Origin of the sequence: Emticicia fluvialis (assembly GCF_024793945.1) — a bacterium.
In the GTDB taxonomy this organism is placed as follows: Bacteria; Bacteroidota; Bacteroidia; order Cytophagales; family Spirosomataceae; genus Emticicia; species Emticicia fluvialis.
Genome location: NZ_JANUSD010000009.1, coordinates 173,015 through 230,685, shown reverse-complemented (window position 1 = coordinate 230,685; position 57,671 = coordinate 173,015). Strand labels below are relative to the sequence as shown.

The 57,671-nt window shown below is 40.1% G+C and carries 47 protein-coding genes, 1 tRNA gene and 1 other RNA gene (2 of these 49 running past the window's edge); 28 read left to right on the top strand and 21 right to left on the bottom strand.

The annotated features are described in order from the left end of the window. Positions 1–9 carry the 5' portion of a chorismate mutase gene (locus NZ848_RS12600; protein WP_101726017.1) on the bottom strand. The gene continues 1,086 nt to the left of window position 1, outside the view, so 9 of the gene's 1,095 nt are visible here — the first part of the coding sequence; it begins with the start codon at positions 7–9; the stop codon falls past the left edge of the window. A gap of 261 nt (positions 10–270) precedes the next feature. Between NZ848_RS12600 and NZ848_RS12595 the strand changes: the two genes are divergently transcribed. The 3 genes from NZ848_RS12595 to NZ848_RS12585 all read left to right on the top strand — a co-directional run bounded on the left by NZ848_RS12595 (position 271) and on the right by NZ848_RS12585 (position 2,682). Continuing rightward, positions 271–1,470, top strand: a complete 1,200-nt coding sequence (locus NZ848_RS12595; protein WP_259015755.1) for a proline dehydrogenase family protein — start codon at positions 271–273, stop codon at positions 1,468–1,470. A gap of 113 nt (positions 1,471–1,583) precedes the next feature. After that, positions 1,584–2,399, top strand: coding sequence for a lipoprotein signal peptidase (locus tag NZ848_RS12590; protein ID WP_259015754.1), 816 nt, complete (start codon positions 1,584–1,586; stop codon positions 2,397–2,399). A 19-nt stretch (positions 2,400–2,418) separates the two neighbouring features. Beyond that, a complete protein-coding gene (locus NZ848_RS12585; protein WP_259015753.1) occupies positions 2,419–2,682 on the top strand; it encodes a hypothetical protein in 264 nt (87 codons plus the stop codon). Positions 2,683–2,743: 61 nt separating this feature from the next. On the opposite strand, the gene NZ848_RS12580 is transcribed toward NZ848_RS12585, so the two are convergent. The 6 genes from NZ848_RS12580 to NZ848_RS12555 form a co-directional block, all read right to left on the bottom strand. Next, the gene (locus tag NZ848_RS12580; RefSeq protein ID WP_259015752.1) at positions 2,744–3,439 is read right to left on the bottom strand and encodes a LysM peptidoglycan-binding domain-containing protein; all 696 of its coding nucleotides are present in this window, start codon (positions 3,437–3,439) and stop codon (positions 2,744–2,746) included. A gap of 121 nt (positions 3,440–3,560) precedes the next feature. Further along, entirely contained in the window at positions 3,561–4,046 is a 486-nt protein-coding gene (purE, locus tag NZ848_RS12575; protein WP_101726012.1) for a 5-(carboxyamino)imidazole ribonucleotide mutase, read from the bottom strand. 37 nt (positions 4,047–4,083) lie between these two features. Then, entirely contained in the window at positions 4,084–5,226 is a 1,143-nt protein-coding gene (locus tag NZ848_RS12570; RefSeq protein ID WP_259015751.1) for a 5-(carboxyamino)imidazole ribonucleotide synthase, read from the bottom strand. Between the two features lie 160 nt (positions 5,227–5,386). After that, positions 5,387–5,848, bottom strand: a complete 462-nt coding sequence (locus NZ848_RS12565) for an META domain-containing protein (RefSeq protein WP_259015750.1) — start codon at positions 5,846–5,848, stop codon at positions 5,387–5,389. Between the two features lie 110 nt (positions 5,849–5,958). Further along, entirely contained in the window at positions 5,959–7,197 is a 1,239-nt protein-coding gene (locus tag NZ848_RS12560; RefSeq protein WP_259015749.1) for an exo-beta-N-acetylmuramidase NamZ family protein, read from the bottom strand. Positions 7,198–7,366: 169 nt separating this feature from the next. Further along, positions 7,367–8,155 (bottom strand): hypothetical protein, encoded by a 789-nt coding sequence (locus tag NZ848_RS12555; protein ID WP_253522428.1) that lies wholly within the window; start codon positions 8,153–8,155, stop codon positions 7,367–7,369. Positions 8,156–8,273: 118 nt separating this feature from the next. Here NZ848_RS12555 and NZ848_RS12550 point away from each other — a divergent pair, with 118 nt between their 5' ends. From NZ848_RS12550 to NZ848_RS12530, 5 genes are all read left to right on the top strand, one after another. Then, positions 8,274–9,602: a cryptochrome/photolyase family protein gene (locus tag NZ848_RS12550; RefSeq protein ID WP_259015748.1), complete on the top strand. Its 1,329-nt coding sequence runs from the start codon at positions 8,274–8,276 to the stop codon at positions 9,600–9,602. 162 nt (positions 9,603–9,764) lie between these two features. Next, the gene (locus NZ848_RS12545) at positions 9,765–12,683 is read left to right on the top strand and encodes a PD-(D/E)XK nuclease family protein (RefSeq protein ID WP_259015747.1); all 2,919 of its coding nucleotides are present in this window, start codon (positions 9,765–9,767) and stop codon (positions 12,681–12,683) included. A 21-nt stretch (positions 12,684–12,704) separates the two neighbouring features. After that, positions 12,705–13,808: a DegT/DnrJ/EryC1/StrS family aminotransferase gene (locus NZ848_RS12540; protein WP_259015746.1), complete on the top strand. Its 1,104-nt coding sequence runs from the start codon at positions 12,705–12,707 to the stop codon at positions 13,806–13,808. A 6-nt stretch (positions 13,809–13,814) separates the two neighbouring features. Then, positions 13,815–14,717 (top strand): glycosyltransferase family 2 protein, encoded by a 903-nt coding sequence (locus NZ848_RS12535; protein WP_259015745.1) that lies wholly within the window; start codon positions 13,815–13,817, stop codon positions 14,715–14,717. Continuing rightward, on the top strand, positions 14,704–15,468 hold the full coding sequence (locus tag NZ848_RS12530) for a class I SAM-dependent methyltransferase (RefSeq protein ID WP_259015744.1): 765 nt from the start codon (positions 14,704–14,706) through the stop codon (positions 15,466–15,468). The genes NZ848_RS12535 and NZ848_RS12530 overlap by 14 nt, the downstream gene beginning before the upstream one ends. A gap of 43 nt (positions 15,469–15,511) precedes the next feature. On the opposite strand, the gene purL is transcribed toward NZ848_RS12530, so the two are convergent. Continuing rightward, complete coding sequence (purL, locus tag NZ848_RS12525) at positions 15,512–17,758, bottom strand: phosphoribosylformylglycinamidine synthase subunit PurL (protein ID WP_259015743.1); 2,247 nt, start codon at positions 17,756–17,758, stop codon at positions 15,512–15,514. Positions 17,759–17,897: 139 nt separating this feature from the next. Here purL and NZ848_RS12520 point away from each other — a divergent pair. From NZ848_RS12520 to NZ848_RS12440, 17 genes are all read left to right on the top strand, one after another. Beyond that, a tRNA-Ser gene (locus NZ848_RS12520) sits at positions 17,898–17,982 on the top strand. 64 nt (positions 17,983–18,046) lie between these two features. Then, complete coding sequence (locus NZ848_RS12515) at positions 18,047–18,283, top strand: 4a-hydroxytetrahydrobiopterin dehydratase (protein ID WP_253522412.1); 237 nt, start codon at positions 18,047–18,049, stop codon at positions 18,281–18,283. Between the two features lie 1,457 nt (positions 18,284–19,740). Next, on the top strand, positions 19,741–20,409 hold the full coding sequence (gene rsmI / locus NZ848_RS12510; protein WP_259015775.1) for a 16S rRNA (cytidine(1402)-2'-O)-methyltransferase: 669 nt from the start codon (positions 19,741–19,743) through the stop codon (positions 20,407–20,409). Positions 20,410–20,463: 54 nt separating this feature from the next. Continuing rightward, positions 20,464–21,405 carry a sterol desaturase family protein gene (locus NZ848_RS12505; protein ID WP_259015742.1) on the top strand — a complete coding sequence of 314 codons (942 nt, stop codon included), beginning with the start codon at positions 20,464–20,466 and terminating at the stop codon, positions 21,403–21,405. Positions 21,406–21,419: 14 nt separating this feature from the next. Further along, positions 21,420–22,166, top strand: a complete 747-nt coding sequence (gene fabG, locus NZ848_RS12500; RefSeq protein ID WP_101725998.1) for a 3-oxoacyl-[acyl-carrier-protein] reductase — start codon at positions 21,420–21,422, stop codon at positions 22,164–22,166. 163 nt (positions 22,167–22,329) lie between these two features. Next, positions 22,330–24,417 carry a vWA domain-containing protein gene (locus NZ848_RS12495; protein ID WP_259015741.1) on the top strand — a complete coding sequence of 696 codons (2,088 nt, stop codon included), beginning with the start codon at positions 22,330–22,332 and terminating at the stop codon, positions 24,415–24,417. Between the two features lie 614 nt (positions 24,418–25,031). Further along, positions 25,032–26,030, top strand: a complete 999-nt coding sequence (locus tag NZ848_RS12490; RefSeq protein ID WP_259015740.1) for a Smr/MutS family protein — start codon at positions 25,032–25,034, stop codon at positions 26,028–26,030. A 68-nt stretch (positions 26,031–26,098) separates the two neighbouring features. Next, positions 26,099–27,508 (top strand): DUF4403 family protein, encoded by a 1,410-nt coding sequence (locus NZ848_RS12485; RefSeq protein WP_253522405.1) that lies wholly within the window; start codon positions 26,099–26,101, stop codon positions 27,506–27,508. A 148-nt stretch (positions 27,509–27,656) separates the two neighbouring features. Next, positions 27,657–28,050, top strand: an RNA gene (rnpB, locus tag NZ848_RS12480) — RNase P RNA component class A. 141 nt (positions 28,051–28,191) lie between these two features. Beyond that, complete coding sequence (locus NZ848_RS12475) at positions 28,192–28,737, top strand: 30S ribosomal protein S16 (RefSeq protein ID WP_259015739.1); 546 nt, start codon at positions 28,192–28,194, stop codon at positions 28,735–28,737. A gap of 77 nt (positions 28,738–28,814) precedes the next feature. Beyond that, positions 28,815–29,393, top strand: coding sequence for a ribosome maturation factor RimM (gene rimM, locus NZ848_RS12470; RefSeq protein WP_259015738.1), 579 nt, complete (start codon positions 28,815–28,817; stop codon positions 29,391–29,393). A gap of 56 nt (positions 29,394–29,449) precedes the next feature. Next, positions 29,450–30,124: a tRNA (guanosine(37)-N1)-methyltransferase TrmD gene (gene trmD, locus NZ848_RS12465; protein ID WP_253535563.1), complete on the top strand. Its 675-nt coding sequence runs from the start codon at positions 29,450–29,452 to the stop codon at positions 30,122–30,124. Positions 30,125–30,297: 173 nt separating this feature from the next. Further along, a complete protein-coding gene (locus NZ848_RS12460; protein WP_259015737.1) occupies positions 30,298–30,633 on the top strand; it encodes a hypothetical protein in 336 nt (111 codons plus the stop codon). Positions 30,634–30,658: 25 nt separating this feature from the next. After that, a complete protein-coding gene (locus NZ848_RS12455) occupies positions 30,659–31,009 on the top strand; it encodes a hypothetical protein (protein WP_259015736.1) in 351 nt (116 codons plus the stop codon). Beyond that, positions 31,002–31,334: a hypothetical protein gene (locus NZ848_RS12450; RefSeq protein WP_259015735.1), complete on the top strand. Its 333-nt coding sequence runs from the start codon at positions 31,002–31,004 to the stop codon at positions 31,332–31,334. Before NZ848_RS12455 ends, NZ848_RS12450 begins: the two co-directional genes overlap by 8 nt. A 300-nt stretch (positions 31,335–31,634) precedes the next feature. Beyond that, on the top strand, positions 31,635–34,256 hold the full coding sequence (gyrA, locus tag NZ848_RS12445; protein WP_253522392.1) for a DNA gyrase subunit A: 2,622 nt from the start codon (positions 31,635–31,637) through the stop codon (positions 34,254–34,256). Positions 34,257–34,390: 134 nt separating this feature from the next. Beyond that, entirely contained in the window at positions 34,391–35,500 is a 1,110-nt protein-coding gene (locus NZ848_RS12440; protein WP_259015734.1) for a tetratricopeptide repeat protein, read from the top strand. 414 nt (positions 35,501–35,914) lie between these two features. Here the strand turns inward: NZ848_RS12440 and NZ848_RS12435 are convergent, their stop codons facing one another. From NZ848_RS12435 to NZ848_RS12415, 5 genes are all read right to left on the bottom strand, one after another. After that, a complete protein-coding gene (locus NZ848_RS12435; protein ID WP_253522388.1) occupies positions 35,915–36,256 on the bottom strand; it encodes a hypothetical protein in 342 nt (113 codons plus the stop codon). 42 nt (positions 36,257–36,298) lie between these two features. After that, entirely contained in the window at positions 36,299–37,069 is a 771-nt protein-coding gene (locus NZ848_RS12430; RefSeq protein ID WP_259015733.1) for a ParA family protein, read from the bottom strand. A gap of 2,075 nt (positions 37,070–39,144) precedes the next feature. Further along, positions 39,145–39,576 carry a helix-turn-helix transcriptional regulator gene (locus NZ848_RS12425; RefSeq protein ID WP_259015732.1) on the bottom strand — a complete coding sequence of 144 codons (432 nt, stop codon included), beginning with the start codon at positions 39,574–39,576 and terminating at the stop codon, positions 39,145–39,147. Positions 39,577–40,457: 881 nt separating this feature from the next. Further along, positions 40,458–41,267 (bottom strand): 2,3,4,5-tetrahydropyridine-2,6-dicarboxylate N-succinyltransferase, encoded by an 810-nt coding sequence (locus tag NZ848_RS12420; RefSeq protein ID WP_259015731.1) that lies wholly within the window; start codon positions 41,265–41,267, stop codon positions 40,458–40,460. Between the two features lie 549 nt (positions 41,268–41,816). Then, the gene (locus tag NZ848_RS12415) at positions 41,817–42,359 is read right to left on the bottom strand and encodes a metallophosphoesterase family protein (RefSeq protein ID WP_259015730.1); all 543 of its coding nucleotides are present in this window, start codon (positions 42,357–42,359) and stop codon (positions 41,817–41,819) included. A 442-nt stretch (positions 42,360–42,801) separates the two neighbouring features. Here NZ848_RS12415 and gap point away from each other — a divergent pair, with 442 nt between their 5' ends. Continuing rightward, positions 42,802–43,809 carry a type I glyceraldehyde-3-phosphate dehydrogenase gene (gene gap / locus NZ848_RS12410; RefSeq protein ID WP_253522381.1) on the top strand — a complete coding sequence of 336 codons (1,008 nt, stop codon included), beginning with the start codon at positions 42,802–42,804 and terminating at the stop codon, positions 43,807–43,809. A gap of 62 nt (positions 43,810–43,871) precedes the next feature. On the opposite strand, the gene trmB is transcribed toward gap, so the two are convergent. From trmB to NZ848_RS12380, 6 genes are all read right to left on the bottom strand, one after another. Further along, positions 43,872–44,525 carry a tRNA (guanosine(46)-N7)-methyltransferase TrmB gene (trmB, locus tag NZ848_RS12405; RefSeq protein ID WP_259015729.1) on the bottom strand — a complete coding sequence of 218 codons (654 nt, stop codon included), beginning with the start codon at positions 44,523–44,525 and terminating at the stop codon, positions 43,872–43,874. Positions 44,526–44,717: 192 nt separating this feature from the next. Further along, entirely contained in the window at positions 44,718–46,034 is a 1,317-nt protein-coding gene (locus tag NZ848_RS12400) for a bifunctional folylpolyglutamate synthase/dihydrofolate synthase (protein WP_259015728.1), read from the bottom strand. Positions 46,035–46,114: 80 nt separating this feature from the next. After that, positions 46,115–47,113 (bottom strand): hypothetical protein, encoded by a 999-nt coding sequence (locus NZ848_RS12395; RefSeq protein ID WP_259015727.1) that lies wholly within the window; start codon positions 47,111–47,113, stop codon positions 46,115–46,117. An 83-nt stretch (positions 47,114–47,196) separates the two neighbouring features. Continuing rightward, positions 47,197–48,279: an HU domain-containing protein gene (locus NZ848_RS12390; RefSeq protein ID WP_259015726.1), complete on the bottom strand. Its 1,083-nt coding sequence runs from the start codon at positions 48,277–48,279 to the stop codon at positions 47,197–47,199. Between the two features lie 40 nt (positions 48,280–48,319). Next, positions 48,320–50,011, bottom strand: a complete 1,692-nt coding sequence (locus tag NZ848_RS12385; protein WP_259015725.1) for a TonB-dependent receptor — start codon at positions 50,009–50,011, stop codon at positions 48,320–48,322. A gap of 50 nt (positions 50,012–50,061) precedes the next feature. Next, positions 50,062–53,073 (bottom strand): tetratricopeptide repeat protein, encoded by a 3,012-nt coding sequence (locus NZ848_RS12380; RefSeq protein WP_259015724.1) that lies wholly within the window; start codon positions 53,071–53,073, stop codon positions 50,062–50,064. A gap of 269 nt (positions 53,074–53,342) precedes the next feature. On the opposite strand from NZ848_RS12380, the gene NZ848_RS12375 reads away from it, so the two are divergent. Further along, positions 53,343–55,151 (top strand): M61 family metallopeptidase, encoded by a 1,809-nt coding sequence (locus tag NZ848_RS12375; RefSeq protein ID WP_259015723.1) that lies wholly within the window; start codon positions 53,343–53,345, stop codon positions 55,149–55,151. Between the two features lie 55 nt (positions 55,152–55,206). On the opposite strand, the gene NZ848_RS12370 is transcribed toward NZ848_RS12375, so the two are convergent. Continuing rightward, complete coding sequence (locus NZ848_RS12370; protein WP_101725974.1) at positions 55,207–55,449, bottom strand: hypothetical protein; 243 nt, start codon at positions 55,447–55,449, stop codon at positions 55,207–55,209. Positions 55,450–55,551: 102 nt separating this feature from the next. Here NZ848_RS12370 and NZ848_RS12365 point away from each other — a divergent pair, with 102 nt between their 5' ends. Then, positions 55,552–56,580: a tetratricopeptide repeat protein gene (locus tag NZ848_RS12365; RefSeq protein ID WP_259015722.1), complete on the top strand. Its 1,029-nt coding sequence runs from the start codon at positions 55,552–55,554 to the stop codon at positions 56,578–56,580. On the opposite strand, the gene menD is transcribed toward NZ848_RS12365, so the two are convergent. Further along, on the bottom strand, positions 56,560–57,671 hold the 3' portion of the coding sequence (gene menD, locus NZ848_RS12360) for a 2-succinyl-5-enolpyruvyl-6-hydroxy-3-cyclohexene-1-carboxylic-acid synthase (protein WP_259015721.1). 661 nt of this gene lie beyond the right edge of the window; the window shows 1,112 of its 1,773 coding nt (coding positions 662–1,773); its start codon lies off the right edge, out of view; it ends in the stop codon at positions 56,560–56,562. The two genes, NZ848_RS12365 and menD, sit on opposite strands and share 21 nt — an antisense overlap.

The window sequence follows — 57,671 nt, the reverse complement described above, 5'->3', positions numbered from 1 at the left end:
TGCTTTCATTTCTTTTCTAAAATTTGTTTTGTCAATTTTTTCAATGCTTCTAAGGTCTGTCAAATCTTTCTACTTAGCCACTGAAGCGGAGCATTGACTACCGGACATATTACCGAATTATTGATATTGTTTCGTTGAATGTCTTTTCTTTGGCGTATATTTGCAAACTATTTACGGGGGTAAGTCTCGGTAAAATGACTTAGTCTCTTTAAATAGTACAATTCTTCATCAAAAACTGAAAAGATTAAAAAGAAACCAATACTTGAAATAATGAAAACGGCTATTCAAAACCGCTCGTTAAATTTCGATGATACTTCTATTGCCTTTGCTCATCAATCAGACAGTAAGCTTCGTAAAACTTATTTGATTTTTGCGTTGATGAATCAAAACTGGGTTGTAAAGATAGGAACTTTTTTTATAAAACTCGCAATAAAATTAGGATTACCTGTAAAATTACTCATTAGAAATACCATTTTTTCTCAGTTTTGTGGGGGCGAAAGTATAGCAGACTGCCAGAAAACCATCAATAGCCTGGCAAAAAGCAAAGTAGGTACAATTCTGGACTACTCGGTAGAGGGCGAAGACAACGAAAATGCCTTTGATGCAACTACCTCAGAGATTCTGAAAACTATAGAAAAAGCCGCCGAGCAACCGCAGCAGATACCATTCTCGGTTTTTAAGGTATCCGGTATCGGTTCGGTTGACCTTCTTGAAAAAGTACAAGAACACCCCGAAGATTTAACAACAGAAGAAAAGAATGCTTACGAGCGGGTTCAGAACAGAGTAGATAAATTGTGTGGTTACGCTGCCAGCCTTAATGTCAGGATTTTTATAGATGCAGAAGAGTCGTGGATTCAGGACGTGATAGACGAAATGAGCTACCACATGATGCAGAAGTACAATACCGCCGGTAAAACAATTGTTTACAATACTTTTCAGTTGTATAGATGGGAAAGCCTTGAACACCTGGCTGACGCCTGTGCATTGGCCAGAAAAGAAAGTTACAGGGTAGGGGCAAAGCTGGTACGTGGCGCTTATATTGAAAAAGAAAGACGCCGCGCAGCAGAGCTGGAGTACAAAGACCCGATTCACGCCTCAAAAAAAGATACCGACGCCGATTTTAACAGTGCAGTTCATTTTTCTGTTGATAATCTGGATGTATTATCTATTTGTTTGGGTACACACAATGAAGAAAGCTCTTTGTTATGTGCCGATTTAATGACACAGCACAATATATCCAAAAGCGATGAGCGAATCTGGTTTGCACAGTTGCTGGGCATGAGCGACAACATCTCTTACAACCTGGCCAATGCTGGCTACAATGTAGCCAAATATGTGCCTTACGGGCCTGTTGAGGCAGTAATGCCTTACCTCTTTAGAAGAGCTGAAGAAAACACCTCTATTGCGGGCCAGAGCAGCCGTGAGTTTTTGCTCATTAAAAAGGAAAAACAAAGAAGAAGAGGTTGCTAATGAAGCGGGCATCGAATATTTTTAATAACTTTATACGGCCTAAAAACACAACAGGCCAGATTTGCTAATTACGGAAGCAGTTTCAGGGGCTTTTGCGTTAAACACAATAATAAATGACTACAAGCAGTGAATTGTACGGAGGGAAATCTCCATATAAGTTTTTGTTACTGACAGTGTTTTTGATTATCGCCGACCAGGCAATTAAATTGTGGATGTACTACGATGTTTTGCCTAACCACTATGGCGAAATTGATATCATTCCCGGTTTTTTTAAATTGCACTATGTTGAAAACAAAGGCATGGCCTTTGGCTGGACATTAGCCGGCGAATACGGCAAACTGATGCTTACGGCTTTCAGGCTCGTAGCAATGGTGGGTATCTGCTGGTATCTGGTTCATCTGGCAAAAAGAAATGCGCATAGTGGATTGCTTTGGTCTATTGCTGCTGTTTTAGGGGGTGCCATTGGTAATGTAATTGATAGTACGTTCTATGGTGTGTTTTTGGGTAATTCTCCAATAGATTCACCTACTCCCTGGTTTCACGGGCAGGTAATTGATATGTTTTATGCCTATGGCCTTGACGGCGACTACCCCGACTGGATTCCTTTTCTGGGTGGGCAATACAACACAACGCCTATCTTTAACTTTGCCGATGCCTGTATTTTTTGCGGGGTGCTGAGTATCCTTGTTTTTCAGAAGAGTTTCTTTATTCATGAAGAAATGCCCCAGAAACCAATGGCAGAGAGTACTGAAGAAGCATCAACCGAATCTACTAATCAGCCTGTTGAAGAGCATACGGCAGAGCCTGTTAATGAAGAAGGTACCATTACTGACAGCGATACCGTTAACGAACCCCTGGCAGACATACCGACAGAACAGCCTTCTGCAACAAACACAGATGAGCAGGTAAATGATAAAGTTAATAACTGAATTAAAAATCTGAACCGATATGGCAATTTTTTCAAAGCGTTCTTTTGTGTGGATTATCGTTCTGAGTTTTCTGGTCATTATACTTTTGCCGGGTATGATTCAATCGCCGTCTACCAGACATATCATTCTGGCTGTGTTTGGCTCCATTTGCCTGCTTTTTCAATTAATTAGCATGGCCACCGGCGGCAACAGCGCTGAAAGAAATCCAAAAACAGACAGAATACAGTCAATTGTATTGTTAATACTTACCATTACTTTATTGGTTGTTAATTTTCTGGTATAGAATTATCGCTTCTTAAAAAGTATAGATATAAAAAAAGGGCCGTAAGGCCCTTTTACATTTATTACTCTTTTGTTGGATACGGAATAATCAGTTTCTCGCCTCGTTCGGCAAAGTTCTTGGTCTTTTTATTGGCTTGCATAATCAGGTTAACAGGCACGTCATACTTTGTTCCTACCACCCTTAAAATATCGCCAGGGCCTACGGTGTGCACCGCTTTTATTCTTATTTTAAGTCTGGTAACGCCTACTTTAATACCATTTTCTTCCACACCCGGATTCATGGCCTTTAAGGTTTCCTTTTTAACATTAAATCTGTTGGCAATTCCAAAGAAAGTTTCACCTTCTCCCACTGTATGTGTGTAGGTTTCACCACCGGTCGGAATACTCACTTTTTTATCTTCTTTCGGTTTCTCTTCTTTTGTCTTCTCTGTTTTTGCATCAGTTTCTGCGGTAGGCTTAGATGCTTGCTCTTTATTGCCTACGGTTGGTACTGAAATTTCGGGCAGGGCTTCAGAGGCGGTTTGTTCTTCTGCCTCGGTTTCTTCGTCTGTTGGCTGAACTTTAATAGCATTCGCGACGGTGTCTGCCGGAGCGGCTGTAAGGTCATCGGCAGTTGAGGTGTCGTCAGACATATATTTCCAACCGATGTAAAGCAATGCGCAGATGATACTCACTAAAACCAAAAGTACAACCATTGGTAAATTTCGTGAGGCCTCTTTCGGGCGTTCATTTCGTTGTTCGCGGTCTTCGAACTGCATGGTAACAGGAAATTTTAATTATTTATATTAGGAAAACTAGGTTTCTACGCATCAAGTAACACAAAACTGGCTTCTGTTCAGCTTAAACTAACAAAATCGGCTTTTACTTTATTGTATAAACTTATATACTTTTTTTAAGTTCTTCATTCATATCATCTACCAGATCTTTCAGGGCCTCGCGGTAGTTTCTCAGTCTTTTTGCCACTTCTTCATCGCTCACACCCAGAATCTGCGCTGCCAGAATACCAGCGTTTTTGGCGCCATTAAGGGCCACAGTAGCTACCGGCACACCTGTTGGCATTTGAAGAATAGACAGCACGGAGTCCCAGCCGTCAATAGAATTGCTCGATTTAATAGGAACCCCAATAACAGGTAAAGTTGTACTTGATGCCACCATACCCGGTAAATGCGCCGCGCCACCTGCACCGGCAATGATTATCTTTAAACCACGACGACGAGCCGTAAGGGCGTAATCAAACATTTTTTGTGGTGTACGGTGCGCCGAAACCACCTCTTTCTCGTATGGAATCTCTAATTCGTCTAAAATTTCTGCAACCCCTGCCATAATTTTCCAGTCAGAGAAACTGCCCATAATAATACCTACCATCTTCTACAGTTTAAATTTTTAAATGCAAATCCGACTATCAGTTTTTGGCTACAACTTTGAGTTTTTCTTTTACAAAAATGACTTTTTCTTTTAATTTTTCAAAGTCCTGGTCTACAATAGTAATATGCCCCATTTTTCTGAATGGTTTAGTAAAACGCTTGCCATATAAAAAAGGGTGTATACCCTCTATGGCCAGCACATCGTCCATACCTTCATAAATTGCTTCTCCGTTATGTCCTTCTTCACCCAGCAGATTCACCATTGCTGCTTTTGAGTGCGCACGTGTGCTACCCAACGGCAGGTTCAGTATGGCTCGCAGATGCTGCTCAAACTGCGATACATCATTGGCCCTGATGGTCTGGTGGCCGCTGTTGTGCGGGCGGGGAGCTACCTCATTTATCAGTATTTCTCCGTCTCTTGTCAGAAACATCTCTACCGCCAGCAAGCCAATTATGCCCAGGGCATTGGCTGTTTGTATGGCAATATCCTGCGCTTTTTTCTCAATTTCGGTGGCAACGTTAGCCGGGCTGAAAAGGTACTCAACCAGATTGGCTTCCGGATGAAAAACCATTTCAACAACCGGGAAAGTGCTGGTTTCGCCGTTCTCGTTGCGGGCAACTATAACGGCCAGTTCTTTCTCAAAGTCAATCATTTTTTCAAGCACACCCGGCTGGTCAAATGCCTTGCCGAGGTCGGCCTCGGTGCGCAATACCTGCACGCCCTTGCCATCATAGCCGCCTTTGCCCAGTTTATGAACAGCAGGTAAAAACGCTGCATGCCCGGCTGTATCAGCCCTGTTTTCTGTCAGAATAAAATCTGCAGTAGGCAGGTTGTTGTCTTTATAAAATTGTTTCTGAACCCGCTTGTCTTGTATAATGCGTAGCACAGAAGGCTGCGGAAACACCGCTTTACCCTGTTTTTGAAGGGCTTCAAGCGCTTCAATGCTAACGGCTTCTATCTCTATGGTTAGTATGTCGCAATCCTGCCCGAATGCCATTACGGTATCATAATCGTTCAATGAACCGTTCACAAACTCGTGCGAAAGGTACTTACAGGGTGCATCGCTGTCCGGGTCCAGCGTTTTAATGTTAAAATCAAAATCAATGGCTGCCTGAATAATCATTCTGCCCAATTGCCCACCACCAAGAATGCCCAGTTTTTTTCTGTTATCGAATCTCACTAAGTAGCTTTTTTTCGCAAAGATACACTAAGAATACATAGTATGTGCATCCAATTTGCGTATCTTTTTTAACGGTTAAGCCTCTTAATAAAAATGGGGTTAAACAGTAAGGCTGTTACGTCTTTTACTGTTTAACCCCACCTGTTTTATATAGTTGCAATTATCGCACAGGTTTGGCCATTCTTAGTACCTCAACACCACCGGCATTCAGGCTTAAGGTATTATTAGCATTAATAGTGTATGAATCTACTTTTTTTAGCGACTCAAGAAATGTTGTTTCACCATCGCCCTGGCAAGCCATTTTGGTCATAGCCATAGACTTGTTAAACGTAATTTTGTTACCATAAGCCACCAGCAGGCCGCTGAAACTATTGCAACTGGTATTGCCCGTAAACTTGTTGTCGTTTACATCAAAATTAATTGTTGGTTTTTTATCCGGATACAAACCCGCTAAAGATACCCTTGCCCCGGGTATTTCGGCCAGTTCCCACATACCATTCAATTTAAGAGGGGCATTAAGTGCTTCTGAGGTTTGTTTGGGTGTGCTGCCTGTTGGCCGTGCCGGTACACAACCGGCAACACATAATCCGGATAAACAAATGGCAATAATCAGGTTTTTCATAGCTTTAAAAAGTTTAAATTTTATATTTACTTCTTTGGGACATTTAAATATTTGTGTTTTTGACAAACCCAGCCTGCATTGGTTTAATGCCGGGCTGATTATGCCGCTGTTTAAGGATACAACACGTATTTCAGGCGCATGGTTTTGTATTGGCTCAGGCCGGGCTCCCAGCTTTTGCGTATTTCTTCTTCGGGTACGCCTGCAATTATCTGTTTTTTCAGGTTTTCGGTTCCGGCCAGTTTATCAAAGCTGTTCATTTGTTTGCTTTGGCTCATATCAAAAAACTTTTCTTTGAAGGGGTAGGCATTATATAATTCTATCAGCCAATGCAGATTCAGGCGTTTAGATTTTCTCAATTCATTGACATCATAGTTTCGCAGGTCAAGGCCGTAACATTCTTCGTTCTGGTGCAATGGGGTTTCGCTCATACCCGGAATACTGACCGGACGAAAGTGAAACTCATATTTGCCTTTTAAAGCAGGTGCGCCCAAAACCGTAAATGGCATGTAGGTGCCACGTCCCTGGCTCAGAATGGTGCCCTCAAACAAACAAATACTTGGGTATAAAAGTATTGACTGCTGAGTATTTAAATTCGGTGACGGAAACACCGGTAACTGGTAGGGCATATCATGGTTGTAATTGGCCACTTTAATTATTTTCAGTCGGCATTGCAGTTTATTGGGCAGCCAGCCTTCTCCGTTTACCATTTGCGCAAATTCGCCCATGGTCATGCCATGTGTAATGGGTATTTTGTGCATACCAATGCCCGAATGCAGGTGGTCTTCAAGCATGGGGCCGTCAATACAATAGCCGTTCGGGTTGGGTCTGTCTAATATCACCAGCTCCTTGCCATTTTCGGCGCAAGACTCCATTACATGCGTAAGTGTATTAATATAAGTATAAAAACGTGCGCCAACATCCTGTATATCAAATACCATTACATCTACGTCAGCCAGATGTTCCCTGGTTGGTTTCTTATATTTACCATACAGCGAAATAATGGGTATGCCCGTTTTTTCATCTACATTGTCGGCAACTTTGGCGCCATTGCTGGCATTGCCTCTGAAACCATGCTCAGGCCCGAAAATCCTGGTTATTTTTATACCCAGGGCCATCAGGGTATCCACACTGGGTTTTTTACCCACAATTGAAGTCTGGTTAATAACCATTCCTACTCTTTTACCTTTCAGATACGGAACGTAGGCCTTTAGCTGGTCGGCACCTGTAATAATTTCTTTAGGTTTAGCAGTTAAAGTTACCGGCTGGCCTTCAGAAGCACGCTCATGCCAGGGTATCAGACTAACCAGCGTAATAACAGGTATAAATAAAAGAAGAATGGATTTTCTCATGGGTTGAATATCGGTAAACAATGCTGTTTTGATGGATAATTTATTTGCGAATAAACGAAAATGAAATGGATTTTATGAGAAAATACATCAGAAATTTACATATTTCCGGTAAACCAAAAAGAGGCAGCCGAACTGTTTCGTGCTGCCTCTTTGTATCGGTAAACATTTGTTATTCTTTAATTTCAAACTCAGAGTCTTTCAGGCCCTTGTTTATTTTTACTGATTGAACCTCCGTAACAATCTCGCCCATCTGGCCTGCAGTTCTTTTGGTTACAGCCGGAATCAGAAACTCGGTTCCTTTAAACTTTTTGTAGTTTTCGTAAGTAACCGTACTTTCAAATTTGCCTCTGGGGGTTTCGTTGGTCGAGAAAGTTTTTACTTTCAGGCCAGACGCCACATCAAAATAATCGGTCCATTTTCTTCCGTCCTGTGTTGATACCTCCACTTTGTAGGCATCTTTATCGCCTACTTTTTCGGTGCCTTGCACCGTAGCCGTTATGCCTAGTTCTTTATACATCAATTCAAAAAACGGGTTAGACCGCATAGCTTGTATTTTGGCTGCCGGCCCTTCCGGTTGCGGGCGGGCTCCGCCGTTTCCGCCATTGCCGCCGCCTGCGTTTCCTCCGGCGCCGTTACCACCGCCAAAGCCACCGCGACCGCCAAAACCGCCACTGCTTTTAAAATTTTTGCCATCAAATACGGTTGTCATGCCTGCATTTCCGTTGAAATACATACTTGATGAATACTTGTCCGGAAATTTGTATTTCACTTCCGTTTCTGACGTTCCCCGTTGCGTTTCGCTGGTGCTGTTAATGGTTATGTCCTGAACTTTAGCAATGGCATCTTTACCACCAATGGCTGCAATGTATTTGTCCAGAATGGCGTCGGCTGTTGGTGTACTTTGTGCAAAAGAACTCATAGCCACGAATGAAAAAAGGCTTACAAATAATCTTTTCATTTTTGTATGATATGTTTTTTCAAATGATTTAAGTTTAGACAAACAATTAACCCAAAAGTAAAGTTTTTCTATCAACATGTAGATTAATAAAAACATAGCGAAGATAAAACCTCATTAAATGGAGATAAAGCAAAGATTGAGTATATTTTGGTTAAGGAGAGATTTACGGCTGAATGATAACGCCGCCCTTTATTATGCTCTAAAAAGCGAGCATCCGGTACTACCGCTTTTTATTTTTGATACCGACATTCTCGACAAACTACCCAACAAAAAAGATGCGCGGGTTCATTTTATTTACAAGACACTTGTCAGCCTGCACGGGCAGTTAAATTTGCTGGGGTCGGGCTTGCTGGTTAAGCACGGAAACCCCATAGATGTGTGGCAAAAACTAATGCAGGAATACGATATTGCCGAGGTATATACCAACCACGACTACGAAAAGTATGCTATAAACCGCGATGAGCATGTGCGCGGCTTGCTCAACTCTGATGGCATTGGGTTTTACACGTTTAAAGATCAGGTAATTTTTGAAAAAAACGAAGTGCTAACTGGCACCGGCCAACCTTATACGGTTTTTACGCCTTACAGCAAAAAGTGGAAAGAGAAACTGAACGATTTTTACCTGAAAAGTTATCCGACAGAAAAATACTTCAGCAGGTTTTATCAGATTAATAGTCTGAATATGCCGGCTTTGAACGACATTGGTTTTGAAGAATCAGGGGCTGAGTTTCCGCCTCCGGTTGTAACTGACTCTCTGGTTGAAAAATATGGTGAATTAAGGAATTTTCCGGCCTTACCTGCTACCAGCCGCCTGAGCATTCATTTAAGGTTTGGTACGGTTAGTATCAGAGAACTGGTTCGGAAAGCCATACCTCTAAGCACTACCTGGTTGAACGAACTGATATGGCGAGAGTTTTACATGAACATACTTTTTCATTTTCCGCACGTAAGCGACGGGCAGGCGTTTAGAAAAGAGTATGACCGCATAGAATGGCGGAACAATGAAGAAGAGTTCAAACGGTGGTGCCAAGGCAAAACCGGCTACCCGATAGTAGATGCAGGTATGAGAGAGCTGAACGCTACCGGTTTTATGCATAACAGGGTAAGAATGATAACGGCCAGTTTTTTAATTAAACACCTGCTGATTGATTGGCGTTGGGGGGAAGCCTATTTTGCAGAAAAACTGCTGGACTTTGATTTTGCCGCCAATAATGGTGGTTGGCAATGGGCGGCCGGCAGTGGCTGCGATGCGGCGCCGTATTTCAGGGTATTTAGTCCGACGGCACAGACAGAAAAATTTGATGCAGATCTGAAATATATCAAAAAATGGGTGCCTGAACTCAACTCTTTCAGTTATCCTAAACCAATGGTTGACCACGCATTTGCCCGTGACCGTGCCCTGAGTACCTATAAGGCTGCATTGGGAGACAAAATGCCCAAAGAGTAATCTTGGTTTTGTGATATTTTTATACAGTGTTGCTTAAAAATAAATAATAAGCCATTGATAATTTTTTAGCAGGAAAATCCGATAGTTAGTTGTTATTTTGTATTTTCTTCAATTGTTTTCCTGTTTTACCAAAACCAGGCTACCCCATGAGCCTGATAACCCATGGCATTTTTAGAGAAATCGGCTCAATATGTATTTGACAGGCATTCTTTGGCTCAGCTGAAAAATGTCTGCATTATATTGCCTAACAGGCGGTCGGTTTTTTTCTTCAAGCGCTTTTTGGGTAAACTATCTGATGTTCCGTTTCTTTCGCCTGAAGTTTGTGCCATTGATGACTTTGTGGCTGAAATGTCCGGCTTCAAAACCATTGATTCGGTCGGACTACTTTTTGAACTTTACGAAACTTTCAGAAAATATGATGCACAGGTAGATTTCGACAGGTTTATTTCGTGGGCGCCTACGCTGCTGCGGGATTTTGACACCATAGACCAGTATTTTATCGGCGACCCAAAAGCTTTGTTTGATTACATCAGTGAAGCAAAGACCCTGGAGCGTTGGAATGTAGATATGGTAAAAATAAACAAACCGTTTGTTGAAACCACCGGCAATCTTGATAAATACTTTAAACTTTTTGAGAATATATACCAGGTATATGTAGACCTGCAAACCGAGCTGCGGGTGAAGGGTTATACCTACCGGGGCATGTCTTACAGGTTGCTGGCAGAAGAAGTAGAGACACTGCTGATTGAGAACAAAAACTTTGAAAAATACTATTTTGTTGGCTTTAATGCTTTTAGCAGATCTGAAGAAATTGTTATTGAAAAGCTGGTGAAGGCCGGAAAAGCAGAGATGTTATGGGATACCGATGAGTTTTTCATGAACCCATTGTATAATCAGAAAGCCGGAGGCACGCTTAGAAAATATAAATCGAAGGGTACTTTTGGTAAATGGAACTGGCAGACCAACCACCTGCTGGCAGAAGAGAAAAATATCAGAATAATAGGTGTTGAAAATGCCACATTGCAGGCAAAAGTAGCAGGCGCCATTTATGCCGACAGCCTGTTGGTTAATCCGGGCGTACCTACGGCCATTGTTCTGTGCGACGAAAACCTGCTTTCGCCATTAATTTATTCGCTCGATAATCTGGTTACAGACTTCAACATAACCATGGGTTTGTCGCTCAGGGGATCCATGCTCTTTACGCTTATCGACTCAGTTTTTGAGCTGCAACAAAATATTGTTGAGTTTAAAACCAAAAGCGGCGAGACCATCCGGATACCCAAGTATAGCCACAGGCATGTATTTAAGGTGCTGAATCACCCTTTTTGTCGTAAGTATGAGCAGATTAATTATTCAGATGCCAGCACAGAAGGTAAAGCGAATGTTTTTTCAGAAACGCAGACAGAAATAGTAAGGGGGAATCTGGTGTATCTGAGCGAGGAAGAAATGCTTACATTCGGTAAAGGCGACAGGCTCTTTGAGGTCCTGTTTTCTCGCTGGGGTAACGACCCCAGAAAAGCGTTGAAAGCATTTTATGATTTAATTGACGAGCTGCGCGGAGTGTATCATGAATCGAACGACGCCATTGAAATTGAATACCTTTATTTGTTTCTTACGATTCTGAACCGTCTTGAAAAAATCCTATTTAATAACAGGCTGTTGAACCTGAAAAGTTTCAGACATTTTTTGTATGAACTCATCAGGCAGGAAAAAATTCCGTTCAGTGGCGAGCCCGTGGCCGACCTCCAGATAATGGGTATGCTGGAGACCCGCTGCCTTGATTTCGACAGGGTAATATTTCTTTCTGTTAACGAGGGTGTGTTGCCTTCGGCCAAGCATCTCAATTCGTTAATCCCTTTTGATGCCTCGCTTGAGTTTGGGCTGCCGTTGCAGTCAGACCAGAACGCAATAATGGCTTATCATTTTTTCAGGCTTTTACAACGTGCCAAAGATATTGACCTGCTGTATGTAATACCCACAGGCGAAGGGCTTGGTGGCGGAGCCACTGAAAAAAGCAGGTTTATTTTACAGATTGAAAACGAACTAGCCAGGCACAATAAGCAAATAAAAATTACGTATCCTAAAATTGCCTACAATAAAACTATTGATAATGAGCTAGTTAATAAGGTTGTAGTGCAAAAGAGTAAAGACATACTGGCTACGGTAAGCAGTCTGCTGGCTGATGGTGGAATATATCCCACAAACCTTAATGAGTACCTTCACTGTACATTAAAGTTTTACTTCAATAAAATTGCCGGTATATCTAAGCGCGAAGAAGTAGACGAGAATTTCGGCGCTGATATTTTTGGTACCTGGCTGCATAATACCCTCGAAAAAATTGACAACGATTTTGGAACAGAAGTAACGCAGGATGTATTAGATGCCGTTTTAAGCCAGATACCTGAGCGCCTCGACACAGCCTATAAAGAAAAATTCGGGGGTTATGTAATTGATTCTGGTATGAACTATTTGTTGAAGCATGTGGCTGAACAATTACTGGCCGACTTCTTTAACATGCAGAAAGAAACACAGGTTTTTCCGTACCGGATACTTGATTCTGAGAAGCAGATTGAGGCTTCTTTTGAAATGCCAAATCTTGGAAATATACAAAAAGTTAAAATTGCAGGCCGCGTAGATAGAATAGAAAAAGCCGGAAATGTAATAAAAGTGGTTGACTACAAAACCGGAAAAGTTGTAAAAAAAGAGCTTGAAAAAAGCCGCGACCAGATACTTGAAGAAGCGCTGATTGACCCCGACAAAGAAAAGCTACGCCAGTTGTGGTTGTATCAGTATCTGATTTTAAAAAATATGGCCACCAATATAATGTTTACCATAGGTGGCGAAACACTCGAAAACCATGATATAAAAGCAAAGATTTATTCGTTCAGAAATATGAAAGAAAATCTTGAGGTAAATTTGAGTTTTACTGATAACCCCACTATCTTTGGTTTTATTGAAAAAACAGAAGAAATATTAGCCAACATTATAAAAGAAATGCTGAATCCGGATGTTCCGTTTGCCCAAACAAATGACCTGCTCGTTTGTGAAAGGTGTGATTTTAAAGGAATATGCGGCCGATGAATTTCACAATTTGTAAACACTTTGAACACACGCACCAATTTTATTCCCTTTCTTGACCTCAAGCGCATTAATAAACCTTATGAAACACCGATTATTGAAATTCTGACAAAGAAAGTTTCTTCAGGATGGTATATTCTAGGCGATGAGGTCTATCATTTTGAAAAATCTTTTGCAGAATATTGTGGAACAAAGCATTGTATTGGTGTAGCAAATGGGCTTGATGCACTGGCATTATTACTCAAAGCATCTGATTTCCCGAAAGGTTCTGAGGTAATTGTACCTTCAAATACGTATATAGCTACTATACTTGCGGTGTCTATGGCGGGCCTGGTTCCCGTTCTGGTAGAACCCGATTTGTATACCTATCTGATTGACCCTCAGAAAATTGAAGAAAAAATTACTCCAAAAACCCAGGCAATTTTAACAGTTCATCTTTATGGCAAATGTTGCAATATGAACGCCATCAATGCCATTGCCCAAAAATACAACCTGAAAGTTTTTGAAGATACAGCTCAGGCGCACGGGGCAAGTTACGAAGGGCAAAAAGCCGGAAATTTATCGCACGGGGCAGGTTTTAGTTTTTACCCTACAAAAAACCTGGGCGCTATGGGTGATGCCGGAGCTGTTACAACCAATGATGATGAACTGGCCGGCAGGATACGTGCATTAAGAAATTATGGTTCGGCAGAAAAATATATTTTTAACGAACAGGGAATAAATAGCCGGCTTGATGAAGTGCAGGCGGCTATACTTAACATTAAGTTACCGGTTTTAGAGCTTGTAAATGAAAGACGCCGGCAAATTGCCCAGAGGTATCTATCTGAAATCAGTAATCCGGAAATTATTTTGCCTTCTGCTGGGTCTGTAAGTTCAGATGCCTGGCATTTATTTGTGGTTCGGCTGAAAGACAGAGCAAGATTCAGAGAGTATCTGCGCGAGAATCTGATTGGTTCAGATATGCACTATCCGGTGGCTCCGCATAAGCAGCTAGCCTATAAAGAATGGAATGCGGACTCATACCCGATTTCAGAACTTCTTCATAATGAGGTGCTAAGTTTACCTTTGAACCAGACATTGACCGACGAAGAGGTTAGTTACATCATAGAAAAAATTAACCATTATTGATACAATATGCTTTTGTCGGTGGTAATACCTGTCTATAGAGGTGAAAAAACGATTGCAAAACTCGTAGCCAAATTGCATGATGAACTAAAGCATCTTGATTTTAATATCATTCTGGTTAATGATGGCAGCCCTGATAATTCCGAAAAGGTTTGCCTTGGGTTGGCGAAAGTTTATGAAAAGGTTCATTTTATTTCACTCCGGAAAAATTTTGGTGAGTTCAACGCTGTCATGTGCGGATTGAATTATGTGAATGGTAACTATGCCGTTATAATTGATGATGACTTCCAGAATCCGCCTTCAGAAATTTTAAAATTATTAACTAAAGCACAGGAAGGAGATTACGATGTAGTGTACAGTTATTATGCAACCAAGAAGCATCACGTGGTTCGGAACATCGGAAGCTGGGTAGTTAACCGGATTACCACCTGGCTTATCCATAAGCCACAGGATTTATACTTGTCAAGTTTCAAGTTGATGAGCAAAGATCTGATTACCGAAATTGTTAAGTACAAAGGTCCGTACCCTTATATTGATGCTTTGGTTTTTAGAACAACTAACCGGGTAAGCACTGTACAGGTTGAACATAACGACAGGCTGGAGGGAGAGTCAAACTACACAGTAAAAAAACTTGTCCGGCTTTTTATGATAATCGTTTTTGGTTATTCAAATCTGCCCATCAGGTTTGTTCAGGCCACAGGTCTTATTCTAATCTCTCTGTCGGTGCTGCTCTTCATTTTGTTTTTTACCAATGTGCTTCATGGTTGGGGTTTGGCTGCTTTGTGTTTTTTTAGTGGTATTCAGATAAGTGCGCTGGGAATAGTAGGCGAGTACATAGGTAAATTTTTCCTGACCCAAAACGGAACACCTCAGTATGTTGAAAAATACAATTCGCTAAATGCTAAGCAGTAGACAAGAATACCAGATAATGTATGAAGCCGAAGGCCAACTTTGGTGGTATAAAATTCTGCACGAAAAAATTCTAAATGCTATTACCAGCAAATTTGCTGATAACAAAAAAATAAAAATTCTTGATGCCGGTTGTGGTACAGGTGGCCTGATGCAATTGCTGATTAAGCAAGGTTATGTGAATATTGAAGGTTTTGATTATTCAGACGATGCCGTTGATTTCTGTAAAGAACGAAAACTGAATGTTCAGAAAATTGACCTTACAGATTTTAATGCTGAATTTGAAGATGCAAGTTTTGATGTTATCATTAATGATGATGTGCTTTACCAGTTTGAAGATGAAGTAATTGTAAAGGCCATAAAAAATATGGAACGAAAACTAAAGCCCGATGGGATGCTGATTTCAAACAACAATGCGTTTCAGATTTTTTATGGCACGCATGATATGGCAGTAGGAGGGGTAAAGCGATTCACAATATCTGATTTCGAGAAATATTTACTACCTACAAATCTGAAAATTATTCATCATACTTATTGGAGCCTTTTCTTGTCGCCGCTCATTTTGGGTGTAAGGTTGCTGCAGCAGTTTCAGTTAAAATTTAATCTGGTTGACAGAACCGCCATTAAGTCTGATGTAAGTGTGCCAGGAAATTTTGTAAACAACGCTTTATACAAAATAGTAAAGTTGGAAGAACAGCTATTCAGGAGGGGTATTTTTGGAAGCTCTCTTTTTTTAATCATGGTAAAAAAATAAAGACCTCCGTAAAGAGGTCTTTATTTTTTATTAACCATTCCGCTTAGTTCATTATTTTTCCAATTACATTATCATAAATGTTTTTGGCTGTTTTGGTAGTGATAACCACTTCATTATCTATAATGAAGCTGCCGTCTGACACTTCACCCAACAGAGAGAAATTAACATTTTTATTTTTTAGCAAATTCTCAAAAGCCTCTTGTTGTGATGCTTTCACAGAAACCACAACCCGGCTTTGTGCTTCACCAAAAAGGAAGGCATCAGTTCTGAACTGTGCGTCGGTTTTAATTTTGAAACCAAGTTCGTTCGGGAATGATGATTCGGCCAAAGCAATGAACAGCCCTCCATCTGATAAGTCATGAACCGACTCAACCAGTTTGCTGATAATTAATTCTTTCACGGCATCCTGCAAATTATATTCTGTATCCAGATCAAAGGCCGGAGTAGGAGAAGCCTTAATGCCACGGTATGAGTAAAGATACTCAGACGAGGCAATGTCATCTTTCGATTCTCCAACCAGATATATCAGGTCGCCTGCATTTTTAAAATTCAGGGTCATGTGATTCTCCGAGCTTTCCATCAAACCTAGCATACCAATGGTTGGTGTCGGAAACACCGGGCCATCGTCTGAGCTCTGATTGTAAAAACTTACATTACCACCAGTAACCGGTGTCTTAAATTTCAGGCAGGCTTTGCTCATCCCTTTAATGGCTCCCACAAATTGCCAGTACACCTCAGGGTTGTATGGGTTGCCAAAGTTAAGGTTGTTGGTAATGGCCAATGGCTCACCTCCGGTGCAGACAATATTCCGGGCTGCTTCAGAAACGGCAATCTGGCAACCTACTTCCGGATCTGCATTTACGTATCTTCCGTTACAGTCTACTGTAATAACAATTGATTTACTCAATTCTCCTTTTTCCGGATTCCGCAATCTTACCACTGCGGCATCAGACGGACGATTGGTGCTGCGGTTCGCGGTACCAACGGTTGAGTCATATTGTTCGGTTATCCATTTTCTTGAACAGATGTTCGGGTGAGACAACAGATGCTCAGCCACTTTAACCAGTTCAGCTTTATCCTGAATATCTGCTATCGATTGGATATCAAATTTTTTGAACTCCTGGTAATAGGCCGGCTCGCGATACTCTCTATGATATTGAGGCGCGCCGCCACCTAACACTAAATCTTCTGCCGGTACATCTGCAATTAATTTACCGTGTTGGTAGAAATGCAAGCGCTGGGTATCTGTTACTTCACCAATTTGTGCGCAGTGCAAATCCCATTTATCAAATATGCCTTTTATTAAATCTTCTTTGCCTTTTTCAACCACAACCAGCATACGCTCCTGTGACTCCGAAAGTAGAATTTCCCATCCGTGCATATTGGCCTGGCGGGTTGGTACTTTGTCAAGATCTATAATCATGCCGTGTTCACCTTTGGCGCTCATTTCAGAAGTTGAGCAGATGATACCCGCAGCACCCATATCCTGTATACCAATTACATATCCGGTGTTGATGATTTCAAGGGTAGCTTCCAAAAGAAGTTTTTCCATGAATGGGTCTCCCACCTGAACAGCCGGAAGTTTCTCGGTTGATTTATCAGTAATATCTTCAGAAGCAAAAGTGGCTCCGTGTATTCCATCCTTACCAGTGGCAGAACCAACAATGAAAACAGGGTTACCTACACCATAAGAGGTAGCCGATGCCTGTTTGCCCACTTCAACTATACCGGCAGAGAAAGCATTTACCAATGGATTGGTATTGTAGCAATCATCAAAGTAGATTTCACCACCTACTGTCGGAATCCCGAAAGCGTTACCGTAATCACCAATACCTTTTACTACACCCTTCAACAAACGTTGCGTTTTGGGCGAATTGATATTGCCAAACCGTAGTGAGTTAAGCTGCGCAATCGGACGGGCACCCATAGTAAAGATGTCGCGATTGATACCACCCACTCCGGTTGCTGCCCCCTGATAAGGTTCAAGCGCAGATGGGTGATTATGAGATTCAATTTTGAAACTACAAGCAAGGCCATCACCAATATCAACAAGGCCTGCATTTTCTTCACCGGCTTTTGCCAGCATACGGTCAGAATCGCGCGGAAGAGTTTTCAACCATACAATTGAATTTTTGTATGAACAGTGCTCTGACCACATAACCGAGAAAATTGATAGCTCAGTAAAGTTGGGAGTGCGTCCTAAAATTTGTTTTATCTTTTCAAATTCTTCGGGCAATAGGCCAAGTTTCTTGGCGGTTTCGAAAGTTGGAAGTTGTTCGATTGTTTCCACAAAAAGAAGATTCGTATATTTTTTACAAATTTACGTTTTTTCGGGGGCTTGTGAAAGGAAAAAAAAATGAAAAATTATTTAGTCAGGCATTGACATTTATATCTTAAAGCCGTATCTTTGCAAAACAATTGAGAGACACAGAGAGATGGCAGAGTGGTCGAATGCGGCGGTCTTGAAAACCGTTGACTGTTAAAGGTCCGGGGGTTCGAATCCCTCTCTCTCTGCGGAAGCCGAATCATTTGATTCGGCTTTTTTGTTATTAAATTTCATACCAAAACACAAAAAGCTATGTGGAAAGAAGAAAACAATAAACTGACAAAAACTTTTCAGTTCAAAGATTTTTCAGAGGCCTTTGCTTTTATGACAAGAGTAGCCATGCTGGCTGAAGTACACGGGCATCACCCCGACTGGTCAAATTCCTGGAACAAAGTAAACATTTCTTTATCGACCCATGATGCCGGAAATATAGTAACAGGAAAAGACTACGACCTGGCCAAAGACATTGAAGAATTGGTAAGTAAATAGATAATGATAGTTTAATAGGTGCTTATAACGCACCTATTCGCTTTTTATAGAATGGTTATTTTTTTTTAAAAAATTGTTCTCAGGTTTTAAATTTATACCGCCTGAGAATTGAATATTTTGCACTGAGTTGATACATAGTGCAGTATATTTAATTCTCAGCCCAAATAAAAATCGCTTACAATTGCAGAAAATAGCCAGAATCTTCAATTTTTGGCTTTCTAAGAAAGCCACATATAACCTGTTGATTCAATTATAAGTATAAAAAGGTAAAAAATAGGATAAAAAAATCCTGAAAGTGCTTATTTGGAGTTTGTGGGTTAATACAGCTTGAAAAGACTGTTTTTGTGTATTTCTAAACCATTTTGTAATTTAAATTACGCTTCAAATGAAATCTGGCAGGCAGGAGAGAATAGGCATAGAAATTTCAAAATCATCATTGCTCAAAAGGCCATCATGATTTTTCCGATTGCATTACAGTCGAAATAGAAGTATAGAGTAAACAGCGGACAACAGAATAAAGGCCAAAAGTGATTTGCTAAAAAAAGCAAAACGACTATCAGAAATGAATTGATTATTTAAGTTTTATAATGCACAATAGAAAACAAGCAACTCTGTAAACAAAGCAGGTGCTGTATATTGAGGCACATAAAATAACATATCTTACAAAATGAAAGAAAATCTATGTAACCGATATGTCATATCAATATCAACAAATGTATATTAACACACTTGAAGCAACGGAAATCAAAAAAAAACAGAAATTACCACGCTGTTGAATAAGTACGAGGGCGACTCTGTAAGCTTGCTAAGTAACCTTTAGGAGCATACATTTCTTTCTCCTCATTCATTCGGGTCATTAAAAAACCACCAAATGCCAGCGATGCGATAGTAAGTAGTAACATAGTTTTAGCACGTTTAGTCAGTTCAAATTTCTCAAAATACTTCAACAATACAAGAACTAAAAAAATCTTTGGTCGGCTTACGGATAATTTTATCCCGAAATAATGCCAATTGAAGTAGATTTTAGTTAAAAAAAGCAAAAATATTCAAAAAAGACAGGTGAGTTGATAATTAAACTTGCACAATATCTTATTTTTTCAGGCTATTTATCAATACGAAAAAGCACTTCTCGGGCGTGACTGAAGGCTCATCATATATCCTTTTGGGGCGTAAAGCTCGTTAGTTTCACGCATTTTTGTCATCATTAAACCTCCGACTGCAAATGCTATGGCTGCTAGAATCATGGACTTTAGGTTTATTGTTTCTCAAATATATGTATATAAATATTATATGTCAAGTATTTTCAGAAATTTTTGAAAGAAAGATATTAAGTGAATGATTCAGGTATCTTCACTTTTTATTCTTAATGCTGGTACAGATTTGCATTAATGCGCTTTTAATTATCAATACACTTCCAGTTAAGTACCTAATTGCTTACTTTTGTGAAAAAAAGTATAGTGAAGCTCGTTCTTGTTCCAACACCGATAGGAAACCTTGAAGATATTACATTAAGAGCCATTAATGTACTGAAAGACGCTGATTTAATATTATCAGAAGATACCAGAAATACTGGTTTTTTGCTGAAGCATCTGTGTATATCCAAACCGCTGCAGAGCCATCATGCCTTTAATGAGCACCAGACGATAGGTAAAATTGTAGAAAGATTAAAAAAAGGCGAGAAGATAGTGCTGGTTTCTGATGCCGGAACTCCCGCCATTTCAGACCCGGGCTTTTTGTTGGTAAGAGAATGTATCCGTAACGGAATTGAGGTAGATTGCCTGCCCGGAGCCACCGCTTTTGTACCTGCTCTGGTAAATTCTGGTTTACCTTGCGACAGATTCACCTTTGAGGGTTTTCTTCCGGTAAAGAAAGGTCGGCAGACACGCCTCAAATCGCTCGTTACAGAAGAAAGAACCATGATTTTTTATGAGTCGCCGTTCAGGTTGCTTAAAACCTTGGAAAACTTCGTTGAGTATTTTGGCGCAGAGCGTCAGGCCAGTGTTTCCAGAGAAATCACGAAGATGTATGAAGAAACCGTGAGAGGTACTTTGTCGGAAATTATTGCTAATTTTGCAAACCGAAGCATTAAAGGTGAGATAGTTATTGTAGTGCAGGGTTGCAGCTAATACCAATTTATGAGGCCTGTGGCTTCTGTTCATTAAGTTTTAATTGTTTGTTTTATGTTCGAGAGTCTTAAAGCGTTTACTGTTGAGCAGATAATTATCATCTTTTCTACCCCTTTATATACGGTTTTGATTCTTGGGGAAATCATTCTCAGCAATATTCAGGACCGCAGGTTTTATACTGTTAAAGATACGCTAACCAATATTTACCTCATGTTATTGAACGGAGGTATAGATTTGCTGTCAAGGGGTATAACCTGGCTTATATTGGCCTGGGCGTTTCAATACCGGTTTTTTGAAATCCAGAATCCGGTTCTTTACTGGGGCTTACTTTTTATTGCTGAAGATTTTGTGTTTTATGTGTTGCACTATGTTGATCATCACTCAAGGTTTTTCTGGGCGGCTCATGTTACCCACCATTCGTCAGAGCAGTTTAATTTAACGGTGGGTTTCCGTTCATCGGTGTTTCAGCCGCTTTACAGGTTCATTTATTTTTTACCGTTGTCGCTATTCGGATTCAAGGTGGCCGACATCGCCGTTATGTATTCAATTACCCAGATTTACGGTATTCTGGTGCATACCAGTTACATACCAAAGTTTCGTAAAATGCCCTGGATATTATTAGAATACGTAATTGTAACACCTTCTCAGCACCGGGTTCATCATGCTTCCAATATAGAGTATCTTGATAAAAACATGGGTATGTGTCTTACCATCTGGGACAGAATGTTTGGTACTTTTCAAGAAGAAATAGACGATTTGCCTATTAAATATGGTTTGGTTTCACCTTTAGAAAACCGGAATGCCGTCAATATTGTGTTTCATGAGTGGGTAAAACTCTTTAAAGACCTCAGAAAACCACTTAATTTTACAACAAAGCTCAAATATATGTATAAGCCCCCGGGTTGGTCGCATGACGGCAGCACCAAAACCAGTAAAGAACTAAGAGCAGATCTTGAAAAAGAAAAGACACAGAACACAGAAACTTTATATCATTAATTATCTAATCATACATGAAATTACTTGAGAACAAAATAGCCCTGATAACCGGTGCTTCGCGAGGAATTGGGAGAGAAATCGCCAAAAAGTTCGCAGAACAAGGTGCAAATATAGCCTTTACTTACTTGTCTAGCGTTGAGAAAGGCCAGGCTTTAGAAGCCGAACTGGCAGCTTATGGTATAAAGGCCAAAGGGTACCGCTCTGATGCCTCAGACTACCAGGCAGCTGAGCAACTGGTTAACGATGTGGTGGCCGACTTCGGAACACTAGATATTGTAGTAAATAATGCGGGTATTACGCGTGATACACTTTTAATGCGAATGTCTGAAGACCAATGGGATGAAGTGCTTCGTGTAAACCTGAAGTCGGTTTTCAACCTTACCAAAGCTGCAACCAAGCCAATGATGCGTGCCAAACAGGGTTCAATTATCAACGTAACCTCAGTAGTTGGCTTAATGGGTAACGCTGGCCAGTCTAATTACGCTGCCTCCAAAGCGGGTATCATTGGTTTTACAAAATCAATAGCTAAAGAGCTGGGTTCAAGAAATATCCGTTCAAATGCCATTGCACCTGGTTTTATTGAAACCGAAATGACCGGCGAACTGAACGAAAAAGCATTGGAAGACTGGTTGAAAAATATACCATTAAAACGTGCCGGCCAGGGAGAAGAAGTGGCCAATGCCTGCGTGTTTCTGGCGTCTGACATGTCAAAATACGTTACAGGCCAGGTATTACAGGTAGATGGCGGTATGCTGATGTAAGCCGCATTTATAATCAATTATAGTTTGTATCGTCAGGGATGTTTTACATAGTCCCTGACGATATTTTTTTGTATCTTGGCAAAATAATTATCCACCAATGGTGTTGTTTTAGTAGTATCATTTTTTAACAAGAATTTCCCGTTTATGAATGGGGCCGGGGTTTATGAAATCCGAACTAATCTTTCAGTCTTCTCCTTGGTTTATCTTACTTTGCTTACTGGCAGGTGGTATATATAGCTTTCTACTTTATCAGAAAAAATCAAACTTTACAACACTTCAAAACAGGCTTTTGGCCGTTGCCAGGGGTATTCTGGTTGCCCTGCTTGCTTTTTTACTTGTAAACCCGCTGTTGAGAAGCAATAAAACAAGCATTGAGAAACCTACCGTGGTGCTGGCAGTTGATAACTCTGCCTCAATGGCTAAAGGCGGCGAAGAAAAAATAAATGCGCTGAAAGACAATCTGCAGAAACTGATAAAGGCAATTGAAAGCAAGGGTAATAATGTAGAGATTAAAACATTGAGTGAAACTGAATTAAACGGCGACATCAATTCTTTAAAATTTAACGAAAAAACTACCGATTTATCTGGCTTACTGGCCGGTATAAAGAATAATTATGAGGGCCGAAACCTGACAGATGTAATTCTGGTGTCTGATGGCATAGCCAATTCGGGTGTTTCGCCTACCTATGGCAAGTATAATTTTAACGTACATACCATTGGCTTAGGTGATACCACCCTGAGAAGAGATGTGAAGCTGAACGCCATCTATGCCAACCGGATCGCTTATCTGGGCAATAAGTTTCCTGTACAGGCTGAAATTTCAAGTTATGGGTATACAGGTAAAACAACCTCGGTTCTGCTGAAACACGGAGGAAAAATAATAGACCGCCAAACAGTAAGTTTTGATACGGACACCGACCTGAAACAGATAACTTTTTATGGCAATGCAGAACAAAAAGGCTTGCAGCGCTATACAATTGAAGTGGTGCCGCTCAATGGAGAATTTACGGCCAGAAACAACGCCCGCGATGTGTACATAGATGTAGTAGACGGCAAAGAGAAAATTCTTCTGGTGGCATTGGCTCCGCACCCCGATATTAAGGCTATCAGGGCCATAATTGAGAAAAATGAGCTGTATGAACTAACAGTAAAGGTACTTCAGAGCGATAATATTAATGAAATTGGCACCCAGCCATTTGATGTGCTCATTCTCCACCAGTTACCAGACCTCTACGGTGCAGGCGGTAACCTGCTGAACCGCCTGATGGCGCAGGCAAAGCCCACTTTGTTTATTCTGGGTAATCAATCCAATATTGCTGGTTTTAATGGCATACAGCAAACGCTTAGCATTCTGGCGCAGGCAGGAAGGGCAGATAAAGTGAGCGCAAAATTTAACAGTAGCTTTAACCTTTTTAATCTGGATGGCGATAAACTAAGTATTCTTGAAAAATTACCGCCTCTGTTGGCGCCATTTGGCGAATACCGGCCAGGAACCGGCAGTGAAATTATTCTTTACCAACGTGTAGGGTCAGTGGTTACACCTAAACCGCTGCTGATTGCCAATACTGCTAATGCACGTAAATCGGCTGTTTTAACGGCTGAGGGCATCTGGCAATGGCGTTTGGAAGAGTTTGCCCTGACCGACAAGCAGGAAATTGTAGACGAGGTATTTATGAAAACCCTGCAATTGATTTCTATAAAAGACGATAAACGTAAACTGAGGGTGTATCCGGTGTCAAGAGAGTTTTCGGTAGATGAAAAAATTGTTTTTGAAAATGAAGCCTATAATGATATCTACGAGCGGATATATAACCAGAGCATCAGACTGGAAATAACTGACGAAAAAGGCACTACCAAAAGCTATAACTATACCATCAGCCAGGACAACACCCGTTTTGAAATTTCAGGCCTGGGCGAAGGCGTTTACCGCTACAAGGCCGCAACGCAGGTACTAGGCAAGAGCGAAGAAGTAAGCGGCCAGTTTGTAGTGCAAAATACCGACTTAGAAGACCTCACCCATACCGCCGACTTTAATTTACTGCGCACGCTGGCGCAGCAAAACAAGGGTAAATTTTATGAGGCAGGCCGCCTAAACAATCTGACTGAGTATTTATCAACAAACCAAAGTCCCGATAAAATAAGCAGTATTGAAGAAATGAATGAGTTCATTAATCTAAAATGGGTGTTCTTTGTGCTGCTGGTTCTGGCCAGTGTAGAGTGGGTGTCGCGCAAGTATCTGGGTACTTACTAAAAATCTGGTTTATTCGTAATAAATGATTTTTATATTTTATTAGCGAAAATTAAATTTCAAAAACAGGAGGTTTTTCTCCTGTTTTGTAGTTTTTAGTGAGGTGTTGTATTTTATTTATACCAGTCTTACTTAAGGTATTGTATTTTTTTTAGTCTAATCGCAGTTCAAACTATTCAATTCCGGCACTATCGGTCTGGCATTAATGGCTTCAGCACCGGCTTCAAATGCAGCATTCAAATATCTTTATCAGGCATGGCAACCGCTTCAATTTTTTAAATGAGGTGTTTGTTGACCTTTATCAGATTAACTTCTTGTTTCATGAAATAGGAAATTATAAAACGAAGTTTTGTTTAGATTTGTATCAGATTCAGTAATTTCATTATTCGGTACTTTTTTTTGTGCTTTTATGCCCGGAATCAGTCTTTTTAAATGCGTTTCCGGCAAGTATTTTTTTGCATAATTAAAAGATACCAAGCTTGAAGGAAATAGTATTTTTCCGCGAGAAATGCGTTCAATTTTGTAAATTCTTTGAAATTATTTCTTTAATAATGCTGTTATAGAGTTTGTCGTGTTATTTTGCAATCAGCATGGCGTTTAATTAATTATAAGCAAGTATGAATATAGGAGACAAGGTAAGATTATTACATTCGAAAGAAGAAGGCATCATAACCAGATTTTTAAAAGATAACGTTGTTGAGGTAGAAATTGAAGCCGGCTTTAAATTGCCGGTTTTAAAGAGAGAACTGGCCGTTGTATCAAAAACAGAAACACAGTTTTTTAAACCTGCACCTGTTACGGCAGATAACAAACCCAAAGAAACCAAACCCATCATTAAGGCCGACAAAGGTATTTTTCTGGCATTTGTGCCGGTTAATGAAAAAGAAGTATCTGTTAATATTGTTAATAATACAGACTGGGACCTGCCCTTTGCGCTTACATTAACCACAGACCGCATACATGTAGGCCTGGCAGGCGGCTTAATTAATGCAAAAAGTTATCAGAAATCAAGCCTTGATTTGTTGATTAAAGATATGGAAACCTGGGGAAGTTTCTCTATCAGAGTGCTTTATTTTAACAATGGGCCGTTTGATGAGCGCGCGCCTTTGTTTAAAAAGCTCAGAATCAGAGCCAACACCTGGCCTAATCATAAAAATAAAACACCCATTCTTGAAAGAGAATCGTATTTGTACCAGCTTGACAGCGACGACGCAGAAGCCATACCCACAGAAAAAGCAGAACCTAAGCCAAAATTGGTAATAGATGCCAACAAACTGAAAGAAAGCATGATGGCCCAGAAGTCGGTTGAGACATTGCCTAAAACCTACGAAAAGCCTGCGCCAATGGTAGATTTACACATAGAGCAGCTTACTAAAAACCATAGGACACTCAACAACGCCGAGATGCTTGAGCTGCAGATGAATACTTTTCTGAGCAAGTTTGAACAAGCCATAGCCAGCGGTATGGACGATATAACGTTTATACACGGTGTGGGTAACGGTGTTTTAAGGCAGGAAATCCAACGCCGGTTATCAGGCCATAAGAATGTGGCGTGGTTTGAAGACGCCCAGAAAGAAAAATTTGGTTATGGCGCCACCCGCATTAAGATAAAATAGATTTAAACCTCATGATTTTTTCGTTGTCAAAAACGTTTTGCTCAAAAAAGTACAATTAACAATACCCTATGAAGAAGCTAACAATTGTCTGTTGTTTGTTTGTAAGCGCACTTTTGTATTCAAATCATGAAGCCGTTGCCCAAAAAACGGCAGAACCCGAAGCCCCGGTAGAAAAATACCTGCAAGATTCAGTAAAAGTGGAAAAAGTCTTATCTAATATCAGCATACCATTTAACATTTCGATGGCCGACATCGAAAAGCAAATCAATGCCAGTATCTCCGGGCTTATTTACGAAGATAACAGCTATACCGACAATAATAATGACGACTTTAAATGTAAGGTCTGGAAAAAATCTAATATTATTATTACAGCAGCCACCAATGATGTTTTTGATTTCACGGTTCCGCTGAAAGTATGGGCAGAGCAGGGTATCGGCGCCTTTGGCTTCAAAAAGTACATTCCTGTTGAGTTTGAAATCAACATGAAGTTCTCAACAAGGTTTACCATCAGGCCAGACTGGGCCGTTCAGACCTCAACATCGCCCAACGGTTACCAGTGGATTACCAAGCCTAAAGTTAACCTGGGTATAGATATTCCGATAGATTTCATTATCGGTAAAATAATAGATAACAATCAGTCAGGTTTTGCGCGCTCAATAGATGATGCCGTTGCCAAAAATCTGTCAATCAAGCCTTATGTTATACAGGCATGGAACGCCGCCCTGCAACCGTATCAGGTGTCGGCAGAATACCGGACCTGGGTTAAAATAACGCCGCTTGAGGTGTTGATGACCCCACTGGTAACCGCCGGAAGAAACGTAAGGTCGGTGCTTGGTTTAAAGGCTTACACCGAAACCATTACCGGCGAAAAGCCATTCGCTCCGTTTTCTGTAAGCACTATACCTAATCTGAAACTGGTGCAGAGCATACCAAACGATTTTCAGGTGGGGTTAATGAGCGACGTGCCATTTACAGAAGCCGCCGCCATTGCCAAAAAAATGTTTGTTGGCCAGGTGTATGATTTCAAAGACGGTAAATATAAAATAGAAGTAACCGATCTTGATATTTATGGTAGTGACGAGTATCTGGTTATTAAGGCCATGATAAAAGGCAAACTGAAAGGCACTATATACATAAAGGGTATCCCGGTTTACAGCCCGGCCAGAAAAAGCATAGTCTTGAGCAATACCCAGTTTGATATCAAAACCAAGAATATACTGGCCAGGGCGGCATCGTGGCTGTTAGAAGGCAAAATGGTGAAAATGATTGAAGAACAATATGGCCTGCCAATAGATGAGCTGCTCGCTTATGCCAAACAAAACGTTGAGTCTGCCATGAACACCGAGTACAAAAAAGGAGTGAAGCTGGCCGGAAAGATTGAAAGCGTAACGCCAGATAAAGTTTATCTGACACCGTCAAGCATTGTTGCGGTGGTTGTTGCCAAAGGAAAAGTTGAATTGAAGGTAGACGGAATGTAAGGGGGGCGTATCGCATAAAAATTAATTAGTTTATTTTTGGCGAAGTTTAATGAGTCAGGAAACTGCTAATGACCCAGCCACCGAAATAAGAATATTTTTTTTAAATATTGTTTGCCAGCAGGGGAGTTTCTACCTTTGTGTGCAGAAAAAAGCGGGCCGTCTTATCGCTGCTACAAGGTGCAAACCGAAGAGTTGAGGAAAGTCCGAACAGTGCAGAGCATCATGCTACCTAACGGGTAGGGGGGAATCGGGCGACTGATTGCCTACAGCCAGTGCCACAGAAAATATACCGCCGCAAGGTAAGGGTGAAAAGGTAGGGTAAGAGCCTACCGCTTGTCTGGTGACAGACAGGGCATGGTAAACCTCATGAACTGAAAGACCAAATAAACCGACACAGCCATCTGCAAAGATAGCTTAAGGGCTGCTCGCCCGAGTCGGAGGGTAGGTTGATAGAAGCAGCAGGCAACTGTTGTTCCAGATAAATGATAAGACTTTAGCAGAAATGTTAAAGACAGAATTCGGCTTACAGGCTCGCTTTTTTCTTCTTTAGATACCTTATAAAGTTAAAATAGGTTATAGTCATAAAAAATCCTTATGAAACTTTGATTTCGTAAGGATTTTTTATAATTTTGCAGTCCAAAAAATGCGCAAAGGGGACGGGTTCCCCATTAAAACAGAAAAAAATGGCAGTTAAAATCAGATTAGCAAAAAGAGGACGCAAAAAAGCTCCATTGTATGACATCGTAGTAGCTGACGCTCGTTCACCACGTGATGGTAAATTTATCGAGAAATTAGGTCAGTACAATCCTCAATCTACCCCTGCGGGCATCATATTGAAAGATGAGAGAGCCCTTTACTGGTTAATGGTAGGTGCAGAACCAACCGATACCACCCGTAAAATCTTGTCAGTAAAAGGTATATTGCTTAAAAAACACCTTCAGGTTGGTGTAAATAAAGGAGCCATTACTCAGGATGTAGCAGATGCTCGTTTCGAGTCTTGGTCTAAAGAAAGACAAGAAAACCGCGAATCAAGAATTGCCAAACTTTCTGAAGGCAAAGATGCAGCTAAAAAAGCAGCATTTGAAGCAGAACGTAAAAAACGCGCTGATATGGAAGCCGCTCAGCAAAAAGTTATTGCTGACGCTGAAGCAGCTGCCGCCGCTGCAGCAGCCCCTGCTGAAGAAGAAGCGCCTGCAACAGAAGCAACTGAAGAATCAGCAGAAGCATAATTCGGAGATTCCATCTAACGAAATTATAAAAAATCCTCGCCCAAAAGCGGGGATTTTTATATTGAATCAAAAATGTTATGACAAAAGAGGATTGCTATATATTAGGTAAAATAACCAAAACTCATGGTCTGAAAGGCGAACTGGCCATCTGGCTTGATGTTGATTATCCTGAAGACTACGAAGAGCTTGATTCTGTTCTGCTTGAAATAAAAGGAGAGCTGGTGCCTCATTTTGTAGAAGAAATCCAGATTAGACCTGCCAAGTCTATCATCAAGTTTGAAGACATAGATACCATAGAAGAGGCGCAAAAACTCGTAAACTGTGATATTTATCTGCCGGAAGACAACCTGCCTGAGCTGGAAGACAACGACCAGTTTTATTACCATGAGATTATCGATTTCACGGTAGTAGACAACGTAAAAGGTAAACTGGGCAAAGTTCTGGCTGTGTATACATCAGACCGCCAGGACCTCATAGCTATGCATTATGAAGGCACAGAAATACTGATTCCGATTAATGACGACATAGTAAAGACAGTTGACCGCGACAAAAAAGAGTTGTACACGCATTTGCCGGAGGGGCTAATGGAGGTTTATCTGGACAATAGCAACCTACAGCCCGACGATGAAGACGACGACGAGCCAGAAGCATCCTGATAAATAAAATGGAAAACATTACACAGGCACATACAGGCACTACTGAAAACAGCGGTATTCGTATTGATATTATATCATGCGTACCCCGTTTGCTAGACAGTTATTTTGACCACTCAATATTGAAGCGGGCAAGAGAAGCCGGGCATGCCGAAGTGCATATCCATGACCTGCGCGACTACTCTGAAAACAAACACCGCCAGGTAGACGATTACGCGTTTGGTGGCGGAGCAGGTATGGTGTTAGGTATTGAGCCTATTGCCAAATGTATTCGCCATTTGCAGTCGGGTAGAGCCTATGACGAAGTTATTTATATGACACCAGACGGCGATGTGTTCGACCAGAAAACGGCCAACAGGCTTTCAATGACACACAACCTCATTATTCTGTGCGGGCACTACAAAGGCATTGACGAGCGCGTGCGCGAACATTTCATTACCAAAGAAATATCAATCGGCGATTACGTCTTATCAGGTGGCGAATTACCCGCCGCTGTTGTATCAGATGCCATCATCAGGCTCATACCCGGTGTTTTAAATGATGAGACCTCAGCATTGACCGATTCTTTTCAGGATAACCTGCTGGCACCGCCGGTATATACCAGACCGGCAGAATTTGAAGGCATGAAAGTGCCGGATGTGCTGCTTTCGGGTCATGAGAAAAAAATTAACGACTGGCGCCTTGAACAATCTATCAAACGTACCCAACAGCGCCGCCCTGACCTGCTAAATTAAGGTAGCCTTCTGCTGGCATGGGCATAAGGGCTTACCCAGGTTCTCGCCTGAGTAAAAAAATCTACATTCTTCATACTAATTACAGTCAAAAATTGCATTCTTTCAGGTGGTGTATTTTTTTGGGGCTAAACCTTAGCGAAGGTTTATTGCTCACTTAAAAACATTTTACAGCCATGAAACGAAAAGTTTTTGTACCTCTTGCTTCACTAATTCTTACTTTCTTTATCATTACACAAGCCAGTATGGCAGCTACTGAAACCCCGGTAAAAGATGCGGCCAAAGTTGAAACAGTAAAAGCTGAAAAACTCGAATCAGCTGAAGCCAAGGCTATAATGGCACGGCTGGAAGAAATTAAGGCAATGGATAAGAAAAGCATGACAACGCATGAGAAAAAAGCATTACGCAAAGAAGTAAAAGCGCTTAAAACACAAATGGCCGAGCTTGGCGGAGGTGTTTATATCTCGGCGGGTGCGTTAATCGTAATTCTACTTCTGATATTGTTATTGTAACCAAATTAAACCAAATGCCAGCGCAATGGAAGCAAACCAACAACCCAAACCAGAAGCAGAAGAGGTGCAGTTTCCCGGGTATCCGAAGTATCCGGCCTCAGAAGATATTTATGCCAGAGGTATAAAACAAGAAGCACTAGACCCGGAAAACCCAACGCAAGACAAAGCGCCCAATGAAATTGACCGTCTGGCGTGGAACGAAGCAGATGGCACCTCTGAGGCCTCTGGTGATGACCTGGATGTGCCCGGTGCAGAGCTTGATGATGCCGACGAGGCCATTGGAAAAGAAGACGAAGAAAATAATTATTATAGCCTGGGAGGCGACAATCATACTGATCTTGAAGAATCTCAAAGCGATGTTACAGACAATGAATAAGTATATTAGCAAACAGAGTTTAATGAAAATACTGAAAGAACTGGTGCTTTTCGGGGTATTAATTCCTTTGGCACTGGCTGGTCTCAGTTGTTCGGGTCAAATTATTACCACCCCTCCGCCACCTGCTGTGGTTGAGGTTGCCCCCGGGCCACCTACTCCCAGTTACGTCTGGATTCCCGGTCATTATGTTGCCCGGGGTGGCACTTACGTATGGCGCAATGGTTACTACCGTCAGGCTCCGCGTTACAGAAAAGTTTGGGTTCAGGGCCGGTATGTGCAATCACCCCGTGGATACGTCTACAAAAAAGGTCATTGGCGGCGGTAATTCAATCATTCAAAAATTAAGGCTCATATTCCTTTTTCTGCCAGGCAGAAAAAGGTTTTTGAGCATTTTTTGTTGTTTACGTATAGCAACAACGCTGGCCTGGTAGTTCTTAAAAAATTTACAGGTACCGCACAGTTAAAAAATTATGTTGCTACATACATCTGGCTGATATTAATAGACTATTGAATTTGTTTATTTGTGCATATTTTATTAAATTTGTAATATTACTATTAAAAATAGTGCAAAAAAATATCTAAATAGTCATATTTATTCTACTAAAAAAAGTAAATCTTAAGGCTAATGGCTGAGGAAACAGAAAATCTAATCCCAGAATCTTCCAACAACGGCACAATTATCCCAATCAACATCGAAGACGAAATGCGCGGCGCCTACATTGATTATTCAATGTCGGTTATTATTTCGCGTGCCTTGCCTGATGTTAGAGACGGACTAAAACCGGTTCATCGTCGAGTTTTATACGGAATGGCAGAACTGGGTGTATATCACAACCGCCCTTATAAAAAATCGGCTCGTATTGTAGGAGAGGTGTTGGGTAAATATCACCCGCATGGAGACAGCTCGGTTTATGACACCATGGTGCGTATGGCTCAGGAATGGTCGTTACGCTACACATTGGTTGACGGACAAGGTAACTTTGGTTCAATAGACGGCGACTCACCCGCAGCTATGCGTTATACTGAGGCTCGTCTGAAAAGAATAGCTGAAGAACTACTGGCAGATATCAACAAAGAAACAGTTGATTTTCAGCCCAACTTTGACGATTCGTTAGAAGAGCCATCAGTAATGCCGGGTAAAATACCTAATTTATTATTGAATGGTTCTGCAGGTATTGCCGTAGGTATGGCCACTAACATGGCCCCTCACAACCTTACTGAGGTTGCAGATGGTATAACTGCATATATTGATAACAACGATATTACGGTTGAAGAACTGATGCAGTTTGTTAAAGCGCCCGATTTCCCGACCGGAGCCATTATTTATGGTTACAGCGGTGTAAAATCAGCTTTTGAAACCGGTCGCGGCCGTATCGTTCTGCGTTCTGTAGCCAATTTCGAGGTCTCTAAAACAGGTAAAGACCAGATTGTAGTAACCGAGATTCCGTATATGGTCAATAAGGCCATGATGATTGAGAAAACCGCTCAGCTCATCAACGAAAAGAAAATCGAGGGTATTTCAGACATCAGAGATGAGTCAGACCGTGAAGGGATGCGCATCGTTTATGACCTCCGTAAAGATGCCGTACCAAACGTGGTTCTTAATAACCTTTATAAATATACGCAGCTTCAATCATCTTTCAGTATCAATAACGTGGCGCTGGTTAAAGGCCGTCCGGTTACGCTCAATCTGAAAGACATGATTAAGTACTACGTAGAGCATAGGCTTGAAATTGTAACCAGACGTACGCAATACGATTTAAAAGAAGCCGAAAAACGTGCACATATATTAGTCGGCTTGTTAATAGCCCTCGATTACATTGATGCCGTTATTAGCTTTATCCGTGGTTCAAGAGACGCCGACGAAGCCAGGACAGGCTTGATGAAAGGCGATTTCATGACACCCGAACAAAGACAGGAATTCCTGACGGTTGGTCTTCAACGCCTGCAGATTGTTGATGCCTTTAATTCTGAAGCTGCCGAAACGGGTAATATTCTGAGCGAGGTGCAGGCAAAAGCCATTCTGGATATGCGTTTGCAACGTTTGGTAGGTCTGGAAAGAGACAAGATAACTGCCGAATTTGATGAAATTAAAAATATCATTCTTGACTTACGTGATATCCTAGGTTCGGAAGAAAGAAAACGCAACATCATCAAAGATGAGTTGGCTGAACTGAAAGCCAGATACGGCGACGAAAGACGCTCTAAAATTGAAATGGCCGCCGGTGAATTCAGCATTGAAGATATGATACCTGACGATGAAATGCTGGTAACTATCTCTCATCAGGGGTATATTAAACGTACGCCATTGCAGGAGTACCGCACACAGGGCAGGGGTGGCACCGGGTCAAGAGGTGTAAAAACCAAAGATGAAGATTACACCGAGCATCTTTTTGCAGCTACCAACCATAATTACCTGTTGTTTTTCACCAAAAAAGGTAAATTATTCTGGCTCAGAGTTTTTGAAGTTCCGGAAGGCAGCAAAACCGCCAAAGGAAGAGCCATACAGAACCTGATAAATATTGAAGCCGACGATAAGATTCAGGCAGTGTTGAACGTTTCTACACTTACCGACGAAGACTATATCAACAATAATTATATCGTGATGTGTACCGAAGAAGGTACCGTGAAGAAAACCCTTCTGGAAGCCTATTCTCGTCCGCGTCAGGGTGGTATCATTGCCATCAACATCAATGAAGGCGACAACCTGCTGGATGTTGCCCTTACCAACGGCGATAACAACATTGTAATTGCTGCCAAAAACGGTAAAGTGGTTCGTTTCCATGAGTCAGGTACGCGTCCGATGGGCCGTACAGCCACCGGTGTAAGAGGTATATCTTTAGACGAAGGCGACCGCGCCATTGGTATGGTTTGTGTTTCCAGAGCAGATACCCAGTTACTGGTGGTATCAGAAAAAGGCTACGGAAAACGCTCTGATATTGAAGATTACCGCATTACCTCAAGAGGTGCCAAGGGTGTTAAAACGCTGAATATCACCGATAAAACAGGTGCGCTGGTAGCCATTAAAGAAGTAACCGATGATGACGATCTGATGATTATCACCAAAAACGGTATTGCCATACGCAGTAAAGTGGCCGACCTCCGGGTAATGGGCCGTAATACCCAGGGTGTAAGACTTATCCGCCTTAACGAAACAGACCATATTGCCTCTGTAACCCGTATCATCAGAGAAGATGATGAGGAAGAAGAAGGCACTGGCGCTGAAATAGTAGAAAGTGCCGAATAATGCCCGGTAAAGAGTAGGAGGGTTGTCTACTTTTTATGTTAATACTTTGTTAATTTCCTGAAAATCCCTATTTTTCGCGAAATTAAATTGTCTAACCCTAAGCATTTTAATATTTTTAAAAAATTAACAGAAATATGAAAAAAACCATTTTTGTGTCTGTCTTATCTATGTTTACGGCAGGCGTATTTGCACAATCAGGACTTGATAATCAACTTAAAGATGCGCAATGTAAGTCAGCAGCCGACGAAATTGCCAAAGGAGAAAAAGCAAGTCAGGATGCCAAAAAAGGTGCAAAATCATCTACCTGGGTTAAGCTTGCCGCGGCTTATGAAGACATGGCCATTAACTGCGGAAAAGACTCAATGGCATCAGAAAAAGCATATAATGCCTATAAAAAGGCACTTGAAGTAGAAGCTGGCGGTAAAGGCACCAAAGAAATTGAGGCAGCGCTTACAAGTCAGAAAATTTATTCTGCACTGATGCAACAGGGTGCTGGTTTCTATAACGGTAAAAACTTTACCAGCGCACTTAAATTATTCAGAATTGCCTCAGAAGTAAGCCCAAAAGATACTACGGCTTCTTTGTACACAGGTATTGTTGCGCAATTGGCTAAAGATAACGAGGCCGCTAAAATCTATTTCAATAAGTTTATTGAGCAAGGTGGTAAAGATGCAGCCGTATTCTACAGCTTATCTGAAGTGTACAAAAACGAAAAAAATACAGCTAAAGCTGTAGAAGTACTTAAAAAAGGTATCGCTTCAAACCCTGGCGACAAAGATTTGAAAGGTACACTTGTAAACCTTCAGTTGTCTAGCGGTAATTCTGAAGAAGCTATCAATGAGTTGAAAAAACTGATTGAAGCCGACCCTACAAACGTAAACAATATGCTAAACCTGGCTATTCTTTACGATAACGGCGGTAAAAAAGAAGAAGCGCTTGGCTGGTACAAAAAAATATTGGCTATTGACCCAACCAACTACGATTGTAACTTCAACCTGGGTGTGTTCCACTTCAACCAGGCTGTTGAAATCAAGAAAGAGGTTGATAAAATGGACATGAAAGAGTACCAAAAGAATGGCAAAGCCGTAGAAGACAAAGCCTGTGCCAAATTTGGTGAAGCAAAACCTCACTTTGATATTTGCAAATCTGTAAGAGAAAAAGAAGGTAAAGCGTTAGATCAGGACCTGACAGACAACCTAAACAGTTTAACAACTGTGCTTGAACAATGTTCTAAAAGAAAATAACCAGTTTCAGAACTGAATATATATAAAAACCCTTAGCGTTGTCTAAGGGTTTTTTTTATGCACGGTTTATTGGTTTGCTCAGAATTGATTATTCCGTACCAACGTACGGTAATTTTTTTTCATGCAAATCTCAGGTACAGCCTTAACTTTCAGAATCTGCCGTTTTATAGACAAATAATCATTGAATGATCCATATAAAATTAGCAGTCAATGATAATGTAGAAAGAAGTACATAAATATAAACACGCAGCTCAGGTATGTAACTTAGGGGAGTTTTAGAAGATTCTATTTAACATAATATAAATTATATAACAAATACATCTTTAACTTGATATGCCTGAGAATTGGCTATTTCGGTTTGTACTGATATATTATGAAGGTATTCAATTCTCATTAAAAACAAAAAAAGGCATTTCAACTAAGAAATGCCTTTAATGCCTTTGGTTTTCTACCAACTTTCTTTCTCATTTTTACTTTCTCTGGTCTTTCTTTAATTTTCTTTTCTTCAAAGAAAACACCAAGCGCTTCAATGATTATATCTTTCTGCGACATCCCTTCCCAATATCCGTAATCTTTCATGGTTTCAACCAGTTCATTCGGGCAATCGAATGTAACTTTGGTCGACGGCCCGTTGTCTTGCAATGCCATCAATGCCTGCTGGCTTCCGTTTGGTGCAGAAGCCGGTGTACCTGTGGCTTGTTCAGTACTTTTGGTTGGAACTAAACTTTCAAATGTAAAATTTCTATTTTTTGCCATTTTTCTAAAATTTTAGTTGAACAGTATATAACGCAAACCTTATTAATTATTTGCGTTGAAACTGTCTAGAATTTCCTTAGTTAATTTATAATAATCCATTGCTCCGTTGCTATCTGGTGCGTACGAGAAAATATCCTGTCCGCTTGCCTGTGCTTCCGATATCGCAATGTTGTCTCTGATAGTTGTAGAAAAAAACGAATCACCTAATTGCTTTTTGGTGGCTTCTATAATCTCGTTGCTCAGCTTCTTATTGATTCTCGGGTTGTAGCGTGTTGCAAAAACACCACCTAATTTTGTTTGAGGGCTTATTAACTGCAGCTCTGACGAGTACGATAAAAAATTTCTTAGCCCTTCATAACTCAGGTACTCTGCCTGCAGTGGCACCATGTAAAGGTCGCAGGCAATGAGCGCTATTCTTGTCATCCCTGAAAGTGTGGGCGGACAATCAATCATGATGTAATCATAATTCTTTTTAATTTTCTCCAGTAGCAGTTTCAGGTTGAACGGAAAAACCGGTGATGCTTTAATTACATCTTCTTTGGTGTTTAGTTCGGCTGCACTTGGCAGCAGGTCGCCGATGGGAGTATTAATCACTACACTTTCAAATGGCAGCTCTCCACTCAAATAATTACCAACATGGTTTTTGCCTACCTGTGTTTCCAGAATACCAAAGCACCTGGTTAAACTGGCCTGGCCATCAAGATCAATAAAAAGCACACGAGCGTTTGCAAACTTCTGGAAAGCGGCACCAAGGTTCTGGGTTGATGTAGTCTTACCTACCCCCCCTTTGTTGTTTACTACACTAATTGTCATTGGTTGTATAAGAATAATAATGTGTGGCAATATAGAACAAATCAACCGGAGTAACAATACTAAAATAATAACTTTTATTAATAATAACTACTTTACGATAAGTATAGAATGTTTTAAGTAAAATATAAATTATTTAAGTAAAATAAATACTAAATAATTATATATATACATTTAGTTTAGTATTTATAATAGCATATTGTACTAATACAATTAACTAATAATTCTATAATTATATAAAATACAAAAAAAAACATTAGTAAATACAAAATAAAATGTTCAGTAAAAATATAACATTATATACTTATTTATAATAACAAATACTTCTATTAATATTGTTAGATTTAAATAATTATATAAAATTTAAACTTACCTATTTAATTATACTTACTAATATTTAATTAATTTTTTATATTTAAATAAAGTACAATAATTTATAAAAAGTATTAAAAGTTAAAATAGTAATTAATGAATATTTAAAATAATAAGTAGTATTTATATTATTAGTACATGGTAAATTTAAAAAACAGAAAATGCGCCTTTCTGGCGATTTCTGTGTGTTGTTTAGGCATTGATACGTCTGGCGGGTTAAAAGTTTCTTAAATCGGCTATTTGAGGCCTTAAAACAGGTCTACTTTTCTTGGTTTTAACCAGACTCAGGATAGAACCTGAATTTTCAAGTTTCGTACACCGCAAACCGACCAGCAAACCAGAAGTTTTAAAACCTGGCAAGAAATCTTAAAGCGCCTAAATGACCTGGCTCAGGCAATCTGAAAATTGAATTTAACCAGTTGTTCATTTTACTTTTGGACCCCCACACACTCAAGGCTTTAACCAGAACCTTTGGCGATTGAACGAAATCTCAAATTTTTATTACCTGTAAATTAAATGAGCCGACTTTGGCAAAAGGTATTCAGCTTGTTCTTCATCACTAAACAACTCAATTGATTAGCCGGAGATTCTTAACTAATCAGGAATAAGTATACACCTGCACAAAACCTGCCTTACACGCACTTGGACTAATTTAGTTTACCTGCCTTGCTTTGTTAACTTCTAAAAGCCTGGCCGCTCTAAAACAGAGCAGGGTTGCCTCTGTAAGTTCCCTACATTATAGAACTTAAAGGTTGTAATAAATCAGGGCTTATAAATACACTCGTAAAACTTAGCCGTGTCTGAATGAAATGCTACATGTCTTACGCCTTCCTTCATGTTACCTTTAAGCACCTTCGTGGTAAGGCTTGATTTGAAAAAGCCAATTAAATTTTTGCATTTCAAAAACTCAATAAATTCAAGGGCAGAAAGTTCATTGAATACTATAAATAATTTTAAACCATTTATTAAGTATAATATTATTCTATTTTTTTATACTAATGTTATAATAATGTTTTATTAGTTAGTATAATAATTAATAATACTAAAAATACTTTTTATTTATTTTATAACATTTAAAACAATCAAAAAGTATAAAACAATGTATTTAAAATATTTAGTATGTAAAGTTTTAATAATAAATAAAGTATAAACCATGTTTATTGGTTTATAAGTTTTTATTTTAAATAAACATATAATTGTTTTATGTCTATTAAATAATACTGTTTTAATATTTAATATAATACGCTTCAAACTTTAAATAATTAAGAGTAAGTAATTTTAAATTAGAATTTACTTACTGGTTTAATTTAATAATAAGATAAGTAATTATTAATAAAACCATTCTAATTAAATGAACAATACTATTTATTTATAATTAACCTGTAGTATCTTTTTATTTAATTAATCAATTTGAATAGTAAGAAACTTTTTAACTGGTTATTACCAATCATACTATTATCACAGATTAACCTTTTGGTAATATTTTTTATAACTGTACTTTTTTTTACAACTAATCTTTCTGATACATTTAAACAGGCTGATACTTCAGATTCCTTTTCATTTGTACTACCTGTATAAATTTATCTTCCTGACCTTCAGTTGTAGCTGCCTGCAACCAATCTGGCTTTACGTCGTACCTAAGGCGGCTGAGCTTTCAGGCATTTATGATATTCTGTATTCCTTTTACCAATTGGCTCTAAAATTTATCAGGCATTGCTGGCTTCAAAAACCTGAGTATAGCCATCAGTATATACAACAATGATTCTTGCTACGCTTCCGTGACCTAAATTGGGCAAAATAGAGCCGTTGAGATTTGAATACATCGGGGGATTTTCCGTGTTTTTTCTTTCGTTTAAATCTCGCGAACCATTAACTGGCTTTTTTTGCGCTATAACAGCTTGATTATTAAGGCTTTGTGCGGGCTGCTGTCCTTCATTTTCTTCGTCTTCCAGAAACCAGTCAAAACCCAGTTCGGGGTATCTTTTGTATATTTTCTGTACAATTTCAAGGCTGGGCTTATTTCTATCAGATAAAATGTGAGATATGCTGGGTCTGGGTACTCCAATTTCATCAGCAAACTTGGTGGAAGTTAAATCCTTGTCATTGATAAAGCGACGTATCTTTTCGTTTAATTTCATAAACTGTAAATTTATAAATGTAATCTATTATTGTTTAATACATTAAACATATTTATATCTACGAATTAACTATATTAAACTTATTGTGTACAAATATAAATAGTTTACAAATACAAATCAAGCTCTTTTGTAAATAATTAAATGTCTATTGTAAATATGTTCACTATTGGTTTGACGTAGGGCATAAATGCTTGTTTATCAGCACATTAAATAATTTACCATTTATATACGATTAACTATGTATTTAAAGGCAGATAGAAAATATAAATCTTAAGCGGATAAATACACCTGATGGGTGTCACTGATAATAGAAAGACAGAGTAACGAGACGATTTCATCTTACATTTAATATTGTATAGAAATATTGAAAAAAAAATGTAGAATAGTACTTGCGCGTTAAATCTTGTAAACTACCTTTGTAAAAGATTTACGTGCTTTTTAAAATGATCATTGAAGATAAAATTAAGTAAAGGTTTAATTTGTAGGTAGAAATGCCAACAATTTGGGATTCAATCGTCAGAAAGTCCAATCATGCTTTAGATTGGGCTTTTTTTATTGCTCTGTAGTTACTGCTCCTAAACAACCTCTTCTATAAACAAAGGTAATTATTTCTAGTGTATCTCTCTGCCGGGTGTCTAAGCCGGTAATTTAAAATAATCAATTATTATAGCTTACCTGGGTGCCTTTATAGCATAATTGTTGTAAATACCTGTCCATATAGACTAATTGCTAGTAAATTACATTAAAAATAAGTCATTTATTTATGTAATTTTCATTTGTAACGTATATGTATTGTAAATTGCACTATTAATGCTTGTAAACAATAAAGGGCTGACAGAATAACTGCCAGCCCTTTATTGTTATAACTTTAATTTATGTTTCTAAACTGACACATTATTTTCTCTTAAGGCATCATTCAATGATGTTTTAAGATCAGTACTTGTTTTTCTTTGGCCAATAATTAAAGCGCAAGGTACGCCAAAATCGCCGGCCGGGTACTTTTTAGGCAACATACCTGGTATAACAACCGAGTTGTCTGGCACGTATCCAACGTATTCTTTGCCCGTATTTACGTCTATAATCTTAGAACTGCTGGTTATGGTAACACCTGCCCCTAAAACGGCTCTTTTGCCGATTCTGGCGCCTTCTACAACTATACAGCGTGACCCGACAAAGGCGCCGTCTTCAATGATTACCGGCGATGCCTGAGCAGGTTCAAGCACCCCTCCGATACCCACACCACCGCTCAGATGTACATCTTTTCCTATCTGGGCGCAGCTTCCAACAGTAGCCCAGGTGTCTACCATTGTGCCTGAATCTACATAAGCGCCAATGTTTACATAAGACGGCATCAGGATAACACCTTTAGCCAGATATGAGCCATAACGGGCCACAGCAGGAGGCACAACGCGCACGCCAATCTGGTCATATCCGGTTTTTAGTTTCATTTTATCGTGGTATTCAAATATGCCCACTTCCTGAATACTCATTTGCTGAAGCGGGAAATATAGAATAATTGCTTTCTTTATCCAGTCGTGGGTTGTCCAGCTGCCATCTTCATTGGGGCTGGCAACACGAATAATTCCATCATTAACTTCACTTATAATTGTTTCAATTGCACTCTTGGTGGCCGGGTCGTTTAACAGGCTTCTATCGTCCCACGCAGCTTCAATAATTGTTTTTAATGACATTGAGATTGGTGATTTAAAACATTAATTAATAATATGTAATCGTCTGATAATGTGCTTGTTACTAAATAATTTTAAGGATATTTTAAGTTGTTTTTTGGCCGTTCCTATTTGCTGCAAATTTAGGGCTATATTATTAGATAAACAACATCTCCCCTGTTTTAAGTCATTCTACCTTACGCACGCAGCATTATAAAATGTAGAGTATCCGGCAGATAAACTGACAAAAATAGTGAAGTCTTTAGCAAAATAAAGACTAAATAATTTAGACTTAGTATTACCAATTTAGTATTGATTAGCTAACGTGATTAGTTGTCGTGTGTTTGCTAATTAGTAAGTTTGCAATTAGATTACTAATTTTCGTTAACTACCTATTATTTAAGTCAATAAGCAAAGAAATGTAAAAATGCTACTAAATAAATGAAAGGATGCTGTGATGGAAGAGATTGAGCTGAAGATGTTGCGAGTTACGGGTAACGAAGGAGGATTCAAATTTTATGGTGTTACCCGCTCGGCTCTTTTAATTAAATTAGTTTTAGAAGGCTTAGTATTTTAGTAGACTTTAGTTTTTTGTTCACTAGCCTTTTGGTTCATGTAGGTTTTTATCTCATTAAATTCAACCGGATAATAATCATATCCGTTAATGCCTACATCCATTGTCAGATTCTCATGGTCATAAGGCAGCCTATGATGCGTATGCCCAAAAAGATGCCAGCTGCCGTGGTGTTTTCTGTCCCATTCTCTCAAACAGAAATGATTCAGAACAATCCATTGGGTGTCTATTTTAATAGTTTTTTGTTCACCCAGATACTCGCCCCATCTTTCATACAGCTTGATGGTATCGTAATAGTCATGATTCCCCTTAATAAAGAACTTCTTACCATTTAGGCGCTTTAAAAGTTGTTCGATACGGTATTTGTCTTTCGAGAATGCAAAATCTCCTAAAAAATAGAAGTGGTCTTCTTTGCTTACCTGGCTGTTATGCCTTTTAATAATGGCCTCGTTCATCTGATCTATTGTTGCGAACGGCCTGTTGTCATACCTCAGAATATTTTGGTGGTCAAAATGATAATCTGAGCTAAAAAAATGTTTCATTGTGGTTTTTAAAGTAAAAAAATATATAATGTTTAAATGGTTTCATATCATTAACTGGCTGATTAAAAATGAGTTTTACTGAACTAAATACAGCTGTAATTAATTGTATCTATAGCGATTAAAGTTTTTAAACCTTGTTTGGGTTTAATACTTAAATGCCCGTTTTACCTAATATACGAAATTTTTCTCAATTTTAAAAATGAAAGTTTTGCTTTTATGCCGTTAAAATTGGGGCTTACGTATAGATGAATGATAAATTGTATAATACTTTTATGGTAAGTGAAGCTATTTTGGCCTGGGGTTTACCTGTTGGCGTTCGCATTTATGGAAGCTTTCATTGAATATTACCAATATTTAATCCTTAAAATAAGCTCTCTTTTCGTGAATAGAAAAAATCTTCTTAACTTGCAAAATCGTACCACTTAAACCAATATATTTTAAAATGTCTAAAATTAAAGTAGCTATTAATGGATTTGGCCGAATTGGTAGACTTGCCTATCGCCAGATTTACAACATGGAAGGAATTGATGTAGTTGCGATTAACGATTTAACGAGTCCTTCGGTACTAGCTCATTTACTAAAATATGATAGTGCCCAGGGTCGATTTGATGCCGAAGTAAAGTCTACTGACAATAGCGTAATAGTAAATGGTGAAGAAATTAAAATCTATGCGCAAAGAAATCCGGCTGAGATTCCTTGGGGTACTCATGAAGTAGATGTTGTACTTGAATGTACAGGATTCTTTACTGATAAAGATAAAGCCGCTGCTCACTTAACTGCCGGCGCTAAAAGAGTAATTATCAGCGCACCTGCAACCGGTGACCTTAAGACGATTGTGTACAACGTAAACCACAACATTCTTGACGGTAGCGAAACCATCATCAGTTGTGCAAGTTGTACTACCAACTGTCTGGCTCCGATGGCAAAAGCCCTTAACGATAACTTCGGTATTGTGCTTGGAAGCATGACAACCGTTCACGCCTACACTAACGACCAAAATACACTAGATGCGCCGCATCCGAAAGGCGATCTACGCAGAGCAAGAGCTGCCGCAGCTAACATTGTACCTAACAGTACTGGTGCTGCCAAAGCAATTGGCCTTGTATTGCCTGAGTTGAAAGGTAAACTGGATGGTGGTGCGCAACGTGTACCAACTATTACTGGTAGCTTAACAGAGTTGACTGTTGTTCTTGAAAAAACTGTTACATTGCAAGAGGTTAACGCCGCAATGAAAGCAGCAAGCAATGAAAGCTTTGGCTATAATGAAGATGAAATTGTAAGTAGCGATATCATTGGTATTACTTACGGAAGTTTGTTTGATGCCACGCAAACCAAAGTTGTTACCGTTGGTGATAAACAACTGGTAAAAACTGTTAGCTGGTATGATAACGAAATGAGCTACGTTAGCCAATTGGTTAGAACCGTAAAATACTTTGCAACACTTATCTAGTAGGTAGATATAGTTTGCTTAAAACAAAGGCCTGTTCATTTCATTGAGCAGGCCTTTTGTTTTTATGGCCTGGCGGCCAGGTAATTGATTTTAAAGCCTTTCTCTACAAATAGCTTTTCGTAATGCGTTACGATGTCGTAGTGTTCTGCCAGCAGGTCTGATTCATATAAATCGGTGGTCTGGCGAAGGATAGTGAAGCCGGCTTCAGGAATAGTGCCCAGTGAGTATTCAAACAAACCGCTGTTATCTGTCTTGAAAAAGAAGTTACCGTCAGGCTTCAGTATCTTTTTATAGAGTGCCAGAAATGCCGGATTCGTTAATCGCTTCTTTTCTTCTTTGTCGCGGGGCTGTGGGTCCGGGTGTATCAACCAAATTTCGTCAACCTCGTTTTCTTCAAAAAATTCTTCCAGAAAATTGATAGGTGTACGCAAAAAAGCAACATTACTCAGGTTATTTTCAATGGCTCGCTTGCTTCCACGGGCAATTCTGTCGCCCTTTATATCAATTCCGATAAAGTTTTTATCCGGAAACTGTCTGGCCAGCCCAATAGAATATTCACCTTTGCCGCAGGCCAGTTCAAGCACAATGGGGTTATTGTTTTTGAAATATATCTCTCTCCAGCGGCCTTTAATGGTTGTGTAAAGCTCTTTGCCTCTCTCAATTACATTTTCTGCCTGGGCATTATGTATAAACCTCGGTAATTTTTGTCTTGCCACTCTCCTATTTATTTTATTGATACTTTATAAAAGTATTGTTAATATTATTAATGATTATGAAATCTTGTTTAAATACTTTAAATGTTGTGTTTTCAGGCGTTTTTGGGGTACCTAGCCTATTTAAAGCGCTAAATACTTTTTATAAAAAACAATACAGTTTATGTTTTTAAAAAATATAAAAAGTATTGAAAGTTATAGCTCGTTTAACTCTGCAACTACAAATGTGCTGCCACCAATATAGATAAAGTCGTTGTTTTGGGCAGCGTCTCTGGCTGTTTTAAGTGCTGCATTAACATCTGGAATAACCTGGCCGATTAAACCTGACGACTGTGCGGTTTCTGCCAAATTATGTGCATCTAAAGCCCTGGGCGAATCGGCCTGACAAAAATAATAGATCGCATCTACGGGAAACAAAGCCAGTATGTCTGCCACATTTTTATCCTTTACAAAGCCTAACACAAAGTGTTTCCGGCCGCTTACAAGCCCGGTTGCAAACAACTTCTCTATCTGCCGTAGAATGATTTTAAGGCCATGTTCATTATGACCGGTGTCACAAACGGTCAGTGGTTGGCTGTTCAATACCTGCCAGCGACCTTTCAGGCCGGTAAGTGTTACTACTTCTGCTATACCGGCGGCAATGGCTTTATTACTGATAACGAAGCCTTTTGTTTGCAGCATCTCAATTGCTTTAAAAACACCTGTAAGGTTTTTTAATTGATAGTTGCCTATCAATTGAGATTCCAAACGCTCAAAAACTATCTGTCTGTTTTTATCTCTTACGTCTGTTAGTAGCTTCAAGCTATCCTGGCCTGTCTTTGATTCCTCAACCGTAAAAAAGTCTTCTGCAAAGTAAATGGGGGCTCCGGCCTGCGCAGCCTTTGAGATAAACACCGCTTCGGTTTGTTCATGTCTTTCCGATATCACAACAGGCACACCCGGCTTTATTATTCCGGCTTTTTCGGTGGCAATTTTGGGAAGCGTGTCTCCGAGAATATCCATGTGGTCGAAACCGATATTGGTTATTATACACAGTTCCGGATGAATGACATTGGTGGAGTCAAGCCTGCCACCCAAGCCTACTTCAATAACGGCTATGTCAACTTTTTCGCGGGCAAAAAAATCAAAAGCCAGCGCTACGCTCAGTTCAAAGAACGACGGCCTCAGTTGCTCAATGAAAGCCTGATGGGTTTCTATAAATGAAATTACATTCGCTTTTTGAATAGATTTACCATTTATTCTGAATCTTTCGGTGTAATCTTTTAAATGTGGCGATGTATAAAGCCCTGTTTTATAACCCGCACATTGCAGAACAGAAGCCATGTAATGCGACGTACTGCCTTTACCGTTAGTACCTGCTATATGGATGCTCCTGAATTGCTGCTGAGGATTACCCAGATATTCACACAATGCGATAATATTATCCAGATTGGGCTTAAATGCCTTCGCTCCTTCGCGGTGAAAGACCGGCAGCATGGCATACAGGTAATGGATGGTTTCTTCGTAGTTCATCGACAATAAAAAAAGGTGATTGTAAAATCACCTTTTAAAGATTTTTGCAAAATTAATAAAGATTCGGCAATTATTATGTGTTAGTTGCCCGACCTGATATTAATGGTGATAGTACCGGTAGCTCTGGGAGGCGCTGTGCCTTCTGGTGTAAGAAATGAACCCAGGTTTTTCTGAATGTAATTCTTATAGAAATTCTGCACCGAAGGGCTAACGGTAGATTCGTTTACTTTAATGGCCACTACATCTCCGGTGTCGTCTACAGTTACGCTGAAAACAATTCTTCCGGTTTCGCTTGACCCATCATTAGGCAAAGACAATTTCTTTTTATTCCAGCCACTTAAACCACCAATTGAAGCCCCTGAGCCACCTTTGCCGGGGTTACCATAAAGGCTTTTGCCTTCCAGGGTTCCTCTGGGGTCTCCTTTGTCTCCTACTTCGCCGGGCTTGCCATCACCGTTGTTATTGCCGCCTATGCCGTCGCGTGTGCCAATAGTACCATTAGAGTTAGAACTGGCTCCGTTGGCTCCTGCAGTGCCTTTAGAACCCTTTTTAAACAGCGAGCCATTATCTACCGTTCTTTTAGGTATTTCAGGCTGCACAGGCTCTGGTTTGGGGGCTACGGTTTTGGTTTCAACAGGGCTTGGTTTTACTATCGGTTTTACCTCTGTTTTTTTTACGGGTTTATCGCTTGTTTTGGCGGTAACCGGGCTTTCTTCATCGGCCGTTACAACGGGTCTGGCCGGAGTTTCTTTTACTACCACTTTGGCTGGTTTTTCAACTACCGGTGGCGGGCTTACTACGGGTTTTACTTTTACAGGCTTAGACTCCTCTTCATTGGCTGCCGGTTTAACGTCATAGTCATTGGGCGACTCATTAGCCTTATTGGTAGTTTGCAGGTCTCCGGTGCCCACCAGGTCAATACCATAATTGAGTTCTACACCTTCGGGTTCTTCGGGTGGTGTGTAAATAAGCTTCAGAAAAAACAAAAGCGTCAGGAAAGCACCATAAATAATTATGCTGATCACAAATGCCTGCGATTGCGTCTTTTTGTTGTCTTCTTTGAGTGATGTGGTTTGCATCAATAATATTGGTTAATTATGAACAATCAGCTACAAAAAAACCTGTAAGTATGGCTTACAGGTTATAAATATATAGAAAACCCTTATTTACTTTTAGTAATAGCCGGTTTTTCTCCAATCAGTTTCTGATGTTTATCTGCTATGGCATTGGCTTCTTCCATCGAGTCTGCTTCGGCAGCTACCACTTTCATCAGCCCGTTGGTTTCTATTACTCTTGGCGAAAAGCCGTTTTTAAGTAAACTGGCGCTGAGTCTTTTTACGTTTTCTTTATTTTTAAATATCCCTGAAACAATCAGATAACGCTTTTCAATACTATTTATTGCAGGTGTTTCTACAACTGTTTTAGAAACCTCAATGGGTTTTTCAACAGGTTTGGTTTCAATAGGTACATTTTTTAATGGCGCTTCAATTGCCTTGGTTTCAGTAGCGCCCCAGGTACTATCTGCCTCTGGTTTAATTACCTGCTGTGCAATTGAATCTTTCTCTGCAATAGCATCCGGCTGTTTTACTACAACCGTCTTTTTTGGTAGATAATCTAAAGGATTAAAACTGCTTCTGGCCGGAGCTTCTGTTTTTTCTGTTCTTGATAACAAAACAAAGAAAAGGCCCGTAGAAACCAGGAGTACCGGCACTGTATATAAAACGTATTTCCATTTAAATGTGCCGTCTGTACTGGTGTACGATTCTTTTTCCATTACCAGTTCATCGTCTACATCAAATGTCTGGCTCATGGTATAGCTGGGCTTATCTACTGTACGAGGGAAAATGCTATCGAACCCAAAGCTTTCACTAAAAAAGTTATGACGGCGGTCAGGGTCGAAAACCAGATTGTTTTCTTCATTTAACGAGAAATTGCCAATTCTTTCGAAATGAAATGCCCTTTGGCTTGCAAGAGAACCTTTAATTTCAGATACGAAATTCTGGATGGTTCTTTTGGCTTCATCTATGGTTACGCTTTCTCTTCTTGATATATAGGTGGCCAATAGCCCGTCGTCGTGCTTCAAAATTTCATTGAACGCAATTTTTTTCTGCGGTGGCATAAGCGAACCGCTGATATCATTCAAACTGGAAGGCATGTAGTTGGCAATAAATGCTCCGAAGTTCGGAACCGCCACATAATCATGCTCAAAAAGCAGCGTTCTGATGTATTCTGCAACAGGTTTCATAAGGCTTAACTTGTATTTGGGGGCTATCTTTTATGCTAAATTAAAATGAAAAGTTGACTCCCACAAGAAAATTTAAACCCTGTTGCGGATAATATAAGAATCGTTCGTACTTTCTCCCTAACAGGTTATTTAGTTTAACAAAGGCTGTAAATTGTTTGCTGAACAGGTAGTCAAACTCAGTATTCACATCAACTATTTCTTGGTTGGTAACAATGGCATCGGTGGTTGGGTTTTTGGCAAATGTTTTTCCGAAATAGTATAAATCAAGATTGGCCAGAAACTTGTCTGTAACAAAAAAACTATTGCCCCATTTGGTTATAATAGCCGGGCGATGGAAAGGTTTTTCGTACGCTTTGGTTTCATAGTTATTATAATCAACTTTCAGATTGGTACGCCATACTTCTGCCAGCTGGTAGTTTAGCTGTAACGTTACATTGTAGTAACGGGTGCTTTCGGTTTCGTAAAGTATGTTAAACTTGGCGGTGTCGCCCAGGGCATCGCCAAAATCAGGCGAGTAATTATTGAAGAAATAAAGATTTTTGTAATTTCCGGTGGCGGCTCTCAGGTTATAACTTAAGCCTTTACTCAAATCGCCTTTTGTACCAATGTAAATTTCTTTGTTTTTTTCGGTATTCAATAACGACACCCGCGATTTTAAATAAGGATTCTCGTTCAGCATTGACCCAAGGGTGTTTCTGATAATGTCTCCATCAAGCCCTGCATAGAAGAAAAGCATGCCCTTGTGTTTGTAGATAAGCTCTACCATTGGGAAACCCATTGTGCGGTTAATTTTCTTTACTTCGTCAAACTCATTCACCGCTTTAAAGCCTATATTGGCTCCGAAATTGCGGAAATTAAGTTTAAAAGTGGGTGTAACTCTAAACAAATTTCTTTTGTCAACCACATCGTCGGTTCTTTGGGTAACATAAGCCTCTGCATCAACACCGGCAACAAATTTTTCAGTAATAATCGGGAAATACGCCCTGAAGCTAGACCCCCAGTCGGTTTCCTGAGCCTCATAAATATTCTTTAACGAACGGATGTAGGTTTTAATGCCGTAGTCAACTCTTGCGTTCGGAGCGGTGTTTTCAAAGCCGACATTAAACTGAACCGTATTTAATACCTGCCGGATATCCTTGCGGTCAAGGTCTTCGCGCGGGCGTTGGTAGCCGTAAAAATAGTATTGGTCGCGGTTGTAGTTCAATCCGGCATTCAACTGAAACTTCTCTGCCAGATACTTACCCGTTATTTCGGCTTTACTATACATGTTAGATGAGTTTTTATCATCAACCGGCCCGCGCGCGGTAGAGTTATGATAAGCATGCACACCAATAATGAGGTTGTTCTCCTGATTAGAATTTAGAAATACTTCGCCCAGCAAACGGCCGTAATTACCCGCCCCCAGGGTTGCGTAGTTATTGTAAGTTTCAAGCTCTTCATTGTTTTTGGTACCTTCTGGCGCCACAACGTTGGGGTTAAACTTTACTTCTTCTACACCTTTGGGTTTACGGTCGAAGAACGTGTAACGCATGGTTTTTTCTTCTGATGTAGGTTTAAGCGCAGGTATTTTCTCAAAAACACGGTTGGCAGGTGGTAGTTCTACCTTCCGGTCTTTGGTAATCACCACGTCGTCGTCAAGCTGTGCCAGAGCAGGCATGGCTACCAGACCCAGCGAGGTAATTAGTAACAGGTTATAAATACTTTTAATATGCGTTTGTATCTTGAATTTCATAGAGAAATACTTTAAAATGTTTGAAAAATAATCAGGCAATTGCCTGTGTTTTACTCTTTATTTTCAATTTCTTTCAGTCTTTTTTTAGCTAGTGCAACCGTTTCTGTGGTTTCAGAGTTTTCGATAATCGATTTCAACGTTGCTTTGGCCATAAAGTAATCGTTCATAGCAATATAGTTGTCTGTAATCAGGAAGAACCCTTTTTCATACCAAACCAGAAAATCCGAGAAGTCCTGGGCAAGTTCCTGTATTGTTTTAATTGACTCTTTGTATTTTTTAGAACGATACTGCATTTCTCCAATCAGATACAGGGCTTCTGCCCCGTTAACGTCTTTAGCCAGCGCTATGGTTTTTCTAAACTCTTCTTCTGCTCTGGTTAAATCATTTTTACCCATGTAAGCTTTGCCTATATACAGTTGCGCTTTATTAGAAGCCCCCATTACAATGTTACCGCCGTTGTTGATAATCTCGCGGGCAAAGTAAATAGTAGAGTCTTGTTTACCACTCAGGTTGTAGGCTTCTGCCAGGCCCTGCCAGGCTGTTACTATATCGCGTTTGTTGGAAGATGACAAAATAACAGCACGGTAACCCGTTATGGCATTTTTATAGTTTTTGGCTGCCGACTCAATGCTGGCTACCCGCAATGCCGATTTGGTTACATAACTGGTGCGGTTATCGCTTATTACCTGATTATAGTATTTCAGTGCATTGGATTTATCGTTCTGCATGTAGTAGGCATCAGCCAGATAGTATTTGGCTTCAAAGGCATTGGTACTGCCCGGATAACCGGCAATGAATTTTTGAAGTGCCGACACCGCACTTGCATATTTTTCATTCAGGTACAGATTCTTGGCAGTTTCATATTCAAGACTCTCAACAGAGCCACTACCGGGGTTACCCTTCTTGTATTCTTCAACCACTGCCGAAAACTCTTCAGACCTGCCCAAAGTATTCAGGGTTTCTTGCAGACCCAGAAGTGCGTTTTCTGCCACATCTGTTTTTCCGTAGCGCATTACAATTACCTTGTAATCGTTTAGCGCAGCTTCATAGTTTTTAAGGTTACCATAGGCCAATGCACGTTTCATAAGTGCCTGCGGTATTAAATTGCTCTTCGGGCGCTCGCGCACCATGCGGCTCAAGAGGTTTACTGCATTCTGGTAGTTGCCTTTGTCAAGCTCAAGCGTGGCATTCTGAAACCAGGCATCGTCAACCAGTCTTGAATTAGGATACTGTGCCGATACACGGTCAAAGAGTTGAAGCGCTTCCTGATTTCTGCCTACAAAGGTTAGCGTAAGCGCTTTTTGGTACAGGGCATAGTCTTTCTCGGTGCGATTATCTCTTATCGCCAGGTCATAATACTTAATGGCTTCATCGTAGTTTTTATCTGCCAGGTTGCAATCGCCTATTCTTACAATGGCATCTTCATAATTCTGGCGGTTTGCCTCTGTTTTTGGGGCTTTCAGGTAGTCTTTAAAGTAGTTGCCTGCCTGTTTGTATTCTTTATTGTTGTAGTGCAGGTATCCAAGGGCATATTTGCTTTTCTGTTTCAGTTCGGTACTGAAGTTGCCGTTTAGCACATCCCGGTACAAACCAGCCGTTTCAGGTAATTTGGCAGCATAGGCCGCCTCAGCTTTCCAGAACGTGGCATTTTGCCTTAATTCATTGTTAACCGGTTGTTTAAGCGACTTTTCAAAAAACTCAATGGCTTTGGTAAATCTTTCGGCGTTAAAGTCAAGCACTCCCTGCCCGTAAGCCAGGCGTTGGTATGCCTCATTTAGCTTTGGGGTGCGTTTTTTCAAACCTTCAATATAAGCAATGGCCTGTATGTAATTATTGGCTTCAAACATTACCTCGCTCATCAATTCGCTGGCCTCATCTTCATACTTGCCGGTGGGGTAAACTTTCAGGTAGTTTTGCAGTTCGGTAAGGCCTTGTTGGCTGTTACCCATATCAATGGCCACTTTTGCATAGTTAAAAAGTGCCTCTTCCTGGATAATTTTATCAAAATTACTGCTTTTGGCTCTTTCAAAAGCTGCCAGGGCGCTGTTCAGGTCGTTTACCTTTAATGATGAAATACCGAGGTAATAGGCAGCCTGCTGGCCCAGTTCGTTATTCTGGGTAGCAATTTTCTTGAAGTTTTCTATGGCCTTAGCATAGTTTTCGGTTTTGTAGAGGCTGTAAGCGTGCCTGAATGCCACCTGATTGGATACCGAGCCTTTTCTGAATGTTTTGTAACGCTCATAATATCTGGCTGCTTTGATAAAATCATCTCTGAAATAGCAAACCTCTGCCGTTACCAGACACATATCGTCTATTTTGCGGCCATTGGGTTTTTCAATAATGGGCTCTGTGTAGGCCAGTAGCTGGTCGTATTTTTTAGAAACATATAAAATATTGGCTATCCAGTTGGGCACTTCTGTTTTATAGGGCGCTATGTTTTCAACCTGTTTCAGGTCTGCCAGGGCAGCTTCATAATTTTCGTTTTTGTAATTAATTACGCCGGCATAATAGTAAGCATGCGCCGAGAACTCAGAGTCTACTGTCTTAACCTCATTGAATACAGGAAGCGCTTTGGCGAAGTCGTTAGTGAGGTAATAAGATACAGCCAGCTTATACTTTAGCTCAATGTTCTGTTCTGATGCCGGGTTTTCAGCCGATGCTTTCTCAAAATAATGAATAGCCCGCTTGTAGTCGCCTTCGGCATAGAAATAATTGCCCAGGTCGCCAAAAATAATTTTGGCTTTGGGGTGGTCTGAATGGTTAATCACAAAACGCTCGATTTCAATATCGGCATCCGGATTTTTAGTATAAAGGCCCGACAACGCCGCATAATACTCGGCATTGGTAAGGTTAAACTCATTGGCATTCAGGGTCTTTTGGGTTGCTTGAATGTAATGCCTGAATTCTTCACGTGCCGGAGCATATACTTTTTTCTGAAAAAGTTCTACACCCTTATGGTAATAAGATTCCGGGTCGGTGTAGGCCATTGTGTTTTGGGCGAAAGACTCAATGCCCATGTTTAGTAAGCAGGAGACGGTGCTAAAGAATAACGTCTTTTTCATAGGGTCTGAAATTCCCCAACCCCCGGGGGAATATTTTTAAGAGTCAATATTTGGGGTCAGTAATACCGATAGCAAAAGTGCTCAGATCAATTATGACCAAAGGTAGCTATTGAAAGTAAAAATTAACAATCTGAAAGATAAAAGTTTAATCCAAAGAGAATGTCATTTTTTGTGAAAGAAGAAAAATAGAAGTAATTTCAAGCAAAAAACGTATGTCAGAAAAAAAAATTGTTTTCTTACATCAACAAATCAAATAACCCATTGACAAAATGAAAAAAAAATCATTTCTTCTCATTTTAATCTTCGCTTTATTATCTTTTTCTTATCTCAATGCGCAAACCACCCACATCAACTACTCACTTTCGATGAGCCGCCCGTCGACTCACTATTTTGAGGTAAGTATGAAGCTGGCCAACATCAGGAAAATAAAAGAACTTGCCCAAAAAGCTTATGTTGATTTTAAAATGCCTGTCTGGACTCCCGGCTCTTACCTGATGCGTGAGTACGCCAAAAATGTGGAAGTCTTTGAAGCAATAGCCGACGCCAGAAAAGTAAAGGCCGAAAAAATTAATAAAAATACGTGGCGCGTTTATTCCAATGGCGCTAACGAAGTGACGGTGAACTATAAAGTTTATGCTTTTGAGCTAAGCGTGCGCACCAGTTTTCTCGACGACACCCATGGTTATCTGAACGGCGCCAGTGTATTTATGTATGTGCCGCAGCTGAAAAAATATCCTTCTACAATTGCCATTAAGCCTTATACCGGCTGGAACTCCATCTCAACAGGCCTAAAGAAGGTAAGTGGTGCTGAAAACACGTTCTTTGCCCCCGACTTTGATATGGTGGTTGACAGCCCCATTGAAATTGGAACACACAAGGTGCTGACTTTCGAGATTCAGAACATTCCGCATTCAGTTGCCATGTATAGCAACGGCCCGCTGCAATATGACGAGCAGAAAGTAACAGAGGCGTACAAGAAAGTAACCGAAGCAGCGGCCACAGTTGTAGGTTTGCACCCCTGCAAAGATTACACCTTTATTATTCATCACCTGCCGGGTATTGGTGGCGGGCTTGAACACCTCAACTCTACTACCTGTCAGACATCACCAAATGCTTACGCCAGCGAGGCAGGCTTTAAAGGTTTTATGGGCCTGATAGCCCATGAGTATTTTCACTTGTGGAATGTAAAGCGTATCAGACCAATTGCCCTTGGGCCATTTGATTATGACAACGAGAACTATACGCACATGCTTTGGGTAGCAGAGGGATTCACGTCATTTTATCAGAACCACATTTTGCTAAGAGCGGGCCTTATTACCCCAAAAGAATTTGAAGATAGAACAGCATCTTCTATTGCAGGTATTGAAAACCAACCCGGCCAGCAGGTACAGTCAGTAGCTGAAGCAAGCTGGGACGCCTGGATTAAGTATTATCGCCCCAACGAAAACTCTGCCAACAGCACTATCTCTTATTACAATAAAGGTGGCGTTTTAGGTGGATTGATTAACTTATACATTATTGGTGAAACAAAAGGCCAGAAAAGCCTGGATGATGTGTTTAAATTGCTTTGGAGCGAGTATTACATCAAACAGGGCCGTGGTTATAAAGATGAAGAGTTTCAGGCGGCTTGCGAGAAAGTGGCAGGCAAAAGCATGCAAGCGTTCTTTCAGAAATATGTATGGAGCACCGATGCCATTGATTATGACGCTTTCTTTAAATACGTTGGCCTGAAAACCGTAAAGGAATATGACACCAAAACGCCGTTTCTTGGCGTAACCATGGCACCTAACACTAATAAAATTGCCACGGTTTTGAAAGGTGCCTCTGCTTACGATGGAGGTTTAAACGTAAATGATGAGATTCTGGAAGTTGATGGTAACAAGTATCCGGTTGGCAATTATATTACTGATAAAAAAGTTGGAGACGTGGTGAAAGTGAAAGTAAAACGCTTTGGCCGGGAATTTACTTATGACGTAACCCTGATGGCGAATCCGGCAGCTAAATTTAAACTTGAAAAAGTAGCCAACCCAACGCCTGAACAAGATATGCTATATAAAAAGTGGCTTTGGATAAAATAATAAAGTAAAAGTTTATTATAGGGTTCAAATCGGCTGATTTGAACCCTATCTTTTTTTAATCAACCGAGTCCAGTATCAACTCAAAGTCTTCAGACATATCTTTGAAACGCTTCACTACCTTTTCCATAAACGAGTCGCCCAGCATTTCTTCAATTTCGTCTTCACCAGATATGTCATATTCGCTCACTTTATAAGTCTGTTCATACATACCTGCTTCAAACTTAATAATAAACTTGTTGTTCCAGGCATATAGTGATGCCTTGCAGTAATTATTCGGAATTTCTTTTATAAATTTCATTGTTGTCTATGAAGTTTCAATTTTGAGGCACAATTTTACGCAAGTTTTGCCTGTTGTAAAAGCAATTGGGTAAAAAACAATATTACTTATTATTATTTTAATATGAATTACACTTTCAATACTTTTATAAAGTTATTTACTTTCTGTACTGTTGCTCTTTTGGTTGCTTGCTCAAGAAACGAAAAAGATGCTGAGTTATTCTTTATTCAGGGCAATGCAGCCTATAAAAAGGCAGAATATAAAAAGGCAATTGATTTTTTTAGTGAGGCCATAGAGAAAACCCCCACCTTTGCCGATGCCTATAATAACAGAGGAACGGCTAAGTTAGCTATTGGCAATCTGGGCGGAGCCATTGCTGATTTTGAAAAGGCAGTATCGCTAGATTCTGATTTCATGCTGGCTAAATACAATCTGGCTGAGGCATTATCGAACAGCGACGGCTTGGATGCATCTATATCCTTACTAAAATCTATTGAGAGGTATTATAAGGATTCATCTTTCTACTATGTTACACTGAGCAATGCGCTGATACAAAAAAGCAATTTCCCGCAGGCTACACAGGCTTTACAGAAAGCTTTACAACTGCAACCTGAAAATGATATGGCATTAACTAACCTGGGTGTTATCAATTATCAGGAGAAGAACTTTAGCCAGGCCAGACAGAATTTTGAAAAAGCCATTGCCATTAACCCGAAACAGGATTTCGCACTAAATAACCTGAGCCTGATTTATGCCAATGAAGGCAACTTCACCAAGGCTATTGAACTGGTTGATAAAGCCATTGCCATCAACAAAAGTGTATTGTATAAAAATAATAAAGGATATTACCTGTTGAATACCGGAAAACTGCCTGAAGGCAAACAACTGATTGAATCGGCATTGGAAGTCAATAATGCCTGGGCTATTAGAAACATGGGTGTTTATGAGTTGCTGAGTAAAAATTATAGCAAAGCCCTGGCCAATTTTGAAAAGGCCGAGAGGCTCGACCCGGGTGTTGAATTGATAAATTACTATTTAGGTGAAGCCTCATTGCTGAACGGCAACAAAGCCAAAGCATGTCAATACTGGCAAACTGGTGCAAAGTTGAACGAGAGTAAATCTGAGCAGCGCTTAAGAGAAGTCTGCAAATAGATTTTTATAATCTCTGAATACCTGTGTACTCACTTCTCCATCCACAAATATTTCCAGCAGTTTGGGTTTTTGGGCTTCTGCATAGAAATCGGGCAATAATGCTTTCAGCTCTTGTTCTTGGGTGGCTGCCATATAAGTTATTCCGGCATCGGCACAGGTTCTTTTGGCATTCAGGTTCTGGTGTGTTACAAAGTAGTCTTTCAGTTCTGCCTGTCTGTTAGGGCCGTCAATGATTCTGAAAATATTACCGCCCTGGTTATTTACCAGCACCACACGCAGGTTGGCAGGCAGGTAGTTGTTCCAGAAAGCGTTTCGGTCATAAAAGAAAGAAACGTCTCCAATCAGACAAACCACCAGCTTATCTGTCGCCAAAGCATTGCCAACCGCCGAACTCAATATGCCATCTATACCACTGGTGCCTCTGTTGGCAAAAACCAATGTATGTGTGTTGTATGGCAAGCCGATAAGATTGGCGTATCTCACAGGCATGCTGTTTCCTAAATGAAATACCGAATGCTCAGGAAGCTGCTCAATGGTTGTTTTTAAAGCCTTAAACTCAGAGAAAGTAGTATCAGCCAGGAATTTACCCAGCTTCACTCCTGCTAGCTGATCAGCTGCCTGCCAGCGTGCCAGATACGAACTGTCGTCGTCGTCGTCACCCTCTTTGAATTTCTGAATGTCAAGGTCGCTGAAGAGCGTTTCAAAGAAATACTGCTCCTGCACTTCCAGTTTATGGGTAAGTGTCTGGAACGGGTCAATCAAATCCGGGTTCTCCTGCACATGAAAATGAAAACGTGGCTGGTATTTACGTATAAAGAGCTTGAGATTCTTTGAAATAACCGATTTACCGCAGGTAATGAGTAAATCCGGAGCCAATGACTCAAGAAATGCCTCATTTTTAGATGACAGAAACACATCATGCGCAGTAATGGCCCCTTCAAAACCGGCGTTTGAAATAACATCGCTCAAAACCGGGATACCAAACTCATCAGAAATATTTTTAAGTATCTCGCCTAACTTTTCGTTCTGTTGCTGCCCAACAATAATCAGTTTTCTGCCTGATTGATTCCAGATATCGTAAAACGTTTCAA

Excerpts from the sequence above, each read along its gene's own strand:
- NZ848_RS12415 (WP_259015730.1), bottom strand. The coding sequence starts at position 42,359 with ATGAAACATTTTTTTAGCTCAGATTATCATTTTGACCACCAAAATATT.
- NZ848_RS12420 (WP_259015731.1), bottom strand. The coding sequence starts at position 41,267 with ATGTCATTAAAAACAATTATTGAAGCTGCGTGGGACGATAGAAGCCTG.
- NZ848_RS12560 (WP_259015749.1), bottom strand. The coding sequence starts at position 7,197 with ATGAGAAAATCCATTCTTCTTTTATTTATACCTGTTATTACGCTGGTT.
- NZ848_RS12440 (WP_259015734.1), top strand. The coding sequence starts at position 34,391 with ATGAAAAAAACCATTTTTGTGTCTGTCTTATCTATGTTTACGGCAGGC.
- NZ848_RS12550 (WP_259015748.1), top strand. The coding sequence starts at position 8,274 with ATGGAGATAAAGCAAAGATTGAGTATATTTTGGTTAAGGAGAGATTTA.
- NZ848_RS12495 (WP_259015741.1), top strand. The coding sequence starts at position 22,330 with ATGAAATCCGAACTAATCTTTCAGTCTTCTCCTTGGTTTATCTTACTT.
- NZ848_RS12490 (WP_259015740.1), top strand. The coding sequence starts at position 25,032 with ATGAATATAGGAGACAAGGTAAGATTATTACATTCGAAAGAAGAAGGC.
- NZ848_RS12595 (WP_259015755.1), top strand. The coding sequence starts at position 271 with ATGAAAACGGCTATTCAAAACCGCTCGTTAAATTTCGATGATACTTCT.
- NZ848_RS12555 (WP_253522428.1), bottom strand. The coding sequence starts at position 8,155 with ATGAAAAGATTATTTGTAAGCCTTTTTTCATTCGTGGCTATGAGTTCT.
- NZ848_RS12475 (WP_259015739.1), top strand. The coding sequence starts at position 28,192 with ATGGCAGTTAAAATCAGATTAGCAAAAAGAGGACGCAAAAAAGCTCCA.
- NZ848_RS12460 (WP_259015737.1), top strand. The coding sequence starts at position 30,298 with ATGAAACGAAAAGTTTTTGTACCTCTTGCTTCACTAATTCTTACTTTC.
- NZ848_RS12425 (WP_259015732.1), bottom strand. The coding sequence starts at position 39,576 with ATGAAATTAAACGAAAAGATACGTCGCTTTATCAATGACAAGGATTTA.
- NZ848_RS12365 (WP_259015722.1), top strand. The coding sequence starts at position 55,552 with ATGAATTACACTTTCAATACTTTTATAAAGTTATTTACTTTCTGTACT.
- gyrA (WP_253522392.1), top strand. The coding sequence starts at position 31,635 with ATGGCTGAGGAAACAGAAAATCTAATCCCAGAATCTTCCAACAACGGC.
- NZ848_RS12485 (WP_253522405.1), top strand. The coding sequence starts at position 26,099 with ATGAAGAAGCTAACAATTGTCTGTTGTTTGTTTGTAAGCGCACTTTTG.
- NZ848_RS12435 (WP_253522388.1), bottom strand. The coding sequence starts at position 36,256 with ATGGCAAAAAATAGAAATTTTACATTTGAAAGTTTAGTTCCAACCAAA.
- NZ848_RS12385 (WP_259015725.1), bottom strand. The coding sequence starts at position 50,011 with ATGAAATTCAAGATACAAACGCATATTAAAAGTATTTATAACCTGTTA.
- NZ848_RS12400 (WP_259015728.1), bottom strand. The coding sequence starts at position 46,034 with ATGAACTACGAAGAAACCATCCATTACCTGTATGCCATGCTGCCGGTC.
- gap (WP_253522381.1), top strand. The coding sequence starts at position 42,802 with ATGTCTAAAATTAAAGTAGCTATTAATGGATTTGGCCGAATTGGTAGA.
- NZ848_RS12375 (WP_259015723.1), top strand. The coding sequence starts at position 53,343 with ATGAAAAAAAAATCATTTCTTCTCATTTTAATCTTCGCTTTATTATCT.
- NZ848_RS12455 (WP_259015736.1), top strand. The coding sequence starts at position 30,659 with ATGGAAGCAAACCAACAACCCAAACCAGAAGCAGAAGAGGTGCAGTTT.
- NZ848_RS12430 (WP_259015733.1), bottom strand. The coding sequence starts at position 37,069 with ATGACAATTAGTGTAGTAAACAACAAAGGGGGGGTAGGTAAGACTACA.
- NZ848_RS12380 (WP_259015724.1), bottom strand. The coding sequence starts at position 53,073 with ATGAAAAAGACGTTATTCTTTAGCACCGTCTCCTGCTTACTAAACATG.
- NZ848_RS12395 (WP_259015727.1), bottom strand. The coding sequence starts at position 47,113 with ATGCAAACCACATCACTCAAAGAAGACAACAAAAAGACGCAATCGCAG.
- NZ848_RS12545 (WP_259015747.1), top strand. The coding sequence starts at position 9,765 with ATGGCATTTTTAGAGAAATCGGCTCAATATGTATTTGACAGGCATTCT.
- fabG (WP_101725998.1), top strand. The coding sequence starts at position 21,420 with ATGAAATTACTTGAGAACAAAATAGCCCTGATAACCGGTGCTTCGCGA.
- rimM (WP_259015738.1), top strand. The coding sequence starts at position 28,815 with ATGACAAAAGAGGATTGCTATATATTAGGTAAAATAACCAAAACTCAT.
- NZ848_RS12590 (WP_259015754.1), top strand. The coding sequence starts at position 1,584 with ATGACTACAAGCAGTGAATTGTACGGAGGGAAATCTCCATATAAGTTT.
- NZ848_RS12565 (WP_259015750.1), bottom strand. The coding sequence starts at position 5,848 with ATGAAAAACCTGATTATTGCCATTTGTTTATCCGGATTATGTGTTGCC.
- NZ848_RS12580 (WP_259015752.1), bottom strand. The coding sequence starts at position 3,439 with ATGCAGTTCGAAGACCGCGAACAACGAAATGAACGCCCGAAAGAGGCC.
- NZ848_RS12450 (WP_259015735.1), top strand. The coding sequence starts at position 31,002 with ATGAATAAGTATATTAGCAAACAGAGTTTAATGAAAATACTGAAAGAA.
- NZ848_RS12530 (WP_259015744.1), top strand. The coding sequence starts at position 14,704 with ATGCTAAGCAGTAGACAAGAATACCAGATAATGTATGAAGCCGAAGGC.
- NZ848_RS12505 (WP_259015742.1), top strand. The coding sequence starts at position 20,464 with ATGTTCGAGAGTCTTAAAGCGTTTACTGTTGAGCAGATAATTATCATC.
- NZ848_RS12515 (WP_253522412.1), top strand. The coding sequence starts at position 18,047 with ATGTGGAAAGAAGAAAACAATAAACTGACAAAAACTTTTCAGTTCAAA.
- NZ848_RS12370 (WP_101725974.1), bottom strand. The coding sequence starts at position 55,449 with ATGAAATTTATAAAAGAAATTCCGAATAATTACTGCAAGGCATCACTA.
- purE (WP_101726012.1), bottom strand. The coding sequence starts at position 4,046 with ATGGTAGGTATTATTATGGGCAGTTTCTCTGACTGGAAAATTATGGCA.
- NZ848_RS12390 (WP_259015726.1), bottom strand. The coding sequence starts at position 48,279 with ATGAAACCTGTTGCAGAATACATCAGAACGCTGCTTTTTGAGCATGAT.
- NZ848_RS12535 (WP_259015745.1), top strand. The coding sequence starts at position 13,815 with ATGCTTTTGTCGGTGGTAATACCTGTCTATAGAGGTGAAAAAACGATT.
- NZ848_RS12585 (WP_259015753.1), top strand. The coding sequence starts at position 2,419 with ATGGCAATTTTTTCAAAGCGTTCTTTTGTGTGGATTATCGTTCTGAGT.